Genomic DNA, 57,191 nt, shown 5'->3' on the forward strand with positions numbered 1-57,191 from the left:
CCCCGCTTGCAATTGAACGATAAACGGATGACGTAAACTACCTTGCCAATATGGTGCGACTTTCTTTTCAACAATACTTGTAAATGACATGTTGCCCCTCCTGTACGAATTGAAATCAATTCACTTCTGGGGCCACTTGACAAGCACTCAAAATACCCGCCAATTAAAAATTGACGGGTACCAAAATAAGCACGTTTAATTAACAAACGACACGACATTTCCCTGCGCTAGTCCTAACTATATCAGGTTCAATGGGTATAATCTCAGCTCTTAGGCACCCCAGATGCGTTATTCAATTGTGGCTTCATTATAGCACGAATGGAAGCGGTTATTCACTAAAATCATCATCAAGCGACTCAGTCTACTGATGATTGCTCTTTCTCCATAACGAAGTTGGTCAATAAAACACCTTGCCGTGCTACTTGTTGTTCTCGAATCACCTGATAGCCCCGACTTTCGAAAAACGGTCTGGCTGTAATCGAAGCATGCGTGATAACTCGGCCTGCAACAGCCTGCTCGAGCTGATGACAGATAGCAGTCGCTACGCCTCTTCTTTGATAATCGGCATGGACAAATAACCGATCGAGGTAGCCAGCTTGATCGATATCTCCAAAACCAATCAGGTTATCATTTTCAAGTGCAACAACACTGAAATGTGATTGCAGCGATTGATCCCACTGCTTTAAATCAGGCTCACCAGTGGCCCATACAGCCAACTGCGCTTTCGTATAATCGCCAGCATTCACTATATGCACTGTCTTATAAAACAACTCTGCGACTGCTTGACAATCCCCCGGCTGATAACGTCTAATCTCCACTTATTTCCCCCCTCTTTTAAAGATTTTCACATCATTATTAATCAAACTTAATTCTGATATGCTTGCGTAAAATCAGCTTGCACCGTCTTTGCCAATTTTGGAGTTACGCTACAGCTGATGACCTTCATTGTTTGCTTTAATTTGTAGGCGCCATTTGATGGCGGCTTCTTCTAACTGTTTCACAAACGTTTCTTTAAAATCACCATATTTTTCGATATCGTTTCCTGAAAATTCTGCCGCCGCCCGCTTAACCGTTGCATAACGCGCTACTGCATCAGTATGGGTTCTTAAATAGTCCCTAACGGCTAAATGCCGCTCAATCTCATATAAGTTATTATACGCGAAAGCATGAATTTGATGCGTTCTTTGATCGCCACCTTTGCGATAGTAACGCCGCCCAGGAATCCCAAACTCACCACATACTTCATAACCCAGCTGTTCAAAGATCGCCCGGTTGTTATCTAAATCCTGCAAGTTATCAACCACTAACAAAAGATCGATGATTGGTTTAGCAGCAAGCCCTTTTACAGACGTGCTACCAATATGAAAAATTTGTAAAAAAACTATCGGCAAAGCTGCTTTTAGGCGCTCTCGTTCACTAATAAATTGAGCTGCCCATTCTTTGCGGTAAGCCACCACTTCAATTTTCATCTTTATACCTCAATTTTTACCACTAAAATAATTTGATCATCAGTTTTTATTTAATCATAGTCATGATTGTCAATTTCGCTAACCGCTTTTTCAAAGTCTGCTTGATGTGGGAGAACTTGCTTTTCTTTTGGTGGAAATGTTTGATCAAAATCATCTAAGAACGATTCATCTGGATACATCGCTTCTGAAAAATGAACGCTGCCGCTAATACCATCTAATGCACCTTCAAATAACGGTAAGGCCATTACCCCCGTATAAAATTTACCATCAGGCATCGATATATTGTATTTCTTGGTCCCCACAAATCCATAAGGATGATAGTGATACGTAAAACCGCCAAGAATAATTGCGTTAAAGCACCGTCTTTTCGCTTCAGCAAGTGAGTGCTCAATCAACATCCGCCCAAATCCCTGTCGATGATACGCCGGTGAAATACTAACTGGTCCGAAAGTAATAATCGGATGCGCCACCCCTTCTTTATCGATCACTTTAGCCTTTGTGTAGAAAATGCTACCGATAATTTGATCATCTAATTCAATAACATACGACAGTTCGGGAATATAGTCAGGATGTTTTCTGATGTTGTGCACTAGTAAATGTTCGACTGCTCCCGGAAAATATAAATTCCAAAAGGCTTCTCGTGTGATTTCTTCCACGATTCTATAATCTTTTTCTTCTTCATGTCTTATTGTAATCGCCATTTGTTTCTCCTAGTAATAATGCTTTTAATTTTAAAAAAATATCTGGTTTATTGAAGTTTAAAATAGGGTTGAAATTCCGCTGGTGCTGCATCTTGCGCAACCCATCGATTAGGGAGCTCGGCTGATGCGCTTGGCTGCTTTCTTGCAGTGATTAAATAACGGCAATCAATGTGCATGTGGGCTGCTTGCTTTTTCACTGGATTCTCCGGAATCGCAATTAAATTAGCATCCACCAACTGCGCTTGTTCCCCGACTAGCCCGGTTTCCTCTAGTAATTCCCGCAGAGCGGTTTGACCTGGCGTTTCAGACAGTTCAACATGCCCCGCTGGTAATAACCATTGCTGCAAGTATGGATGGCGCACCATCAACAACTGATTATTTTTAAAAACAAGCGCACTAGCGGATAAATGATAGTGATCGTTGACTGCTCGATAAAGCGGGGCTGTTTGGTGCGCCATTAATTCGCTGATCATCTGATATTTTGGCAGATCATTAAACGCTGCCGATTGCTCAGCTAGCCGCTGAATTTGTGCTAACAAGTCATTCATGAGCGCGCCGCCATTAACAAATCGGCTTGCTGATAACCTTTGAATAAATTGATCATTTTATGCGTTGCCAAAACATCGTGCACGCGCAGAATACGGGCCCCCTGCTCAACCATCAATTGTTCCAATAATAGCGTTGCGGTTAAGCGTTCTGCCATCGGATAATCAAATTTACTTTCCATAAAACTTTTCCGAGAAATCCCCGCCATGATTGGCGCACGATACTGCATTGTTGGTTGAATACTATTGAGCTTAAACAAATCCAATGACGCTGTGTTTTTAGCGTGTGAAAACCCAACGCCAGGATCCAAAGCAATTTGTTGACGTGTTAACCCGGCCGCCTCGAGGCTCGCTAATGTTTCTTGGTAAAATTGATCAAGCGTTTCAAAAACGTCATTTTGATAATGGCGGCCATTATACATCGTGACCACTGCGGGCCGATGGTTGGCGACGACTTCGAGCTTAGCCGCTTTATTAAAACCATCGATATCATTCAAAATTGGTACCCCGCTTGTGACTGCCCGCTGCATAACATCGTCATTATTGGTATCAACTGCCAACACCGCGTTGGGCCATTCCTGTTGCACTGCTGCAATCACGGGCGCGATTCGTTGCCATTCTTCATCCGGCGTAATTTCTTGATAGCCTGGGCGCGTTGATTTGCCACCGACTTCAATCACCGCGGCACCATTGGCCAAATCAGCCTCAATTTTCGTCATAATCTGGCCCAGCGCTTGGCTCGGTTGCCCGTCGTAAAAAGAATCCGGTGTACAGTTAATAATCGCATAGACAATCGGGTCAACCGTTAAATCGAACTTGAAACCCGGCCCGGTCCATAAAATTTGCTTGGCCTGCCAGATTTGTGTCAATTGCGCGTTTGACTGGCCAAAATATTGTGGCCATTTTCGTTGTAACGCCGCTAGTTGAAAAAGACTAAACTGGCCAAACCATTGTTGATCCAACTGCTGAATTAAACAATGACTGGCTAAACAAAGGCGCTGTAATGTTTCGATTTCAGCTGCATCCCCACTGAAGCTTAACAGCGTATCATTCCCTTGACTGGATTGCGCTTCGCTAATTTGCATGTGATCCTCCCTAATTTAAAAAGTGTTGCCGAACTGTTTTTAATAAATAAAATGAGCCCACAACTAAAATAACTTGCGGTTTAGGGCCCCTTACTGATTGATTAGCCGCCTTTAAAGCGGCTTCAATTGCTGGATATTCAGGCGTTGTTTGGCCCGTTATCTGCGTGTATAGCGCCCCTAATTCAGCAACTGGTAATTGGCGGTCATCCGGATTGATGGGGGTCGTTAAAATAAACCGCGCTGGTAGTTGCGTTAAAAGCTGTAAGCATTCAGCAACCGCCTTATCTTTTAAAAAGCCAGTCACAATCGTTAAGTCGTAATCACTGTAGCGTTCTTGAACACTCCGGACAAACTGCCGAATGCCATCCGGATTATGGGCGCCATCAATCACAACTAGCGGCTCTGTTGCCAAGCGCTCAAAGCGACCTGGCAGGCCAACCTGCTCTAAAGCACGTTGTAAAACGGCTTCGTCTAGCGCTTGCCCTTGATCGCGACAAAATTGACGATACCAGGTCAGTACCGTTAGGAGATTCTCTAATTGATAGGTCCCCGCCAAGGCTAAAGAAATCGTTAATGATGCACGCTCGGGTAATTTAATCGTCACCGCTTGGCCCGCGCTGGTTGGATGACTTGTGACGAGCCAATCACGGGAAGCAATCTGCAGCGGTGCTGATTGTCGCCCAGCTTCAGCCTCTAAAACGTGCAAAGCCGTTTTCGTTTGTTCGGGAGCCACAATAACTGGCGTTTGTGGCCGAATAATTTTAGATTTGGTCGTAGCGATTGCCTCAATCGTATCACCCAATAATGCCATGTGATCGAGACTAATCTTCGTAAATAGCGTGTAGGCCACTCGATCAACCGCATTGGTTGCATCTAACGCACCACCCAAGCCACATTCCCACAGGACATAATCGACTTGTTGTTGCTTAAAATAGACCAACGCCACCAATACTAATGTTTCAAAGTACGATAAGTCCGTCGTCGGATCAAAGCCGAGTTTTTTTAAAACGGTTTGGACCGTCGTCAATAACCGTTCAAACTGCGCCTTTGAAATCAACTGCCGGTTAATCTGAATACTTTCCTCGACTGCCATGATATGCGGACTCGTAAATAACCCCACGGAGTAGCCAGATGCTTGCAGAATTGCCGCAATCATCGCACTCGTTGAGCCTTTGCCATTCGTTCCACAAACATGAATAATTGAAAAAGCATGATCTGGCTGCCCCATCGCCTTTAAAATCTGGCGCAAGAGCGTCACTCGTTCGTCTTCACCATATAACATCCCTGGTAATTGCGTGATTATTTCCTCATCTTGCATACTAAAATCCCCTATTTTAATAGTTGTAGAAATTCACTGCGTAATTGGCGGTCGGTTTTAAAATTACCGCTGTAAAAAGTCGTATGGGTCTGACTATTGGCCTTCTTAATGCCGCGCATCTCAACACACATATGGCGCGCCGTCACTTGAACCGCAACCCCGTGTGGCTTTAATATTTGATTTAAAATTTGTCCGATATCACGCGTTAAATTTTCCTGAACGCTCAAGCGTTTTGAAACGAAATCCACTAACCGGGGAATTTTACTCAAGCCGATAATCTGCCCGTTGGCTGGTAAATAGGCCACGCTAACCTGACCAAAAAAGGGCAACATGTGGTGCTCACACATCGAATAAAACGGAATGTCTTGCATCATCACCATCTGATCATCATCGGTCTCTTCAGTTTCAAATAACTTATAGTCCTTAAAGATGGTTTCCCCCTGATAGGCCAAAACTTCTCCGTACATTTTAGCAACCCGTTGGGGGGTTTCTAATACGCCAGCACGCTCAGGATCATCGCCAACTTGCTTTAAAATATCACGCACATCTTTTTCAATTTGCTGCTTTGCTTGTTCTATCATCGTTTACCTCTTCTAATCGTTTAATCGTCTGGGTTTGATCCTGCTGTAAGACATCAATCTGGGTTTCAATCACTTCTTTTTGATAAAAGTCAGCCCCACAGATTTCTAAGATTGGCACTAGCACAAATAACCGCTTGAAGGCTTCTGGATGGGGAATCACTAATGTGTCACTCTGTAAGACCAGCTCATTAAAGAAAATGATATCTAGGTCCAACGTTCGCGGCCCCCAGTGAATTGTTCGTTCCCGCCGACACGCCTGCTCAATTTGATGTAAGACAACCAACAACTGAGCCGGCGTATAATCGGTACTGATTTTTAAAGCACCGTTGATAAAATCGGCTTGTTCAACTGGCCCCACCGGCGCGGTTTGGTAAAAAGCCGACTGCCGTTCAATTTGAATTTTCGGATCAGCTGCCAAAAGGGCTAGCGCCTGATTAATATTCGCCTTTAAATCACCCATATTACTGCCGTAACTAATATAAACTTGGTTAATCAAACTCAACCCTCCATCTCGATTTCGACATGGTCAAAAATACCTTCAATCGGCACCGCAATTTTACGCACCTTAACCGCGACTGAGCCAATTCGTTCAGTATCAAGGGCGTGAATTGCCTGGATAATCTCATGCGCGATAGTTTCAACCAAATTAGCGCGTGATTTGGCGATTAATTGGGCAATCACTTCATAGAAATCCGCATAACTGACTGTATCCGTTAATTCGTCTCCTTGATAAGGCGTCATGATTGCCACCTTTAAGTCAATTTCAATTCGCTGCCCTAGATCCTTCTCAGCTTGAAAAACACCAATATGCGAATGAAACTGCATATTATTAATTTTAATATGATACATCAGTCCGCCTCCTAATAACCGTTCGTTGGCTAATATTTTATCACAAATATACGGAATTCATTCGGATAATGCCGCTAAATATTTAAATTGACGAAATTTCGTTCATAATTTTCATCATTTTTTAACAATTCACAAACTTGATAATCTTAAATAAATCTGCATAAAATGATGTCGTTCTCTCATCATTATATATCAGCGCATTTCCCCAATAAAAAAATACTGCCTAACCGAAATGATTAAGCAGTATTGCTATTTTTAAAAATAACTAAAAAAAACATTATTAGTCACACAATTGACTTCGAGAACCATTTAATTTAATCTATCAATAAACTGAAAGTAGGTCATAAAATGCTAACGAATCAATTAGCAACCACCTCAGACTATGCGCTAGTCCTCGATATTTGGGAACGGTCCGTTTTAGCGACGCATAACTTCTTGCAACCTGAAGACGTAATCTTTTATAAAACACAAATCCCCCAATTTCTGGCTCAAACGGTTCTCAGAATCTGGTCACTAGATAACCAGCCAATCGGGTTTAGTGGTACCAACGCTCAAGAATTAGAGATGCTATTTCTCGATCCTCATTACATTGGTGGCGGGTATGGCCATCAAATTTTAGATTGGTTAATCAATAATCAACAGATTAATAAAATTGATGTAAATGAACAAAATCAACGTGCCAAAACGTTCTACTTAAAGCACGGCTTTACCGTTGCATCTCGCAGTGAACGCGATGGTTTTGATAAACCATATCCGATTTTACATTTGACAAGATAAATAGCTTTCTACAAAAGAAGCCACACTATCCATTAGATAGTGTGTCCTCTTTTAATTAGACCATTTTACATTGTTGTGCCACATTCTGACCGCCAACCATTAAGCAGCCGCAACCGACCATTTCTGCCAGCTGGGCGTCCAATTGAACCATCACATCATGAATTGTTTTCAGATCCGCACGAGGTTCGTAACGACAAACAAACAAAGGTAAATCATTGCGAGTATAGTAGTAACTCATCTGCCCCACGATACCGACGCCTACTTTAGTTAACATGACGTTCCCAGTCTCATTTAGCGTTAAAGAATACTGATCATTAATCCGTGCTGGTTCAAAGTGTTTCATTCAACTCGCTCCTGACATTTTATTACTGCTAATATCTTACAACAGAAAAAAATTAAATAACATTCTTGACATGCATCTTGAACAGATTACTGGCACTAGAGCTCTAAAATTATTCTAGTAAACATTGTGAGCAATTACATTGTCCCAACTTCTTGAAGATGTTATTTTTAAGTTAAAGAAGGAGGTGTTGAACTATGAAGACTTTAGACAATATCGCTCTTGCCTTATTAATCGTAGGTGGTTTAAACTGGCTACTTGTTGGTTTATTTAAATTCGACCTTGTGGCTATGCTATTTGGCGGCCAAGCAGCTATTATTTCACGAATTGTTTATGTCCTAGTTGGACTAAGTGCGCTCTACTGTATTAAATTATTTGCTAATATCAATAACATGGCACGTTAATAACATGAAAAAAGCCCTCACTTGAGGGCTTTTTTTGATGACTATATTTAAAAAGTTCTAGTCCACTAGCCTTTTTAATTAGCCGACAGACCCTTCCATTTCATAGCTAATCAATCGATTCAATTCCACCGCGTATTCCATTGGGAGTTCCTTGGTGAATGGTTCGACAAAGCCCATGATGATCATTTCGGTTGCTTTGGCTTCCGAGATGCCACGGCTCATCAAGTAATAGAGTTGTTCTTCTGAAATTTTGGAGACTTTGGCTTCATGTTCCATTGAGACGTTCCCGTTTAAGATTGTATTATACGGAATCGTGTCGGAACTGGATTTATCATCCATAATAATCGTATCACATTCGACGTGGGCAAAAGAGCCGTCACTGTCGCGTTCAAAACGAACAGTGCCTCGATAATCAACGGCACCACCGTCTTTGGCAATCGATTTTGAAACGATTGAGGACGACGTATTTGGTGCGGCATGAATCATCCGGGCGCCACTGTCTTGGTCAACACCTTCGCCAGCAACAGCGATTGATAGCATTGTGCCCCGGGCGCCTTCGCCATCGAGATAGACACTTGGGTATTTCATAGTCATTTTAGAACCGAGGTTCCCATCGACCCATTCCATTGTCGCATTTTCCATGGCTTGAGCCCGTTTGGTTTCCAAACTATAAACATTCTTCGACCAGTTTTGAATCGTTGTGTACCGGCAATAAGCATCCCGTTTCACGAAGACTTCAACGACCGCCGCGTGCAAGCTATCACTTGAATAACTGGGTGCAGTACAACCTTCGACGTAATTCACGCTGGCGCCTTCATCAACAACGATCAATGTCCGTTCGAATTGACCTGAGTTTTCAGCGTTAATCCGGAAGTATGATTGGATTGGAATATCTGTCCGCACACCTTTTGGCACGTAGATGAAGGTCCCACCAGACCAAACAGCCGAGTTGAGCGCTGAAAATTTATTGTCGGTTGGTTTAACCAAAGTACTGAAGTATTCCTTCACGATATCGGGATATTCGCGCAAGGCAGTATCCATATCGGTAAAGATAATCCCGAGCTTTTCAAATTCATCGCGCATATTGTGGTAAACCACTTCTGATTCATATTGCGCACTGGACCCAGCCAAGTATTTCCGTTCAGCTTCTGGAACCCCTAAGCGGTCAAAAGTCTCCTTGATTTTATCAGGGACATCTTCCCAATCGCGGTATTGTTTATCAGTCGCCTTTTGGTAGTACAGCATATGCTCTAAATCCAGGCCGGATAAATCTGGGCCAAAATCGGGCATTGGCATTTTTTCGTAAGCATGAAATGATTTTAAACGGAAGTCTAACATCCATTGGGGTTCTTTTTTCTCGTGCGAAATTGCGCGCACAACATCTTCAGTTAAGCCCCGGCCGGTTGAAAAGACGGGTTCAACATCATCGCTAAAGCCGTAATCGTAGTTCTCAAATTGGGGCATCGTCGTCTCTTCTGTCATTAATCTGTTCCCTCCGTTTCTGCATGGTTCACAATTTGACCCGTTGTTGCTGTGTTGGTATCGCTATTGAGCGCTTTGTGGAGCGCCTTCCAAGCAAGCGTAGCACATTTAATCCGCGCTGGAAATTGTTGCACGCCCTGCAAAATGGCCGCATCTTCTAGAATTGTCCAATCTTCATCGCGATCACCAATCACCATGTCTGAAAAGCGTTCGATCATCACTTCAGCTTCAGCAGGTGTTTTATGCAAGACCGCATCGGTCATCATGCTGGCAGAGGCTTGACTGATGGTGCAGCCTTCCCCTGAAAAAGCAATCTGGCTAATCCGGTTATCTTCAAGTGCAATCTCCAACTGCAACGCATCGCCACAAGTTGGGTTACGTAATTCAATTTCATGATCGACAGTGTCTAAATGACCATGATGGTGCGGATGTTGCGAATGGTCTAAGATGACCTGTCGATATAAGTTATCTAATTTAGAGAGTGCCATTTTGGAAAAACTCCTTTGCTGCTTGAATCGCGGCCACTAAGGCTTGTACGTCTTCTGACGTATTGTAGAGGTAGAAACTCGCGCGAGCCGTTGCCGCAACGTTTAGCCACTGCATCAGTGGTTGTGCGCAATGATGCCCCGCGCGAACAGCGACCCCTTCCATATCGAGGGCTGTTGCTAAATCGTGCGGATGGAGATTATCCAGATTAAAAGCAATCACACCCGTTCGCTGACTAGCTTCTTGCGGCCCATAAATCGTTAACCCTTCGACGGCTTGTAAGGCCGGTAATGCTTCGGCGACTAAAGCCTGCTCATGTGCCTGGATATTGGTCATCCCAATCTGATTCAGATAATCAATCGCAGCCCCTAAACCAATCGCGCCAGCAATATTGGGGGTTCCACCTTCTAAGCGCCAAGGCAGTTCTTTGAAGGTCGATTCTTGTAAGCCAACAAAATCAATCATCTCCCCACCGTATTCAACGGGTGGTAACTGCTCGAGCAAGGCCTGCTTACCATACAAGATACCGATCCCTGTTGGACCCAACATTTTATGCCCTGAAAAAGCATAAAAATCTGCATCCAGCGCCTGCACATCAACTGGCATATGCGGAACAGCTTGTGCGCCATCAACGACCATATAGCCACCTTGGGCATGGACTAGTGCCGCAATCGTCTTCACTGGATTGACAACGCCTAAAACGTTAGAAGCATGCGCTAAACTGACGATTTTAGTCCGCGGACCAATGACCTGCTTAGCAGCGTCTAAATCTAACTGACCATCTGTCAATAGATCGATGTAGCGTAGTTTGGCCCCCGTCTTTTTAGCAAGTTGTTGCCAAGGGACTAGGTTGCTATGGTGTTCCATGTAGCTGATAACAATTTCATCGCCAGCTTGGACAACGGTTGGTCCAAAACTACCGGCGATCCAGTTTAAACTCTGCGTGGTTCCTTTTGTGAAGACAATCTCCGCTGAAGAAGCCGCATTGATAAATTGTTGAACTTTAACCCGTGCAGCCTCGTATTGAGCAGTCGCTCGTTCCGCCAACGTATGCACACCCCGGTGAACATTGGCATTGTCATGTTGGTAGTAATTCACTAATTGGTCGATCACCACTTGTGGCTTTTGGGTTGTCGCTGCGTTATCCAAATAAACCAAGGGTTCGTCATTCACCAATTGTTCTAAAATTGGAAAATCTTGCCGACTAGTGTTCAGACTTTTGCCCATCGATTAACTTCCTCTCGATTGTGTCCGTTAATTGTTGACGAACATTTTTGTCCGGAATTTCTGTCAGGACGGCGCCTAAGAACCCACGAATCACTAAGCGTTGTGCAACTTCTTTAGACAAGCCCCGACTCATGAGATAGTACATTTGTTGTTCATTAACACGACCAACACTGGCAGCGTGACCGGCTTGAACATCATTTTCATCGATTAATAATAGCGGATTGGCATCCCCACGGGCCGTTCGTGATAACATCAAGACCCGGTTTTCTTGTTGTGCATCGGCACCTTTAGCGCCTTTGATGATGTGCCCAATCCCGTTAAAAGTCAGGGTCGCATCTTCTAAAATAACACCATGTTGCAAGATATGGCCGATTGAACGCGGTCCAATATTCGTCACCCGCGTATCGATTCCTTGAATTTGTTTCCCAGTTGAAATGGCGACCACTTTTGTTTCAGCATGCGAACCATCGCCGACTAAATCAGAATCGAAATCGCCAATGATATTGCCATCATTCATGAAGCCCAGTGCCCAATCAATCCGAGCATCCCGCATTAAGTGCCCCCGACGGTTCAGATAAGTCGTGACAGACTTACCAAACGCATCAACAGCTGAGAAATGCACGTGACTATTATCCTTAGCAATCACTTCAACCACCATATTAGCTAGGTTCTTGTGATCACCCATTGTTTGTAGATTTTCTAGATAACTAAACTCACTGTTTTGTTCTGCCACAATTAAAACGTGATGGATAAAATCAGTGGCTTGCGTGCTATCTTGGACATAATAAGCCGTAATCGGTTGCTTAATCACCACATTCTTCGGTACGTACAAGAACATCCCACTGTTCATCAAGGCTGTATGAAAGGCCGTCAAACGATCTTCATCCGGTTTAACCGTCACTTGCATATAGTATTCATGAACTAATTCAGGATAGTCTTGTAAAGCAGTGAAGATATCGGTAAAGATGACCCCTTGCTCTGCCAATTCACTAGGCAGATTTAATTTGGCAATTGTTTGCCCAACTTGCACGACATAAGGTTGATCCGCAGTTAAATCAGCGACCATTTCGGGTAGTGTATCAGTCGCAGAAGTTGTTAAAGTCGGCGCACTCGCAGCCATAATTGGCCAATGTTTGTAATTAATCTTTTCGAAAATAGGTAAGTCGAGCTTTTCAATTTGGCCTAAGGCTGTTTGGCGTAAGGCTGCAAACCAATCTGGTTCTTGATGGGCAATTGAAAAAGCCGCAACTTGTTCAGGTGTGATGGCTAATTTCTTTTTCATCAAAGCCGCCCCCTATTTACTTTCATCGTCAGTTAATTTAATGTCTAACCCTAATTCATCACGAATACCGGCGTAACCTTCGTCTTCTAGACGTTTGGCCAATGACGCATCACCAGTCGTTACGATTTTACCGCCCATCATGATGTGCACGAAATCAGGCACAATATAGTTCAATAAACGTTGATAATGCGTGATAATCAATGAACCGAAGTTATCACCGCGCATTTCGTTGACCCCTTTAGAAACAACTTGAAGAGCATCGATATCTAAACCAGAATCAATTTCATCTAAAATGGCAAATTTAGGTTCAATCATCATCAATTGTAGAATTTCGTTCCGTTTCTTTTCACCACCAGAAAAGCCTTCGTTTAAGTAACGTTCAGACATTTCTTCTGTCATATCTAAGACCGCCATGCGTTGATCTAATTTTTTCAAGAAGGCCATAATTGAAATTTGATCATCTTCAGCCCGACGCGCATTGATAGCAGCCCGCATAAATTCAGCGTTTGTAACACCTTGAATTTCAGATGGATATTGCATCGCTAAGAACAAGCCAGCGCGCGCCCGTTCATCAACTGGCATTTCAAGAATATTTTGACCGTCTAATTTAATTTCACCTTGAAGTACTTCATATTTAGGATTCCCCATGATGGTTTCTGAAAGGGTTGATTTACCGGTCCCATTTGGTCCCATGATGGCGTGAATCTCACCCGTATTCATTTCTAAGTTAACACCTTTTAAAATTTCTTTACCGTCAATTCCGACGTGTAAATCGATAATTTCTAATTTAGACATTACTGACCCTCCAAAAATCGCATTATAACACGTTGTTGCTGACTTAATTCTAAGCTAAATGAGAACGCTTTTCAATAGAAGAATGATTGTAAAAAAGAATCAATTCTTATCTATCACAATAAAAAAAGACTGAATCCCTTCAGCCTCTTCTCTAAACTAAGCTATTAAAATATGTCTTTAATTTTTTCCCAAATTCTAGATAGCAATGTTGTTTTTTTAGGCTGTGGTGCCTTAATCCACTGACTACTTCCAAGGTCGTAATAAACCTGATTATCAAGTCCTTTTAGGGCGTAGTTCACTTGCCAAGCTGTATTGGGCTTTAAATTGAGTCGCTTACCCTCAATCGATCGGTATTCAGCACATTTGAATGGTGAATCAAAAACCTTAGTCGTACCCTTAGCTTGTGTCGTAATTGTTTGTGGATGTTCTACACACTTATTTTGATGTGTGTAGACCCCGGTATAATTTGTAAAAAAACCATCGAATTTCTTTCGATTATCCGCTGCACGACTAATATTTTCAGAAAAATTATCGTATGGAATGACTTGCTTATGTGCCTGATGCAGTGTTTTAACGACTTGATCACTTGCATAACTCACGCGCATTGAAACGGCTGATAAAAAATTATATCGTGGTGACTGTAACTGACGATAATTATACGGCTCGTTATAATTTAAAAATAATAGCGGTACTTCTGGTAATAAATGGTGCAATTTTTCTAGCGAGGCCATTGAAAATGACTCAAAATAAACTCGTTTTTCTAAATGGTTAGCCTTTACAAGTGCTACCAACTTATCTTCCATCACCATTTGGTTATTTAATAACCTTGTTTCAATCATAAACTTTGCCTTAGGATTGGACCGATAGCGTTCGAAGACATCACTTAATCGATGGAGATGTTCATGATTCGTAAATTCCGCCTGTTTTAACGTTTGCCAACTATTTTTGTCAATGATGTATTTCCGATTCATTGTTCGATCGGTCATTGGATCATGGGAAACGACCAAGACCCCATCCTGGCTGATTTCTAAATCCTGTTCGATGTAATCAGCATGATCCGCAAGCGCTTGATCATACGACTGAAAACTATGTTCTGGCGCTTTGGCCGGTTCTCCCCGATGTCCAATTACTGTAAAACCACTTAAATTAATAAAACAAAAAATCAAAAATATTCCCCAAACTTTGCGTTGCATGTACTCACCCTTACTTTTCCAATATTAACTACTTATCCCTTAATCAGTATAGCTAATTTAAAACCGCATGCCAATGACAACTAAAAAGCCCTATCCTTCGATAAGACTTTTCCTTCATTATTTAACTGGTAATACCGCCCCGTGCCATTGCTTTTTAATCCAGGCTTGGGTTGATTTTGATTTGAGTACTTTGATTAATTTCTTAATTGCAGGTTTGTTTTCGTCACCTTTATTAACGGCGACGACGTTTACGTATGGTGATGAGAGACTTTCAATTGCCACGGCATCTTTTTCCGGTGTGAAGCCGGCTTGAACCGCATAGTTTGAATTGATGGCAACCAGCGTACCTTCATCATTTTTCAACAATTCAGGCATCAATTTCGGTTCAAATGTGTACTTAAATTTGAGCTTCTTCGGATTTTTGGCAATATCCTTGAAGGTCGCATTTTCAACTTTGACCCCTGGTTTCAAAGTGATTAAACCACCCGCTTTTAAAATCGAAAGCACCCGGCCCCAGTCAGTTTGACTATTTGAAACCAGGACGGTAGCGCCGGTTTTGACGGCACTTAATTTTTTAACCCGCTTGCTGTAAAGGCCGAGTGGTTCCAGATGAATCCCCCCAGCACTCACTAAGTGGTAGCCATTATCGTGGTTGGCCTTTTTCATAAACGGAATGTGTTGGTAATAGTTAGCGGTCAATTCGCCGTTCGCTAGCGCCTTATTAGGTAATACATAATCACTGAACGCTTTGACGTCCAATGTGATGCCTTCTTTTTTTAATTCGGGTTTAACGTGTCTTAAAATAGCGGCATGCGGAATGGTTGAGGCGCCAATCACAATCGTATTGGGATCTGTTTTTTTAGCGCGACAGCCAGTCAACAGTCCGCCAACAATTAAAAGCCCAGCAAGAACACTTAAATATCTTTTTTGCATCTACTTTTCTCCCTTTAATTAACGGTGATCAATTTTGGCAATGATAATGTCACCGGTTTTTTGACAAATGAAGACGATAATTAGAATAATGACTGTGGCAACTAATGTAATTGTATTTTGATTGGCTTGGAAGCCTTCCGTGTAGGCTAAGTTCCCTAAACCACCGGCCCCAATCACACCGGCCATTGCCGTGTAACCAAGTAATGAAATCGCCGTAACCGTTAATCCGGAAACAAGGGCGGGCATGCTTTCTGGTAACAGGACTTGCCAGATAATTTGCCATTTGGAAGCACCTAGTGCACGGGTCGCTTCAATGACCCCACTATCAACTTCACGAAAGGCTAATTCTACTAACCGTGCGTAAAATGGTGCTGCCGAAACGATTAATGCGGGAATCGCAGCTTTGGGACCAATCATGGTGCCCATCAATTCCTTAGTCATGGGAATCAAAAGCACAATCAAGATGATGAACGGTACTGAACGAAAAACGTTGACGAATAAAGCGACAATTCCATTTAACAACCGACTCATAAAATCCGTTTTGCCATTCGTTTGATACAAGACTAACCCTAACAAGAAACCGAGAATTGCGACTAGCAAGACACTGACAGCCGTTAGCCAAACCGTTTCGCCTGTTGCTTCCCACATCGTTGGCCAGTCGATTTGTTTAAATTGAAAATAAGATTGAAATCCGTTGATATTAGCCATGTCTTAACACCTCTACTTCGATAGTTTGTTGACTTAGGTCGGATAATGCCTGTTTTAAATCGTCTGGACTAGCTTGAATCTGAATGTATAAATACCCCAGGGCACCATTAATCGTTTGTTGTAAACTGCCACTAATCACACTGACTTCAACGCTTGGGTAGCGGCGCATTAATTGGCCGATGACCGGTTGACTCGATTGTTCTTCGTTAAAGCGAAGTTTGACGATTGTGCCCTCTGGTACCCGCGTCAACAACTGTTCGATTGAAGCAGCTGTTTCACTAGGCGTAATCACTAATGATTCTGAAACAAAGGCTTTCGTCACTTCTGCTTGTGGCGTTTCGAAGATGGCTTGTGTTGTGCCTTCTTCAATTACCCGACCGGCTGCCATCACCGCAATCCGTTGGCAGATCCGACGTACGGCATCCATTTCGTGGGTTACCAGCACAATTGTGATGCCCATTTCCTGATTAATCTTAGCTAAAAGGCTCAAAATTGAATTCGTTGTTTTGGGATCCAAAGCGCTGGTTGCTTCATCACATAACAAGATGGCTGGTTCGCTGATTAACGCACGGGCAATCGCAACCCGTTGCTTTTGGCCCCCTGAAAGTTCACTAGGATAAGCGGCGCCCAAGTCTGTTAGTTCGACTAGTGCGAGCATCTCTTTGGCCTTGGCTAAGCGTTCCTGCTTACCAACCCCCGCTAACTTAAGCGGTAAGGCGATATTTTCAAGAATTGTTTTTGACCAGAGCAGATTGAAATGTTGAAAAATCATCCCAATCTTTTGCCGAATCGGCCGTAATGCTTGTTCGCTTAGACCAACGATCGATTGACCATTGACCAAGACATCCCCACTGGTTGGTTTTTCTAAACCGTTTAATAACCGAATCAACGTACTCTTACCGGCGCCTGAATAGCCGATAATGCCGTAAATTTCACCCGCTTCAATTTTTAATGAAATGTCGCTAAGTGCTGTAAATGTCTGTTGTTCTCGTTGATAAACCTTACCAACTTGTTTTAGTTCTAACATTGCATTTCCTCCCTTTGATTAAAAATGTACAAAAAAAGTCCTTCCTCTCAAATAAATGAGAGAAAGGACGCCAATTTGCGTGTTACCACCTTAATTCACGACTACTTCACAATAATCGCCTTACAAAGTACCAGAATCGATACTCGTTCGCTATATCGGGCAACCCCCGCATTCGGCTCAGTTAAACCTTACCAAATGAATTTGCTCAAAGACCATATTCGAAAACCATTCACATTATCCGCTTGCACCTGACCGGACTCTCTTAAAATGCTACTAAGTTATCTACTCATCTTTTCATCGCTTGTATTAAGTAATTCTTATCTTAAATAATCAGGCGTCAGATGTCAAGCTTAATTATCTGAAATACGAATATCAGCAATCCACGCATCTTTTTCGTTATCAGCATTTAATAATTCGGGATTATCAGCCAAATCTGTATTCACGTTAACTAACTCGCCTGCTAGAGGGCTATCTAGTTCTTGGACCATTTTTTCAGCTTCGATCGCAACAAGTGGCATATCAAGGGCCATCTTTTGTCCTTCAACAGGGACATCCACAAATTTAATTAAGCCAAATTCATTTTGCGCACCTTTAGTCAGACCAATTCGTCTGATTGAAGCTGCGATTTCTTCTGTCCAAAAATAATCATTATTACTCATTGTCAATTGTTTTCACTCCTAGAAAGTATCTTCAGATTCGCTGAACATATAACTCTTATAATGGTACCGCATCGACATGATAAAGCCAATCCCCATCATGTTCCCCAATAGCGATGAGCCCCCTTGTGAAATAAACGGTAATGGAATACCGGTCAATGGTAACAAACCAACACTCATCCCAATATTTTCAAAAACATGGAAAAGAATCATCATGATAACACCCGTTGAAACATAGGCATAAAACTCATTTTTGGTATCAAATGTGACCCGAATCATTTGGTAGATCAATAAGAAATACAACAAAATGACTAAACAAGAACCGATGAAACCAAAGTTTTCACCAATTACAGAGAAAATCATATCCGATTCACGAACGGGTACGTTAACTTGAATTTGATTGAAGCCTTTACCAACCAATTGACCTGAGCCAATTGCCTTTAAACTCTGGGATAACTGCAAACTCGTGCTGGCCGTATTATCAAACGGATGTAACCAAGCATCAATTCGGTTAAATTGATAGGTTTTAAAGCCTAAATGGGTCAAAATCGCCCGTCCTGGCGTTGTGGCTGCCAAGGTCAAGGCAGTTCCGCCGATAGCTGCCATCACGGCAATTGCGGGCGCCAAAATCTTCCATGTAATCCCGGACACTAAGATAATACCACCCAAAATTGCGACGAATACCAATAAGGTCCCAAAATCGTTTTGTAACTTCAAGAGCACCATCACGGGGAGCGTCCAAATTAATAAACGGCCTAACAATAACCAGTCCGTATTAATCGTATGTTCTGGATACTCGGTATTGTGCTTAGTCACAACCCGACTCATCATTAAGATATAAGCCGGCTTCATCACTTCGGAAGGCTGAAACGAAATCGGTCCTAATGAAAACCAACTTTTAGCACCAGTTTGAATTGCAACCGCCCGATTGTAAAAGAATAAAACCGCAATTAGGAGGAAAATCCCGATGCCATAAGCAATCGGTGCAATCCGCCAGAGTTGCTCCGAATCAAATTGCATGATGGCAATAATCGCAACACCACCGATGACGTACCAAGCGGCCTGCATAATTACGGCTCGTGTTGAGCTAGCGCCACTTGTGTCATGGGTTGTCGCCACATAAATCGACATTAAACCGATCAACGCTAACATGAACACGGAAAAGACAATTCCGTAATCTACGCGTGAAGTATCGTCGACTTTTTCTAATTCCTTTGGCATGTTAAGTCTCCTTCAACTAAAAACTGTCTTAATTATAAAATAACCCGGCCAAAAATCTGCCGGGTTACTCTAAAGCTAATTAATTCTTAAGAATTAACCTTGGTGTAAATGGTACTCCCGTAGTAATTCGTTAACAGCATCATCGTGCGTTTTGGTAATGATACTTTGACCAGTACCTTCGACAGTTGCTTCGAATCGTTTTTTAGCACTATCTTCAACGATGACCCCCACTTCATTTTTACCAACCTTAACGCTGGTCATTGCTTGGCCATTGCGGGTAATATCATCAATTGTAACTTCTACGCGTTGTTCTTTTTTAGACATATTTTTTTGAAACTCCTTATTTTGTAACATTAGTGATCAACAGACTTATTCCGAAAGACTGTGAAATGGTCTGGAACGGGATCATAGCCACCCTTTATAAACGGGTGACACCGTAAAATACGGCCAATGCCCATAACTAGTCCTTTAATCGCGCCATGTTTTTGAATGGCTTGAATCATATAACTAGAGCAAGTCGGATAATACCGACAGCTCGGTGGTAAGAATGGCGAAATACCAGTTTGGTAAAACCGCACAAATGCAATTAATATCTTTCGCATGCAATCACCACTTATCCTGATCTACTGTAAGAAATTAATAATGTGACTCCAAGTACTTGGTAAGAAGACGGCAAATGGATTTTGACCACCCATTGCAAAACCGATCATTTGGCCAATTAACCCGGCGAAAATCATTAAAACAATTACTAGTAAAATCTTTTTAAGAACTGGTTTGACGTGCTCTTCAAAATTTGATCGATACACAATATTCACAATCCCTTACTTCTGATTTAGTGTGCTCGTTTTTGGGCAATATTTTCCAATAAAACACCCGTACCTAAGGCAACTGCGTCTAATGGCTTTTCAGCTAAGACAACTGGGACCTTGAGGTGTTCAGAAAAGAGGTTGGCAATATTGCGTAATAGCGCGCCACCACCGGTTAGCATAATCCCGCGATCGATAATATCGCCGGCTAATTCTGGTGGTGTCACTTCAAGCACTTCTTTAGCAGCGGCAACAATGGCCATCATGGTTTCGTGCAAGGCAAGTTCAACCTCGTCCGCACCAATCGTGATTGACACGGGTAACCCACCGACAATATCACGGCCACGAACTTCTAATTGTTCACTTGCATCGGCATGCCAAACACTACCAATCTTCAACTTAATTGTTTCGGCGGTATGTTCACCGATTAATAAGTTATGTTTACGTTTAACGTACGCTGCAATTTCAGCATTCATGCGATCACCAGCAAGCCGTAATGAACGACTGGTAACCACTTCACCCATTGATAGTACAGCGATATCACTCGTCCCACCACCAATATCAATCACCATGTTACCGCGTGGTTGGAAAATGTCCATCCCAGCGCCGACAGCGGCAACCTTGGGTTCAAATTCTAAGAAAACTTTACCGCCGCCAGATTTTTCAGCAGCTTCTACAATTGCTTTTTGTTCAATCGATGTAATATTTGTTGGACAACAAATTAAGATGTTTGGTTTTGATAGAAAACCTTTGACGTTTAATTTATTAATGAAATAAGCAAGCATTGCTTCGGTCATATCAAAATCAGCAATCACACCATCTTTAAGTGGGCGCACTGCCAAAATATTGCCGGGTGTCCGGCCAACCATGCTGTATGCTTCAGAACCAACTGCTAATACTTTTTTCGTTTTAGTATCGATCGCAACGACTGAAGGTTCATTAAGAACAATGCCTTTATCCATGACGTTAATCAAGACGTTGGCTGTCCCTAAATCAATTCCGATATCTTTAGCCATTTAGTGTTGCTCCTTCCAGAAACCATATTCAATAGTCAATTATACCACAAGCCTAATATCAATAAAATATAAGTTTCGTTTACGAAATTTACAATAAAAAAGAACGACGTCCGTCTAAAAACGAATATCATTCTTTAATCACAGCTATTTAAGCTAATTTCTGAGTTGTTTTACGATGACCAGCTTCATCAAAATCAGCACGGCTGATATGTGCACCTAATGCTCGTAATTTTTGATGGAAGTGATAATAACCACGATCCATGTATTGTAAGTTAGTAACTAGCGTTTCGCCATTGGCTACTAATCCGGCAATGACTAGTGCTGCAGCGGCCCGTAAATCTGAAGCGGCTACTTCAGCACCCGTTAATTCAGTGGGGCCATATAAGATGACAGATTGCCCTTCAACTTGGTAATCAGCATTCATGCGGCGCAACTCTTCTAGGTGCATGAAACGATTCTCGAAGACTGTTTCAGTCATGACACTCGTTCCATGGGCCATCAATTGTAGAGCGGTCATTTGGGCTTGCATATCTGTTGGGAAACCTGGGTATGGCAAGGTCTTGATATTGCTTGGTTTCAATTCATCCGGGCCGATAATCCGAATCCCATTTTCTTCTTCAATAACTTGAGCGCCCATTTCAGCTAGTTTAGATAATAAAGGTTTATTATGTTCAGAAATAGCTTCTTCAACCAAAACATTTCCTTTAGTGGCTGCAGCGGCAATCATGAAGGTCCCGGCTTCAATTCGATCTTGCACAATGCTGTGTTCAGTCCCTTTTAATTCGGTGACCCCTTCGATTCGAATTTCTTCAGTGCCTGCCCCGAAAACTTTAGCGCCCATCTTATTTAAGACGTTAGCTAAATCAACAATTTCTGGTTCGCGCGCAACATTTTCGATGACCGTTGTTCCTTTGGCTAAAGTTGCCGCCATCATGATATTTTGCGTTGCGCCGACACTTGGAAAGTCTAAATAGATGTTTGCACCGACTAATTGGTCGGCCTTAGCTTCTATGTAACCATGACTTTGTGTAATCGTTGCACCAAGGGCTTCAAAACCCTTAAGGTGTAAATCAACTGGTCTTGAACCAATTGCACAGCCACCTGGCATGGCAACTCGGGCATGCCCCAATCTTGCTAATAAAGGTCCCATGACAACGATTGAAGCTCGCATCTTTGAAACATATTCGAATGCCGCTTCAAAGTTTAGCGATTGATTGGCATCAATCATTAAATAGTTACGCTGTTCATCAAATTTAACCCGTGCATCCAGACTCTTCAAAACATCTTGCATCATAAAAACATCTGATAAGATTGGCACGTTCGTTAATTCAACTGGTCCTTTAGAGGCTAAAAGTGCAGCCGCCATGATTGGTAACACTGCATTTTTAGCACCTTCGATGTGGACATCACCAACTAATGGTTGTCCGCCTTGTATGATCAATTTTTCCAAGAGTTTCCCTCCGATATGACTGCTAATTTATTGGACTAAAAAAATGATATTGCGCGCTTGCGCGATAATTTCTAAAAAGAATTGACTTACTAAATAACCCATTATGATGGCTGTAAACATGAGGACAATCTGAATCTGGCGAATATGATTCGGCTTAAAAAGCTGTTCAAGTCGTAAAGACTGGAGACCGTAAAAACTAATAACGATAAAGCCGATATGACTAATAATGGTGACAACTGCTTGTGATCCAATTGATTGCACTTCAATAACGCTCCTCTATGAATGGATATAGGGACATTGTAACATACAGAAAAGTCACTTGTCTGTATTTAGCTGTTTTCTTAACAAAAGAAGATTAAGTTGGATTATAACCTAGCAAAAAAGCCCCCACGACTTTTGCCGTGAGGGCTTCTTGTAATGACTATTGTAAATGATTTTTGACGTCAATCCGGTTCATCGCGCGTTGAAGTGCGATTTGAGCCCGGCGTAATTCGTCTGAATCATGTTTTTCTGAAGCCGTCTTAATAGCGTCTTCGGCACGTTGTTTAGCACGTTGGGCACGTGATAAGTTAATATCCCGTGCACGTTCAGCACCGTCAGCAACGATTGAAGCGATGTTATGACTAACTTCCATAAAGCCGCCAGTAATTGCAATGGCGTCTTCATGCCCTGGGTTATCCGTCCGTTTAACACGAATTTCACCAATTTCTAGAGGGGTAATAATTGGCTCATGATTAGCCATAATACCGAGTTGCCCTGCCATTGCTGGTACAACCAACATTGAAGCATGGTGATCATAAACGACACCATCCGGCGTTACGATATTAACGGTTAATACCTTTTGCTCTTCTGCCATCATTAACGCCCCTTTCTAGTCTTGATCGACAGCCTTTTCAGACTGTGTATAGCCCATTTCTTTTGCCTTTGCTAGTGCAGCATCAATGTTCCCAACAAGACGGAATGCTTCTTCTGGGACATCATCGTATTCGCCTGCAAGGATGGCTTTGAAGCCAGAAACAGTTTCCTTAACTGGCACGTATGAACCGGCTTGGCCTGTAAAGGCTTCGGCAACGTGGAAGTTTTGTGATAGGAAGAATTGAATCCGACGTGCACGTGCAACGATAATCTTTTCATCATCAGATAATTCATCCATCCCTAAGATCGAGATGATATCTTGTAATTCACGATAACGTTGTAAGACGTGTTGTACTTCAGAAGCAACTTCGTAGTGTTCTTGGCCAACAATTTCAGGATCAAGCGCACTAGAAGATGATTCTAGTGGGTTAACAGCAGGGTAAATCCCTTGTTGTGTTAACTTACGATCCAAGTTAGTTGTGGCATCCAAATGCGCGAAAGTTGTTGCAGGCGCAGGATCAGTATAATCATCGGCAGGCACATAAATGGCTTGGATCGATGTAACTGAACCTTTTTTAGTTGATGTGATTCGTTCTTGTAATTGACCCATTTCTGTTGCCAATGTTGGTTGGTAACCAACGGCTGAAGGCATCCGTCCTAATAGGGCAGAAACTTCGGAACCAGCTTGCGTGAAACGGAAGATATTATCAATGAACAATAGCACATCTTGGCCTTCAACATCCCGGAAGTATTCAGCAATTGTTAAACCAGTCAAGGCAACACGCATCCGCGCACCAGGTGATTCATTCATTTGACCGAAAACCATGGCTGTCTTTTCCAAAACGCCTGATTCTTTCATTTCAAAGTATAAGTCATTACCTTCACGTGTTCGTTCACCAACACCAGTAAAGACCGAAATACCACCATGTTCTTCGGCGATATTATGGATTAATTCTTGGATTAAGACGGTTTTACCAACACCGGCACCACCGAACAAACCAATTTTACCACCACGCACATAAGGGGCAAGTAAATCGATAACCTTAATCCCTGTTTCTAGAATTTCTGAACTTGTATTTAATTCCTCAAATTTAGGCGCAGAACGGTGAATACTGTCGCGTCTAAAATCTGCAGGAAATTCTTCGCCGCCATCGATTGTTTCGCCTAAGACGTTGAAAACACGTCCTAGAGTTTCTTTACCGACTGGTACGTTAATTGCACGACCAGCATCTTCAACAGGCATCCCACGACGTAAACCGTCAGTAGATTCCATTGAAATGGTACGCATTACCCCGTCGCCTAATTCTAGAGCAACCTCTAAAACGACAGTTTCATCATTACCTTTATCGACTGTTAAGGCATTATTGATATCTGGTAAATCCGTATCTAAAGAAAATTCGACATCGACAACGGGACCAATAACTTGGACAACTTTTCCCATACTCATAGTTGTTTCTTCCTCCCGCATTTTTATTCTAATGCTGCCGCACCACCGACGATTTCGGTGATTTCAGTTGTAATTTGAGCTTGACGTGCACGGTTAAATTTAATTGACAATTCTGAAATTAAATTATTTGCATTATCAGTCGCACTCTTCATTGCTGCCATTGAAGCAGCATGTTCTGCTGTTTTAGAATCTAACATTGCGCCATAAATTAAGCTTTCGGCGTATTGCGGTAGAATTGCGTCTAAGGCATCATCCACGGAAGGTTCCGTAATGTATTCTAGATTTTGATCAGCAACTTCTGAAACATCTAAGTCGGTAATTGGTAACATTTTTTCAGCTCTAAAGCCAGATGTTAATGAGTTAACATGGTGGTTGTAACAAACGTACAACTCATCGTAAACACCATTATCATACATCGCAACGGCCGTTTTAATAATTTGTTTAACTTCTTCAAAAGAAGGGACATCACTCACACCACGATATTCGTAAGTTAAATTCATGCCCCGCGCTTTAAAGAAATCAGCACCAGTTCCGCCGACCGCAAGAATTGCGTATTCGTCAGATGATTGATGATTTTCTGAAATCATTTGGACCATTGCTTTTAGAATTGAGCTGTTATATGCACCAACTAAGCCCCGGTCACTTGTAATAACTAAATAACCGGTTTTCTTAATTGGTCTTTCCACTAACAAATTACTCAACGTTACTTCGTGCTTAATCGCCGTTTTAATAGTAGAATCAGCAGGTTCTGCTTGTAAACTACTCTTTTGACGGGCAATGTCAATTAATTGACTAGCAGCTAGATGCGTCACGATTTCTCTAATCTTATCAGTATAAACTTGGTAAGCAACTGAGTTCTTTTCGATTTGAGAAAGCTTAGCACCAGAAACCATTTGCATAGCACTTGTAATTTGCCCAGTTTTTTTAGTAGAGGCGATTCTTCGTTTGATATCCATTAAAGATTCAGCCAATTAATTCACCCCTTACTTATCTGAGTCTTTGTCATCGGCAGCTTGTTCTGGTACAAAACCTTCTGTGAAGGCCTTGATAGCAGCATCAAGTTTGTCTGTGTCTGGCAATTTAGTTGTTTGACGGATTTCATCCATCAAGTCTTTAGCATTACTTTCTAGATAGTCATTTAAACCACTTTCATAACGCATAATGTCATCAACAGGTACATCATCGATGAAACCATGTGTTAAGGCATATAGAATTACTGTTTGTTGTTCAAATGGTAATGGTTTATGCAATGGTTGTTTCAAGACTTCAACAGTCCGTTTACCACGATTTAGTTTGGCTTGTGTTGCGGCATCTAAATCAGAACCGAATTGCGTAAAGGCTTCTAGTTCACGGTATGATGAAAGATCAAGACGCAATGTCCCTGAAACTTTCTTCATAGCCTTGGTTTGAGCTGCCCCACCAACACGAGAAACAGATGAACCAGCATCGATAGCTGGACGTGTTCCTGAATAGAATAAATCACTTTCCAAGAAGATTTGACCATCTGTAATCGAGATAACGTTAGTTGGGATATAAGCTGAAATATCACCAGCTTGTGTTTCGATGATAGGTAAAGCAGTCATTGAACCGCCACCTAATTCATCACTTAACTTAGCAGCACGTTCTAGTAAACGTGAATGTAAGTAGAAGATATCACCAGGGTAAGCTTCACGGCCTGGAGGTCTTCTTAAAAGTAATGAGATTTCACGATAAGCAGCAGCTTGTTTACTTAAATCATCATAGACGATTAAAACGTGCTTGCCGTTATACATGAATTCTTCACCCATTGCTGCACCAGCATAAGGGGCAATGTACAAGAGTGGTGCGGGTTGGCTAGGGCCAGCTTCGACAACAATTGTATAATCCATTGCACCATAACGCCGTAAGGTTTCAACTTGTGTTCTCACAGTTGATTCCTTTTGACCAATGGCAACGTAGATACAGATCATATCTTGACCTTTTTGGTTAATAATCGTATCGATCGCAACTGATGTTTTACCAGTCTTACGATCCCCGATAATTAATTCACGTTGGCCACGACCAATTGGCACCAAGGCATCAATCGCTTTTAAACCTGTTTGTAAAGGTTCAGAAACAGATTGACGAGCCATAACGCCAGGTGCTTTCTTTTCGATAGGACGTGTTTTATCTGTTTTAATTTCGCCGCGTCCGTCCACTGGTTGACCCAACGGATTAACAACACGACCGATTAAAGCATCACCAACAGGTACTTCCATGATCCGCCCTGTCCGTTTAACTTGGTCCCCTTCACGAATATTTTCGTATTCGCCGAGGATGATGATACCAACATCATTTGTTTCCAAGTTTTGTGCCACACCGTATGAACCGTTAGAGAATTCTAACAATTCACTTGAGAGGGCATTTTCTAAACCGTGAGCACGTGCAATCCCATCACCAACATAAGTGACAGTACCGACTTCTTCAACGGCTAATTCTTCATTATAATTTGCTAGTTGTTGTTTAATTAATGCACTGATTTCCTCAGTTTTAATGCTCATCAGGTTCACCTCTTTATCAACGATTGACTATTTCAATAATAACGACTTAATTTGGTCTAAGCCGTGTTTGACACTTCCATCGATTACCTTATGGTTCGATTCAAGCACAATACCACCAATAATATCTGGATCAACGACACTTTCGATTAACACTTCGTTTAAGCCTTCGCGTTTGGCGAAAGATTGACTGATCTTAGCTAATTGATCATCGTCTAAAGCAACTGCTGAAGTCACCTTAGCATGCGCAATCCCTTTATGTTGATCATAGAGATCTTCATAAGCTGCGATAATATAAGGCATTTCAGCCATTCTTTGATAGTCAAAAACTAAGCTCAAAAAGTGTTGCATTAAAGTACTAAAATCACTACTCAATGATTTTAATAAGTTACGCTGTTTCAACCCAGATAAGGTTGTATCTGTTAAAACTGTGCCTAATTTTGGATTGTCATTGAAAATGGTCTCGAGTGCTTGTATCTCATCATGGATACTTTCAAATTGTTGCTCTTGTTCTGCAAGGGAAAATAAGGCCTTTGCATAGCGTTGTCCAACTGCATACTTATCTAGTTTCATTTTGCTTGTCCAACCCTTCAATATAGGAATTGATCAATGACTTTTGATCAGCGACTGACAATTCTTTCTTAATGAGTTTAGAAGCAATTTCAATAGATAATTGAGCAACATCATCTCTCGCACTGTTTAACGCATCTAAACGAGATTGTTCGATGTCTTTTTTAGCATTTTGTTTTAAAGTTTGGACTTCTTCTTGGGCGAGGGTAATCATACCTTCGCGTTGTTTTTCACCGTTTTGTTTAGCTGTGTTAACAATCTCAACGGCTTCTGATTTAGAGCTCTTCAATTCTGTTGCGCGTTGTGCAGCCAATTTGGCAGCATCTTCACGCGATTGAGCGGCGCTATCTAAATCATTGGTAATTTTATTTGAACGTTCCTGCATCATTTTTGAAACAGGTCCGAAAGCAAATTTACCAACTAAAGCAACTAAGATGATGAAGACAACAAGTACAAATAGTGAATCTCCAAGGTAAGATGCAGAAGCACCAACGATTAAATTACTAAACATCTATTGACACTCCTTCCTTGACTTACTGTCTAATTTTTAAAGTGAAACGTTGTTCACTCGGATTAACTAAATAAGATCAAGAAAGAAACGACGATTGATAAAATTGGAACAGCTTCAATCAAACCAACACCGATAAACATTGTTGATCTTAATTGTGCTGACAATTCTGGTTGGCGTGCCATACTTTCGATTGTCTTAGAAATTACCTTACCATTACCGTATGATGCTGCGAATGCTGCAAGTCCTGCTGCGATAGCTGCTGCTAAAAAGTTCATATTTTTTTCCTCCTGATTTTAGTCTTCCATTTCGACTTTCTCTGAAATGTAGACCATTGATAATGTTACAAATACAAAGGCTTGAATTGATCCGATAAAGACGGAAAATCCTTGCCATACCATCTGAATTGGTGCTGTGACAAGCATTGTGGCTGGGCCATGCGAGAAAGCCATCTTAACTAAAAGATTCAATAAAACTTCCCCGGCAAAAATGTTCCCATACAAACGCAATGACAGCGTCAAGAAATTGGTAAATTGTTCGATGATATTAATCGGTAAGAAAAATCCTACTGGTTTAATATAACTCTTCAAATAATTACCAAATCCTAGTCGTTCAATACTGAAATAATGCGAAAGGACTAATACAATCATCGCTAAGGACATTGTAATAATCGGATCCGCAGTTGGACTCTTCAGCCAAACCACTTCGTCCACCTTCATCTGGAAAATCAAACCGAACTGATTACTAATGAATACGAAAAGAAACATAACAAAGGCAAATAGGTAGAATTGCTTCCCTTCTTCGCCCGGCATAGCACTCTTAACGATACCATTAGTAAAGTCGATCATCCATTCCAGGACGTTCTGCCGCTTGGTTGGTTTCAACGCAATCTTTCTTGATAAGAAGAAGACGAGCGCGAAAACAATTGCTGCACTTAATAATACCGAAAGGCAGTTCGCTAAATTAAAACGAATTCCCAAAATGCTAATAATGGGATATTTATCACCCACAAGATTCCCTCCTTCCCTAGGCTTATTTACTAGTTCACGCGAGTTCTCCGATTAACAACTACGTACAACCAATTAACCTAAAAAACAGTAACATTTATGTAAAAAGACGCATAAATTATTACCGCAACACAATTAAGATAATACCACCATTAATTTGAAAGTACAAAGTAATTAGCGATTAATTTGCAATTATTTTTTGTTGAGTCGGTTAAGCGTCAATTAAAGCGTTAGCAAGTTCAAAATATAATGTTAGGTACCAAAAAGGCGCCCGCCAAATTGCCGAACGCCTCCTATTATATGTGCAATAATTATTTAGTCCCGAACAAACGATCACCAGCATCGCCCAAACCAGGATAAATATAACCTTCTTCATTCAATCCATCATCTAAACCAGCTGCATAAATATCAACATCTGGATGTGCTTCTTGCACCGCTTTAACGCCTTCAGGTGCTGCTACTAAAACAACTAAACGCATTGATGTTGCACCACGTTTTTTAAGGGCATCAATTGCCATAATTGCAGAACCACCAGTTGCCAACATAGGATCAACGATAAATAATTGACGTTGGTCAATATCTGTTGGTAATTTAACGAAATATTCGTGTGGTTGAAGCGTCTTTTCATCACGGTACATCCCGATATGACCGACTTTAGCGGCTGGAATCAATTCCAAAACGCCATCGACCATGCCTAAACCAGCACGTAAAATTGGGACAACTGCTAATTTTTTACCGCTCAATTGCTTTTCAATAGCTGGGCCCATTGGTGTTTCAACTTCAACGTCTTCCATTGCTAAATCGCGCGTAATTTCGTAAACCATTAATTCGGCAATTTCATTCGCCACTTCACGGAACACTTTAGTCCCCGTATTCTTGTTACGAATAATTGTTAATTTGTGTTGAATTAACGGATGATTTAAAACTGTGAACTTTGCCATTACCTTTTGCCCCTATTCTATTCAATTTGATGGAAAGAATTTCAACAAAAAAGAGTGACTCCAAAGAAACATCCTCTGAGCCACTCTCCTTTCCGCTTAAAATTCTGTTTATTATTGTAGCGTATATCACAGTAAAAAACTAGCAGTATTCCTAAATTAATCTAAAAACTTTGCTTGGGTGATTGGAAATTGGTCGGTTAATTTCAAGACCGCTTCACTAATTGCGGTCATTGCTTCTAGTTGATCGTGTTTTTCAATCACTTCTAGAATCAAATTGGCGATTTGTTCACAATCAGCTTCTTTAAATCCACGCGATGTAATAGCTGGTGTGCCAACCCGAATCCCACTTGTCTTAAACGGGCTTAATTTTTCAAACGGAATTGTATTTTTATTAACCGTAATGTGCACGCTATCCAATAGATTTTGCAGTTCTTTCCCATTGAGACCACTATTGGTCAAGTCCAATAGCATCAAATGGTTATCCGTCCCCCCCGAAACGACCCGCACTAAATCTGACTGGTCAAAAACAGTGGCCATTGCTTGCGCGTTAGCAACAATTTGTTTTGTATAAGCTGTAAATTCTGGTTGTAACGCTTCACCAAAAGCAACTGCTTTAGCAGCAATCACGTGTTCTAGTGGGCCACCTTGAATCCCTGGGAAAATAGCAGAGTCAATTGCCTTGGCATATTCTGCCTTGCAAAGAATCATCCCCCCACGAGGGCCCCGTAGTGTCTTATGGGTAGTCGTTGTGACGACATCGGCATATGGCACTGGGCTCGGATGGACACCTGTTGCCACTAAGCCGGCAATATGGGCCATATCAATCATTAGGTAGGCACCAACTTGATCCGCAATTTCGCGTAAGCGTGGAAAATCAATTGTGCGACTATAAGCTGAAGCGCCAGCAACGATCATCTTAGGATGCACTTCTTGAGCCTTGGCAGCTAAGCGATCATAATCCAATTGTTCATTCGTGTCGGCAACACCATAACTATAAAAATCATAGAGTTGGCCACTAAAATTGAACGGTGACCCATGCGTTAGATGGCCGCCGTCCGTTAAATTCATCCCTAAAATCTTATCGCCAGGTTCCAATAGTGCTTGATAGACCGCCATGTTAGCTTGTGAACCAGAATGGGGTTGGACGTTGACGTGATCGGCACCAAACAATTCTTTTGCCCGTTCAATCGCGAGTGTTTCAATTTGATCGATGTACTCGCAACCACCGTAAAAACGCTTGTTTGGATAACCTTCCGCATATTTATTCGTTAGCACACTGCCCTGTGCCTCTTGAACAGCACCTGAAACAATATTTTCAGACGCAATTAATTCAATATTATGACGTTGACGATTTTCTTCTTGCTTAATTAAATCATTAATCACTGGATCTGTCTTAGCTAACATGCACAACACTCCTTAGGGGGATTATTGGGTCAAAAGTGCTTGGCTTGCAACTTACAATCACTGGCCATTAGGCAGTTACTAAACCATTAATCAGCTTGTTGCTTACTAAAATACTTTTGCCCTGCTGATTTTTCAAGGCGGTTCATATACGCTAACCCAACCCCTTCCTTGGCAAAGCCTTGGACGAGAATTAGTTTAACTTCTGGATTCAAATCAAAATACCGCAGTCCTTCAAATAAATGCTGGCTCGCTGTGACAACCGATTCGCCTAATGAGAATTGGTCTTTAAACCGGACTTTTACTTGCTTTTCCAAAATGGTATCAACAGCCATCACGCCAAATGGCACAGCTTGTTGGCTAGCCCAGTCAATCGCAGCATCAAAGTCATCCGGATTAGCGACGATATAAACCTGTGCGTTAGGCGCATAATGCTTATATTTCATCCCGGGTGCTTTCGGTGTTTCTGCTGCCCCAACTTTATGCTTATTGGTCATGATAGGACCAATCACACGTTCAATGGCTTCTTGCGTCACCACCCCTGGTCGTAAAATAACTGGTGTTGCCACACTTAAATCAATAACCGTTGATTCCAAGCCTACACCCGTGGGGCCGTCATCGATGACGCCGGCAATTTTCCCTGTCAAATCATGTAATACATGATCAGCTAAGGTTGGACTTGGTTTCCCAGATGTATTAGCTGAGGGGCCAACAATCGGTACGCCCGCGGCTTTAATCAATGACAATGTCACTTGATTGTCTGGCATTCTAAAAGCAGCAGTCTTCAACCCCCCCGTCACAACAGCATCAAACGCCCCATGTTTCAAGGGTAAGATAATTGTTAATGATCCGGGCCAAAAGGCTTTGACTAATTGCCCAAAAGCCGGGTTTGACGTCACTGCGTAATGTTCAACCGTTTCAACCGAAGCAACATGGACAATCAACGGATTATCGCTAGGACGTCCTTTGGCAGCGTAGACCTTCTTAACGGCGGCTGGATTAGTAGCATCTGCCCCTAGGCCATAAACCGTTTCAGTTGGAAAAGAAACTAATTCGCCCGCATTCAAAGCAGCGGCTGCTTGTTCAATTTGGTTGACTGTGTATCGTTTTGTTTCCATTATATGCCTTCCTTAATCAACATCTTATTCTATAATAACAAATTCCGATCGAAATCGTAACCCACTCGCATCATTCTAGACCAATTCGCCATATCTTTTTGCACTTCAAGGCTAAATCGAGGGTCTTTTTGCTCAAAAATCCGAACAATCGCTTCTTTTTGTTGATAACCGAACTCTAAAAAGAGTGTCCCCTCTGGTTCTAAAAATGCGGGGACTTCCTGCGCGAAGCGTTCATAAAAAGCTAACCCATTATTAGGCGCAAATAATGCTAAATCTGGTTCATGCTTAAGGACCGAAGCATCCATAACAGCGCGTTCGTCTTCTGCAATGTATGGCGGGTTCGACACAATCACGTCAAATTGTTGCCCCATAACAGGCGTCAAGAAATCACCTTCGATGAAGTCAACCTTTGCACCTAATGTTTGCGCATTTTGTTGGGCCACTTTAATTGCGGCCGGTGAAATATCAACCGCAGAGACTTGCCAATCTGGACGTTCACAGGCCAAGGTAATCGCAATGGCACCCGACCCGGTCCCGACATCTAACACTTTTAGCGGTCTGTCCTTAACAGGGGCTACTGACAATACCCATTCTACCAATTCCTCGGTCTCAAGTCGCGGAATAAGCGTTGCGGGCGTCACTTTAAAATCACGTCCGTAAAAGCTTGCATAACCTAAAATATATTGCGCCGGTTGATCCTCAGCAAATGCCGCCAAATCGGCTTGATATTGTTCATACTCTTTTGCAGGCATTTCATCGCGATAATGCAACACTAACTGAGTGGTCGTCCAATGATGACGTCCTAATATTAGGAAACGCGCTGCTTCGCGTTCTTTATTGCGTTCTTCTAAAAATAAAAAAGCCCAATTCAGGGCTTTAAGATAAGTGAGCTGTGCCATCTTGTAATTGCTCCAATTTCTCTGTTTGATCGAAAAGGATTAGGGCATCGATTACGTCGCCTAATTCGCCATTCATAATGCGATCTAACTTATTGAGCGTCAAACCAATTCGATGATCAGTCACACGGTTTTGTGGATAATTATACGTTCTGATTCGTTCTGAACGATCCCCAGAGCCAACGGCCGATTTACGACTTGAGTCATATTCACTCTGATTTTGTGATTCATAATAATCGTAAACACGTGCTTGTAAAATTTTCATTGCTTTAACCCGGTTTTGTTGTTGTGAACGTTGATCTTGCATTGCCACAACAATCCCGGTTGGAATATGGGTCATCCGAACGGCTGAAGAGGTCTTATTAATATGTTGACCACCGGCACCAGAAGCACGGTAAACATCAACCCGAATATCTTTTGCTTCTAATTCGACATCGACACCATCGTATTCAGGCATAACAGCAACGGTTGCTGTTGAGGTATGAACACGGCCTTGTGATTCCGTCTTTGGGATCCGTTGGACACGATGCGCCCCATTTTCATATTTTAATTTCGAATAAACATTCTTACCGGTAATCATCATTGCAACTTCTTTGAAGCCGCCGACTTCAGTCGCTGTTTCATCGATGATTTCTGTTTGCCAGTTTTGTGATTCAGCGTAACGTTGATACATATTAAGGAGATCGCCAGCAAAAAGACTTGCTTCGTCCCCACCAGCGGCGCCCCGAATTTCCATGATGATATTCTTTTCATCGTTAGGGTCAGTTGGTAACATTAAAATCTTAATTTCTTGTTCTAATTGGGCTTTTTCAGCTTGGAGTTCTTCTAAATCAGCCTTAACTAATTCCGTCATTTCAGCATCACTAGTTTCGCGCAGAAGTTCTTCATTTTCAGTCACTTCGCTTAAAACTTCCTTCAAACGCGTATACTTGCCGACAATTTCGCGCAAGCCCGCTTCTTCCTTAGAAAGTTCCATGTAGCGACTGGTTTCATTAATCACTTCTGGATCAGACATTAATTCCTGTAATTCTGCATAGCGGTCTAATAAACCATCGAGTTGTTCAAACATTTTATCCATGAATGATTAGCCTTCCTTTTCAATCTCTTCTTGTATTGGTGGGTTAAAATAGTGCTTTCGGCATACTGGGTAGTACGCTTCATTGCCACCGATTTGAATTTGTTCACCCGTATAAACAGGCAAGCCATTATTCATCCGTAGGTTCATAATCGCCTTTTTACGGCAGAACCAACAAATGGTTTTCATTTCTTCTATCTTATTGGCAAACAATAAGAGGTATTTCGAGCCTTCAAATAATTCATTCTTGAAATCATTTTTAAGCCCAAATGCCATCACCGGGATATTCAAATCATCAACGACTTTGGCAGCTTCGATAACATGGTGCCGTTCTAAAAATTGCGATTCATCAATTAAAACACAAGCGGCATCTGGATTAGTTGCTTCAACCAATTCGTAAATATTCGTGTCCGAAAAAATCGGTGTTGCTTCGCGTTTCAGACCAATTCGACTTGAAACAATTCCTACACCATCACGATTATCAATCCCACTGGTTAAGATAATCACTGATTTATTCTGTTCTTCATAATTATGAGCAACTTTTAGAATCTCAATTGATTTCCCACTGTTCATTGCACCATATCGAAAAAATAATTGCGCCATTTCCAAACACCCCTATATCAAAGCACATTTTAGTCTAGTATACCTGAAAATAGGAATCGCAACAATATCGGCCCCGATAAAAACTAAAGTTTCCATAAATTTTGCCCCTTCATGACTTCCCTATCGTCGTTTTCCAGAAAATATGCTATTATTATGAACATTGAAAGGGTGGCTTGCATGACAATTAAAAGTTCATTTGCAACAACAACGGGACGTTTTTCATACTGGTTCTTACATACCTTTATGAAAGGCGGCAGTTCTTTACCTGGTCAGATTGCAACAAATCTAGACCCCGCTGTTTTGAAAAACTTAACTAAAAACTACGACGTGATTATCATCACTGGGACTAACGGTAAAACGTTAACGACGGCTTTGACGGTTCAAACGCTCAAGCAAAAATACGACAACATCATGACCAATTCAACAGGTTCTAACATGATGCAAGGGATTACAACGGCTTTTTTGGCTCATCATCCTAAAAAAGGGCAAAAGCAGCTTGCGATTCTTGAAGTTGACGAAGCCAATGTCGAACCACTTTGTCGTTATATTGAACCCAAAGCAATTGTAATGACCAATATTTTTAGAGATCAAATGGATCGCTTTGGTGAAATTTATACCACTTATAATAAGATTTTGGCCGGCGTTAAACTCGTACCCAATACAACCTTAATTATGAATGGCGATGTGCCACTTTTCTCATCAGTTGAATTACCTAATCCTAAAATTTACTATGGTTTCAATCATCAACCAGATGGTGAAATGCTTGCACCAAGCAATACAGACGGGGTTTTGTGCCCTGTTTGCCAACACATTATTCACTACAAATTCATCAGTTATAGTAGTCAAGGCAAATTCTACTGCCCAAATTGCGGCTTCAAACGCCCTGAACTAACAGATCAGGTAACGGCTATAACCGAAATGCGCCCAACCAGTTCTCATTTTGAAATTAACCAAGCACCTTTTGAAATTTCAATCGGTGGTATGTACAACATCTATAATGCCCTAGCCGCTTACAGCGTTGGCCGTTTCTTGGATGTCCCTGTTTCAGATATTCAAAAAGCCTTCACGCAAAATAAAAAAGTTTTCGGTCGCCAAGAAGTGATTCAATTGCAGGACAAGGCAGTCACACTCGTCCTTGTTAAAAATCCAGTTGGCTTAAACCAAGTCCTCCAAATGATCAGCTCTGATCCAGAAGATTTCTCATTGGCAATGTTACTTAACGCTAACTACGCTGATGGTATCGATACAAGTTGGATTTGGGACGGTGAATTCGAAGATCTCTTGAAACACCATATCCCAACGGTTATCACTGGTGGCGAACGGCGCGATGACATCACTTTCCGCTTAAAAGTAGCCGGTGTTACTGACGAACAACTACATGAAACAGCCGATTTAGATGCCACATTAGCAGCGATTGAAGCAGCTCCTACAAAACATGTTTACGTACTTGCCACCTACACGGCAGTTTTACAACTACGTAAAAAAATGGCAGAGGCTAACTACATTAAGAAAGGACTATCAGTATGACCCAAACTTTAAAAATTTGTCATCTTTATGGCAACTTAATGAATACTTATGGGGATCTCGGCAATATTTTAGTCCTCGATTATTACGCTAAGAAAATCGGCTTAAAAACCGAAACTGAAGTCATCAGCATTGGCCAAGATTTCGATGCCGATCGTTATGACATCGTCCTTTTCGGTGGTGGCCAAGATTTCGAACAAAAAATTATTTCAGAAGACCTTAATAGTAAAAAAGCCGCGCTCACAGCATACATCGAAAATGGTGGCGTAATGCTCGCCATTTGTGGTGGTTACCAATTATTGGGCCACTACTACATCGGTGCGAACGGCGATAAAATTCCTGGCATTGGCGCCCTTGATCACTACACACTCAGCCAAGATAATAGCCGGTTTATTGGCGATATCGTGATTGAAAATCGTGAATTCAGCGAAACTTACCTCGGCTTTGAAAACCATAATGGTCGGACTTTCTTAGGGCAAGATGAAAAGCCACTCGGTTATGTTAAGCGTGGTCATGGCAACAATGGCGAAGATGGCACTGAAGGTTGTGTCTATAAAAACACCTTTGGTTCTTACTTCCACGGCCCAATTTTGACCCATAACGGCGTCTTGGCTAAACGCCTCTTAAACACTGCAATTAGCCAACGTTTCCCCGACTTTGATTTACAAAAATTAGCGGATCTTCCAATCGAAGAATCCCGTTACCAAGTCGACGCCGCTGGTGTTAAAAAAGTTCAAAATTAATCATTGCATACCTACAAAAGAACCCCACCAATATCATTTTCGATATTGGCAGGGTTCTTTTTGTGGCATTTTAATCGGCTAACGTTAATCGACTTTGGGCCGCTGCCAAACGGGCACTGGGTACCCGGTATGGTGAACATGAGACATAATCAATCCCTAAATCACGATAAAACGGCATCGCTGCTGGATCACCACCGACTTCGCCGCAGACCCCAATCGATAAATCAGGCTTGGTTTGGCGTCCTTTTTGAACCGCCAATTGCATTAAAGTGCCGACGCCAGCTTGGTCAAGTGTTTGGAATGGGTCAACCGGCATTAATCCCTGTTGTTGATAATCGGGCATAAAATGGCCAATATCATCACGGGAAAAGCCATACGTCATTTGCGTTAAATCATTAGTCCCAAAACTAAAGAAATCAGCAGATGCCGCAATTTTGTCGGCGACTAAACACGCCCGTGGAATCTCAATCATGGTCCCAATTTGATAAGCTAGCTGTTGGCGGTTTTCAGCCAAATAGTCATTGATAGTTTGCTGTAATAATTGTTGCAGGTACGCCATTTCATCTGCCGTGCCAATTAGCGGCAACATTATTTTAGGTGTCACAGCATAATGCCGCGTTGCTTGAACCGCCAAGGCACTTTCGATAATCGCTAAAACCTGCATTTGATAAATTTCCGGATAGGTCACCGCTAAACGGCTCCCACGATGACCTAACATTGGATTAACTTCTGCTTTATCAGCAATTCGCCGCTTAATCTCGGCCATGCTAATCCCTAGAGCAGTTGCTAGTTCAGCCTGTTCCGCTTCACTTTGTGGTAAGAATTCATGCAATGGTGGGTCTAACAAACGAATCGTACATGGGCGTTCTTCAGCTAATGAAAAGATTTGCTTAAAGTCGTTTATTTGGAGGGCTTTTAGTGCCGCCAACGCCACTTGGCGATCCCCTAGTTCAGTTGCTAAAATCATTTGGCGCATTTTGAAGATTCGTTCTTGGCCAAAGAACATGTGCTCCGTTCGCACCAGTCCTAAACCCTGTGCACCAAATTCAAAAGCAGTTGCTACTTCTTGTGGTGTTTCAGCGTTAGCCCAAACTGCAAACGGTGCAATCTCATCACACCAACTGAGCACCGTTCCAAGCGTTGTTTCATGTACACCGGTTTGCTGTGGTAATGCCCCCAAATAAAGAGCACCAGTATGCCCATCAACCGAGATAATCGTTCCTTCTTTTAAAACGCGCTGCGCAAAGCGCGCTTCGCGTTGTTCATAGTCCACTTGAAGCTGCTGACAACCAACAACACAACAACAACCCATTCCTCGCGCCACAACGGCTGCATGTGATGTCATGCCACCACGACTGGTGACAATTGCTTCACTAATCACCATCCCGTCAATATCTTCTGGTGACGTTTCTTGACGGACCAAAATGACTTTTTCGCCAGCTGCATGTGCCTGCTGTGCTTTTTGGGCATCGAAATATATCGCGCCTGTGGCCGCCCCAGGACTTGCTGGCAAACCAGTTAATAACTGAGTCGCCTGTTGAACCGCACTAGTTTCAAACAGCGGGTGTAACAACCCGTCAATCATTGTCGGCTTCAAACGACTAATGGCGGTCGGCCGATCAATCACACCTTCATCAACTAAATCAACTGCAATTCTAAAAGCAGCTGGTGCCGTTCGCTTACCAACCCGGGTTTGCAAGACATATAACTGACCGGATTCAATCGTAAATTCCATATCTTGCATATCCCGGTAGTGTGCTTCTAGTTGGTTGGCAATTGTCTTGAATTGTTCATAAATTGCTGGCAACTGCGCCTTTAACGTCGCAATTGGTGCGGGGGTTCGAATTCCGGCTACCACATCTTCACCTTGTGCGTTCAATAAATATTCGCCAAACAAACCAGGCTCCCCAGTTGCTGGGTTTCGCGTAAATGCAACGCCAGTCCCACTTTGTCCTTGATAATTACCAAAAACCATTTGCTGCACATTGACCGCAGTGCCCATGGCCCCATCGATTTGATTTAAGCGCCGATAAGTTTGTGCCCGCGGATTCTGCCATGATTTAAACACCGCCTCAATTGCTAGGCGTAATTGTTGTTCAACCGATTGTGGAAATTGATATTGTCCTGCAGCCGCATATAAACCTTTATAGGTTTCAATCAATTGTTTTAAATCGGTTAGTGTTAAATCCGTATCTTTTTGAACTTGCCGTTTATTTTTGAGGGTCGTTAATGCCGCTTCAAAAACTGGCTTATCAATGCCATAAACCACATCCCCAAACATTTGAATCAAGCGGCGGTAACAATCGTAAGCAAACCATGGCTCCCCGGTCATCTTAGCTAAGCCGATTACCGTCTGGTCATTTAACCCCAAATTCAAAATGGTATCCATCATCCCCGGCATCGAGATCGGCGCACCACTGCGAACGGAAACTAATAACGGCTGTTCAGCGTTCCCTAGTTGACGATGTGTCTTTTCTTCAAGGTTATGAATCGCTTTCAATAGTTCGGCTTCTAAAAATTGTATATTTTGTTCAGGACTTGCTAGGTATTGTCGGCAAGCAGCGGTCGTAATTGTAAAACCGGCCGGCACCGGTAACCCTAAGCGTGTCATTTCCGCTAAATTGGCTCCCTTACCACCCAATTCTTGATTGGTTAACGTTCGATCTTCAGCAAAAGCATAAATATAGTTCATGATAGCGCCTCCAAATTTTATCGATACCTGCATTATATAGTGTGTCATATTACAAGTCAATAGTGCGACTTATTAAAATAAATAGGTCACTCTATTCAGCCGATATCTTGTAATTAGTGCAATATTATCCTATAATGAATCTATTGAAACCGATTTATTCAAAGGAGTGCTTATGGAATTATCAGCCCGTCAACAGCAAATTATTAAAATTGTCAAAACCAATCAGCCGATTAGTGGCACCAAAATTGCCGAGCAATTGCATCTCTCGCGGGCAACCCTGCGTAATGATTTTGCAATCTTAACCATGACCGGTATTTTAGATGCCCGACCTAAAGTCGGCTATTTCTACGTCGGTCAAGAAGTGATGCCCCTCTTAACCGATGAACTCTATCAAGAAACGGTGGGTCAACTAATGGTGCCACCACTTTTAACCCCCCAAACAACAACAATTGATGAAGCGGTCACGCAACTATTCATGCATGACGTCGGTTCACTTTATGTAACGGACGAACAGTCAGGATTACTAGGCATTTTATCGCGGAAAGACTTACTACGGGCAACCATTAACACAACTAATACCCAAACCACCCCTGTGGCCATGATTATGACGCGCATGCCAAACATTACAACGACCACCGAGGACACGACTGTCTTGCACGCTGGTCAGCGCTTAATTGCGCATCAGGTTGATTCGCTACCAGTGGTTGCCATCGATGGTATCACCGTCATTGGCAAAATCACTAAATCGATTATCATGCGTTATTTCATCGAAGCTGGGCTACACTACAAATCATAATTTTTTGGAGGATTACAAAATGTCAGCGATTCCAATTTTTATTATTTCAGATTCAATCGGCGAAACGGCCCGAACCGTTATTGCAGCGGTTAACGCCCAATTCCCCAATTCAGTCACCCTTAAAATTCAACGGTTTCCGTTTATTACGGATCAAAAAACATTAACCCCCATTTTACAAGATGCGCACCAAGAAAAGGCGCTTATCGTTACAACACTTGTTAATCATGTCCTTCAAGAAACAGTCACTGAATTTTGCCAGATCAATCACTTAACCCTAATCGATCTCCTATCCCCGCTAACCAATGCCATCAGCGAACGCAGTCAAACCGCGTCACTAGAAACCCCAGGCTCATTACGGAAACTCGATGAACACTATTTCCATCGGATTAGCGCCATGGAATTTGCGGTACGTTACGATGACGGCCAAGATCCACGTGGCTTATTGGAAGCCGATATCGTTTTATTAGGCGTTTCGCGGACCTCAAAAACACCCCTCAGTATGTATTTGGCCAACCAAAACTATCGTGTGGCCAACTTACCACTCATTCCCAACGTGCCGTTGCCAAAAGAATTATTCAAAGTACCCGCCCATAAAATCATTGGTCTAACCATGCCACTGTCAACACTGCTAAAAATTCGCCAGGAACGTTTAGCCACCTTGGGATTACCGCAAACCACTAATTATTCTAATATGACAACCGTCGGTGATGAACTTGCCTACGCTAACCAAATTTTTGAACAATTAAACGCCACGACGATTAATGTTGCCGACCGTTCGATTGAGGAAACGGCTAGTTTAATCCAAACCTTAATCTAAAGATTAAGAAAACGCCTTAACCTTTTTTCAAGAAAAAAACCGATTTTTATTCATAAAATGGCAATGGTTCTATAACATTCCTTGACTATACTCTTGTTATAGATTAAAAGGAGCGATTGATATGCTAATAAAAAACCAAAACATTGAATCCGTTAAAATTAAAAGTATTGATAGTCAAGATAAGGTCCTCGCGACAACCGAGTCCGGCGAAATTATCGAACTACATATCACCGAGCAACAAAAGAAGGATCGGCTCTTCTGGGAATCATTGGTGAACGTTTTACGCGCTGAACTCTGGCTCCCCCTCAAAAAGAAAACCCATGAACTCTTACAAAACGACTGGTTAGCAGAACCAGAATTAAATTAACTAAAAAGAACGTTGACCAGAAGTAATTCTAGCCAACGTTCTTTTTTTAGTTATTTTTCACCTTGCCATTCCGCAATGTACTCGGCCACAAAATCTTGCATGACCTGCGTTCTAGCGGTTGCGATTTCGCGCGCCACTTGCGTATTCATCGTCGCTGCGAGTTTAAAGAGCTTTTCATAAAAATGATTAATCACCGTTGACGGTTCCCGATAGTTAGCCTTAGTTAACTCGGTCCGGGGTTCAATAGCAGGATCATAGGCTACCCCATCGTGAGTGCCGCCATACATAAAGGTCCGGCCAATACCAATCGCCCCAATCGCATCCAATCGATCCGCGTCTTGGACGATTTGTCCTTCTAAACTTAATGTTTGGTGTTGGTTAATATTTTTCGAAAATGACATATGATCGATGATGTCAAAAATCGCGGTTGATTGCGCCTCGTCAATGTTATTTTGGGTTAAAACAGTCGCTACGGTTTGACGCGCTTGTGCCACATCACTAACAATTTTTTCATCAATCACATCATGCAGTAGTGCGGCTAATGTAATAGTTGTTAAGTCGCCGTCACCAACTTGGCGTTGAATTAAGCGGGCATTATTTACAACCCGGTGAATGTGATCAAAGCCATGGCCACTATGCTCCTGAGCCAACGCCGTTCGTACGAATTGTTCAATTGCTTCAATTTGTTTTTGCATAACTGCCATCCTACTCTTTTAATCATTAAAAAAATTGCAACCACGGCTGCGGTTGCAATTCGTTATGTTTATTTTACTTGTTACCCGGTTCTGAGGCAATAATTTGCATGTTACCTTTTAAGTCCCATGATTTAATGCCAAACGGTAAGACAAAGTGCATGTTCTTATGAATGGGGTAGGTTTGACCATCTGCAACCAGTTCACCTTCACCATCAACCACTGACACTAAAGTATAAGGCGCTGTTGTCCGGTCAAAGTGTAAATCACCCTTCACTAACCATTGATAGACACTGAAAAACGGTGACATTGGGGGTTGCACATAAGTTGTGATGGTTGAATCACCAATATGTTCTGTTTGAATATTTAAAACGGGATCTTGATGGGGCACAATCGTGGTATCAATTGATTGTTTTAGGTGCAATTCGCGTTTTTCACCCGTCTTCACATCTACTCGATCATAATCGTATAACCGATAAGTCGTGTCACTACTTTGTTGCGTTTCAAGAGCCATAATCCCCTTATTCAAGGCGTGAATTGTGCCACTGGGGACGTAGAAAAAGTCACCGGTTTTAACAGGTACTTTGCGCAATAAGTCATCCCACTTACCTGCTTCAATCATTTCCGTTAATTCGGCTTTTGTTTTTGCATGATGACCATAGATTAAGTATGCGCCTGGTTCGGCATCTAAAATATACCAACATTCAGTCTTCCCTAATTCTGTAGGACCTTCATGAGCAGCTGCATAAGCATCATCTGGATGGACTTGAACTGATAAACTTGCTTCAGCATCCAAAATTTTCGTTAATAATGGAAAAACTTCCCCTTTGGCATCGCCAAAATAATCGCGGTGTTGGGCCCAAGCTTGATCTAATGTGAGGCCTTTTAAAGGACCATTTTCGATTGTACTTGGTCCGTGTGGATGTGCTGAAATCGCCCAGCATTCACCAATGTCGCCATCTGGTAGATCATAATCGAAGGCTTCTGCTAATTTGCGACCACCCCAAATTTTTTCTTGGAAAACTGGTTTTAGAAATAATGGTTCTGTCAATTCAATCACTCCTAATGCACTTTTATTTATCAATGTTTCTATTTTACCATAAATGAAAGCGGATAAGGCACGACAGTCACGGTTTTTAAAGCGATTTCGTGCTTAGGCCTTATCTTCGGCCAAGAATTGATCAACAATCATTGTTCGCCGATCAAGAAAAACTTGATTATCTGCCGTTGGGTGAATCCGATTGCTCAACACAATCAAGCCCGTTTGGCGTTTTCGATCGAGCAACATGAAAGTCCCCGTAAAACCGGTATGATAAATTAGCGGCGTTTGATCTGCTGTAAACCGTAAATCCCAACCCAATGACCGACCTAAATGGGCTGGTGTCCAGTCGCGGTATAAGCCCTTGATACTTGCTTGACTAACGGGGGCCTCGGCAACCTTTAGCTGTCCGAGTTGGAACTGCGCAAACCGAACGACATCGTCTAAGGGTGCAAATAATCCTGCTGCACCACTATGATTTTGTAAAATATAACTCTTTGGGTCGTGAACCACGCCTTGAATAAGCCCTCTAGTGGTGGTTAATTCAGTTGGCACTGATTGACTTGCTTCTGGGGCAAACGTACTCTGATCCATCCCTAAGGGGGTTAAAACCATACTTTGAATTAAATCTTGAATTGGTTTACCATAAATCACTTCTAGCATCCAGCCTAAATACAACATGCCAATATCCGTGTAGACGACCTTTTTTCCAAAATTAGGGCCAACTGTCAATTGCGTTAATAGTGCTTCTTTTAATGCTGGCGCAGCTAACTGATTACGATTAGGAATATAACCTTCTAAGCCCGATGTGTGGGTCAAGAGGTGCAAAACCGTCACGCGTCGATCTTTAAACGCTGGTAAAATGCTGTGAACCTTGGTCGTAAGTGACAGGCGTCCCCGCTCTAACAAACGGAGAATCAACGTCGTTGTCCCAATCACCTTCGTCAAGGACGCTAAATCGTATAATTGGCCTGGCTCTAATGGGATTAGGTTAGGCGTCAGTTCTGAATAACCCAGGACCTTAGTCGTTACTTGCCGGCCTTCAATCACAGCATATGAAACACCTGGTACAACCTCATCAGCCACTAACGTCTCAATTTGGTGAATCGTTTGTTCAAATCGCATCTCAAAACCTCCTACTTGAATCAATACTATTAGTATACGCCATCTCAAAAAAGACACCACCAGTTTAACCTGATGATGTCTTTTATTTAATAGTGATTTAAATCTCGACGTTGCCTGAGAATTGACTGTTATATAAATCAGCATAGAAGCCATTTTGAACCATCAATTCATCATGTGTCCCGGTTTCCATAATGGAACCGTGATTCATCACAATGATGTTATCCGCATCCCGAATCGTTGATAAACGATGGGCAACAACGAAACTCGTCCGGTTTTGCAATAGCCGTTCCATTGCGTGTTGGATATGAATTTCAGTCCGTGTATCAACCGAACTGGTGGCTTCATCCAAGATTAAGATATCTGGATCGGCCACAAAAGCCCGAGCAATCGTCAATAATTGCCGTTGACCTTGTGAAATGTTGGAAGCTTCTTCATTCAAGACTGTGTTATAGCCTTCCGGTAATTGACGAACAAAGCCGTCAACATGGGCCGCTTTAGCAGCTGCCAAAATCGCTTCGTCTGAAGCTGATTCATTACCATATTTCAAGTTATCCCAAATCGTCCCAGTGAATAACCAAGTATCTTGCAGAACCATCGCAAAATGACGCCGCAATTCTTCCCGACTCATATCACGGGTATCGACACCTTTTAATTTAATCGAACCGCCACTAACATCGTAGAAGCGTTCAAGTAAATTAATAATAGTTGTCTTACCAGCCCCAGTAGGACCAACAATCGCGATCATTTGGCCTGGTTTAACTTGTAAATTATAATCCGTCAACAAGAGATCCTTGCCTTGGTAACCAAATTCAACATGTTCCATTTCTAATTGGTTGGCATCATCTTGCACCACGGGGACCGTTGAAGGCTCTTCTGACATATCTTCTTCATCTAAAACAGCAAAAACCCGTTCAGCTGAAGCAATCGTTGATTGAATGGTGTTTGCCAAGTTAGCCAATTGTGAGATTGGTTGTGAGAATTGTTGTGTATATTGCATGAAGGCTTGCATGTCCCCTAATGTGACTTGACCGTGTGAGACGCGAATCCCACCGATAATTGCCACGAAGACGTACCCTAAGTTATTGACGAAAGTCATCAATGGCATGATCACCCCAGAGATAAATTGGGCTTTCCAAGCAGCTTTATACAACTTTTCATTTTGTTCTTCAAATGTATCAATCGTGACTTGTTCCCGGTTAAAGGTCTTCAAGACGACTTGACCAGAAAAGTTTTCTTCGATTTGATTATTTAATAACCCTAAACTCTTTTGTTGGGCGGCAAAGAATTTTTGCGACTTAGGTGCGACAATCCCAACGACAATTAAACTCAACGGAATTGTGACTAAGGCAATTAACGTTAATTGCCAACTGATCGTCAGCATCATCCATAAAACACCGATAAACGTTACCGTGCTAGTCACCATTTGCGTTAAACTTTGTTGTAGCGTGCTGGCAATATTATCCATATCATTGATCGCACGACTCATGATATCCCCGTTTGAATGGGTATCGTAATAATTGATTGGCACCCGTTGCATCTTATCTTTCAATTCCTTACGTAATTCGTAGACGGTTTGTTGTGAAATCCGCGTCATAATAAATTGTTGTAAGAAACTGAAGATGGCTGAAGCAAGATACATCAAGATCACCGTCATGATAATGTGTTGAATCTTATCGAAATCAATTGGTAAGCGATCCATGGCAATCCCAGCTTTTTGCATGGCATTGCCTTTCATCACCCCTTTAAAGATTTCCGTTGTTGCTTCCCCTAAAACTTTGGGCGTTCTAATTTGGAAAATAACGGAGACAATCGCCAAAACAATGACAAATACTAAGGCAATTAAACGGCTCGACATGTATTTCAATAAACGATTGGTTGTACCCCAGAAATTCTTAGGTTTTTCAACGACGCCACCCATGCCGCGACCTGGACCATGACCACCTTGTGGCCGGTTTGTTGCTGCTTTTTCTGCCATTAGGCTTCATCCCCCTCTCTGATTTGTGAATTGATAATTTCTTGGTAAGTTGCATTGGTTGCTTTTAACTGGGCATGTGTCCCTTTACCAACCATTTGACCTTCATCTAAGACCAAGATTGTATCGGCGTCAGCTACCGTTGAGACCCGTTGGCCAACGATGACGACGACACTCTTTTGAATTTCAGCATCTTCTTTCAAGGCTTTGCGTAAAAGCGCATCTGTCTTGAAATCTAAAGCTGAAAATGAATCATCAAAGACATAAACTGATGCGCGTTTAACTAATGCCCGGGCGATCGCTAAGCGTTGGCGTTGACCACCTGAGAAGTTACCGCCACCTTGTTCAACGTGACTGTCTAAGCCACCATCGAGTTCGCTAACGAAATCCTTTGATTGGGCAATTTCAAGTGCATGCCAAATCTGATCATCAGTTGCAGCCGGATTCCCATATTGCATATTTTCGCGAATCGTTCCTGTAAAGAGATTGGCTTTTTGCGGTACAAATGCGACTTGTTCATGAATATCATGTAACGTCACATCTTTGACGTTCAACCCATCAACTTGGACTTGGCCGGCTTCAACGTCGTAAAAACGCGGAATCAAGTTCACCAAGGTTGATTTCCCTGAACCAGTCCCCCCGATAATCGCAACGGTTTGACCAGCAGACGCTTGAAAATCAATCTTTTCTAAGGCTAATTTTTCTGCATTTTGGTAGCGGAAGTTAACATTATCAAAGGCTAAGCTGACAGCTTGATCTGTAAAACTTTTGGGATTTTCTGGATTTTCAATTGGGGTTTGTAAATCTAAGACTTCATTAATCCGAACAGCTGATGCTTGTGCCCGTGGAATGAAGACGAAAACCATTGAAAGCATCATGAAACTCATTAAGATTTGCATCGCATAAGTCATGAAGGCCAATAAATTCCCCACTTGCATAGCTTGATCAGCAATTAAGTGACCACCCATCCAAGTGATGGCAATGTTTGTCCCACTCATAATCAATGTCATCACAGGTAACATGACAGACATGATACTGTAGACTTTTTTAGCATTTTGTGTGTAATCTAAGTTCGCGTCGTCAAAACGTTCTTGTTCGAACTTATCGCGCCGGAATGCACGGATTACCCGGACCCCGGTTAAGCCTTCACGGAAAACCAAATTAATCCGGTCAGTCTTCTTTTGCATCGCCTTAAAAAGCGGTACGGCAAAATACATCACAACACCGATGAAGATTGCCATTAATGGTAAGACAACGACGAAAATTGATGTTAATTGGGCATTCTTTTGGTAAGCCAAAAAGCTGGCACCAACCAACATAATGGGGGCCATGATCATCATTCGTAAGAACATCATCGCCACATTTTGAATTTGAACAACATCATTAGTCGTCCGGGTAATCAGTGAAGAGGTCCCCACTTGGTCCATTTCATCGTGTGAGAAATTGATGACTTTTCGATAAATATCTGATCGTAATTTTTGGCCCAGACCTTGTGATGTCTTAGCAGCTAAATAAACGTTACAGATTGCGGCTAAAATACTGATCAATGAAAAGCCGAGCATTTTGAAGCCGGCTTGCCAGATATAATCAATATCGCCTTTGGCAATCCCATTATTAACAATATCAGACGTCAAATTAGGGAGATACAAGTTACTGACAACTTGAATGACCATGAATAAGACAGCACCAAAAACGGCTAAGCCTGACATTCTCTTTTTTGCAAGTTTAATCATGCGTTTAGTTCCTTCTTTCTATTCTACTTATCCTGAACACTCGCACCGGTTTCTAACCAACCAGTGACCAATTCGAAATGTTCATAAACCTGTTCTAACGTTAGACCGTTTTCTTGATCATCATGATGCAGATAATAAGAAGCGATACTTTGGAAAACATTGTTCATCAACTGGTGAAATAATAATTTAAGCGCTTCTGGTTGATTCGGTTCAATCTTCAGTAATGTAAAATCGACATGGTCCATTAAAAATTGAAAGCCATCCGTACGATGTGCATGCGTCAATTCTGGTGATAACTTACGCCGGTTCTTAAAATCCATATGCAAGAATAAATGGCGATAAAATTGCGCATTTTCACCATCAATGGCTTCTTTGGCCATCGCCTTAAAAAAGATACGAACTGTCTTAAAAAGATCGCCATGCGCATCTAACAGGACCTTTTCTAGGTCTTGTTTTGAGCTATCACGTAGCAAGCTTAAATCATAAAAGAAAATATCAGCTTTATCCTCAAAGTACTGATAAAAACTGCCCCGTGGAATTTCTGCGGCCTTAATAATATTACTAACTGACGCTTCATTAAAAGGCACCCGTGAAAATTCAGCATGGGCAGCTTTTAATAACCGTTGTTGCTTTTCTGCCGGTAACCGGAAAAAAGTTTTTTTAGGCATGCATTGAGACTCCTTTCAACTAAAAATGACATACCGTCGCAATTTATGACGTTCTGTCATTTTAGCACTGATTTTCATTGGATGCAATACTTAGTTACCGACCATGAATTATGTCTCGTTGACTGTGGGCAGTTATTGTCTAACGCCTCAATTAATTCTATAATAGGAACGTTTGTTAAATAAATAATTTTGTGGGGTCCATTATGAAGTTACTCAAACGGTTTTATACAGTTACTATCGCCATACTAGCAATTATCTCAATTGTTTTTGTTCTATTAGATTACAGTAATGTAATCGACCTAACCGCTACACCCTATCTAGCCATCGATAATACGATTTTAACCATTTTTACGAGCGATTATTTTGTGCGTCTTTGGCTTGCTACTGATAAACGCCGCTTCTTTAAGACGAATATCTTTGACCTCCTTGCAATCATCCCGCTAAGTACCCTCTTTTCATTCTTCCGCCTTGGACGTCTTTTCCGTATTGCTGGTTTAATGAAGGTCTTCCGATTTACACGCTTGGTAGGCTTAACCGGCAAGTTACAACGACATTCCAAGAAATTTCTCAAACAAAACGGTCTTCTTTACCTAACCTATATCAGTGCGGCCGTACTAATCATTGCGTCTGTTTTATACGCACTAGCCGAAAAAGCGACACTTGCCGATTCATTCTGGTGGGCGATTGCAACCGCCACAACGGTTGGCTACGGTGATATCTCCCCCCACACGCTAATTGGTCGTATCGCGGCCATCATGCTGATGTCTGTTGGAATTGGGTTTATTGGCACACTTACCAGTTCGATTACCAGTTACTTCACTCAGGATACTGATGATAAGCTGGATGAAATCCTTAAGAAGCTTGACCATCTCGAACAAGAAAATGAAACCCTCAAGACACTTTATCGTGAGCACCAATCAAAATCAAAATAATTAACATAAATTAAAAAAATACGATAATAATTACTAGATATCGACTTTAAGCCTTTTAATTGGTTATTTATAGCACTAGTAATTACAATAAATTGTAAATTGCAAAAAAGTTGGCTAAACAAAGATAATTTGTTTAGCCAACTTTTTATTTTTGGGTATTAAAAAACCCCGCATCAGCGGGGTTTAAAACATTATTAAAGTTTAACGATGTTTGTTGCTTGAGGACCGCGGTCGCTGTCTTCAACATCAAATGATACTGCTTGGCCTTCGTCTAATGACTTGTAACCGTCACCTTGGATAGCTGAGAAATGAGCAAATACGTCTTTGCCATCTTCACCAGTAATAAAACCAAAACCCTTGTCTGCGTTAAACCATTTTACTGTACCGTTGTTCATAATAATTTCCTCCTAATACATATACATGTACGTTTTGTTGCAATAAATAATGATAAATAAACGCTGATTAGAGTTATGAAATTCAAAACTTAAATTACGCTTCAATATTGATTACTTGTTTATAATACCATATAAATTATTAAATAGCAAAAAAAGAATTTTTTTTTATTGATAATCTTGCTAATATGCTATGATAACCTCATGGAGGTGGCGCGTATTAAACATATCAAACATATTATCTGTTTCATCTTGCTTTTAATCATGCAACAAATCCCCCTTTTATTAGTAGGTAGCTTAGCTGCCCTACCAAAGGCGCAGCGGACAACGCATTTAATTTTAACTGTCGGGTGGCTCTTTTTAATTCTAACTATTGGAATCACCATCTTAATGCGGTATTTTTACCAAAAAGTAAAGGGACCGCAATATCATGATCATTTTTCAAAAGCCGACTGGCGGCCAATCTTAATTGGCTTTGTGGCGATGCTAGTCATTAATAATTTGACTGTCCCTTTTATGCAAAAAACAGGAAATGCCAATGTCGATGGTCTCGTTCAAATTTTTGCCGTCCTCGGCATTTTCATGCTGCCCTACACTTTAATCTTAGGCCCCATGATGGAAGAATTACTTTTCCGCGGTTTCTTAATGAATTGGTTCTTTGTTAAATCACCTATTCTAAATATTATGACGAGCGCTCTATTATTCGGCCTTGTCCACGTTTCAACTGATCCGATCTATTTTATTTCTAAAGCACTACTCGGATTAGTCTTAGCCATCGTTTATTATCGTACAAAAACCATTAAGAGTAGTATCATATTACATGTCTTAAATAATCTCTCAGCAGGACTAACTATTTTTTAACCATTGAAAGGAACTCGCCTATGTCTACTTTAACGACTATTTTAACCTATATCCAAGAAAATCCCGAAACAGTGACCCTCGAGCCATTCCAATACGCGAATGTTATCCGCTTTGGTATCGACGACCAAGTAGAACTACCTGGAACCGAAAAGCTCTTTCCTGATATGCGGCTTCATGTTAATCGCATTGATTCCGACTACGTTAACGCGCACCGTGGTTTATTAGAAACTTTTTATCAACAAACAATAGAGAAACAAAAAGACGGCTTTCAAGATGTTTGGATGACAACCACCCATCTTTCCGACCGTCATATTTTCCTAGTGGATCTTTCTTTTGAATAACCCTCAATTTCAAGCGTTAAAGGTTGAATTCATTAAATACGCGATTTTAACCCTCTTCTTATTCGTCATGCGCGCCTTTATTGCGCACCCGATTATCATCATTGCCAGTTGGCTCTGTACCTTAATTTGCGTAGGTTATTTTATCGCAATGGTGATGACTTACTACTATCGTTAACGACTCATTTTCTTAGTCTCAGCGATCACTTCTTCTGTGAAGTATAACTGTAGCGCGAAAAAAATTGCCAACAAAGCGGCGGCTAACCAAGCGGCGCGGACGTTAATCACTTTGACTAAGAAACCAGAACCAATCGTTCCGATAAAGAAGCTACCAACAATTAGCCCAAAATACTTGGCTTTTTGTTGGTATTTTTTTTCCTTCGTTGCAATGAATAAATAACAATTCTCAACTAACTTCCGATAATTCCCAGTCGTAAAAGTATTAGCATATGGATAGCCATTAACCGTTGAATAACTAGCTAATTGCGTTGCCATCGACATTGACAACATCGTCGTGACAATCATATTCGGCACAGATGTCGGCATAAAGCCGACAATCACTAGAACAATAATTTGAAATGCTAAGAGCCATAAACGCCAGATATTCAAATGCGCTGTATTAAAATGACGACGCGCTACTTGAACAATGATGACCCCAATTCCAAAGGCAATAATTGGCATCACTTTTTCAGTTAGTTCCGACCATTGATTAGTCGCAATATCGACACCAATGAAAACAATATTACCGGTTTGGGCACTGGCAAACACCCCACCACGTAAAATAACACAATAAGCATCTAAAAAACCACCAATAAAGGTTAAAAACATCGCTGTTCCTAAACGGTCATGAAAATTAATTTTCTTCTGCAAGTCAAACCCTCCAACTCAATACTTCTATTATACGCAAAAAAAGAACCGCGACAAAATAAATTTAGTCTCGGTTCTTTGCTATTCTTACAGATTAATTGGATTGGTGTCTTGATCGTGAACAACTTCTCGAAAATCCATCAAACCTTGATCCAGGCCCCGCAATAGCACCTCCGCAGTGCCAATATTAGTGGCAAGCGGCACTTCGTAAACGTCAGACAACCGAATGAGCGCATTAACATCTGGTTCGTGTGGTTGGGCCGTCAATGGATCTCGTAAGAAAATAACAAGGTCCATTTGGTTTTCAGAAATTAAAGCGCCAATTTGTTGGTCACCACCCAATGGCCCAGACTTAAACCGTTTAACAGCTAAACCCGTTGCATCGATAATTTTTTGACCGGTTGTCCCAGTCGCAAATAGTTCATGTTGAGCCAAGATAGGTTGGTAAGCTGTTGCTAATTTAACAATCAACGGTTTTTGACGATCATGTGCAATTAATGCAATTTTCATAAAAAAGCCTCCTAATGTCTTCTATGTTTAACTACTGTGAAAAAGTGGAGCACGCTCGCAAGTAAGATAAAAAAGATTAATACAAACGAAATGTAATTCATCCAAAACTGAGTTACTGGTAACACAATATTGACGAGCTGTTGCAATAACATGGTAATCAATGTGGCACAAGCAACCATGCCAAATAACTGTCCATAACGTTTCACGGTATCATCCGTCCTTTTAGCTTTATGATGAAGACTAGCACCAATGCGCTGACATTCAGCGCATTTCTTCGTGGATAATGTTTTTAATCCAAACGAGTTAGTTTGAACAACTTCTCGAATCTTCAGCAGTCCGGCTGCACTAAGCACCTTATCGAAGGTTCTAAAAGTCCCATCAGTCATACCGGTCACAAACTCTTCTACCCCGCTGGCATAGCAACTACTGATAGTCACGTAACTTTTCCCTTTAAAGCGATCAGGCAAAGCGTCTCCTGCCCGATTAAAGCGCACTAGGCGCCCGCGCATACAATCTAAGAAGTTCTTCATGACACCAGACATGGCACCCCAATAAGTAGGGGCTGCTAATACCCACACATCAGCGGCCAGTAACTGTTGTTCAAGTTGATCCAAAACCGGATTAGGCGCCCCTGTGTCCGGTAAAATTTGGAAGTCGTTTAGAAAAATAGTCGAGACATCATCCTCCGGACCAACACCCGCTAAAACAGCTTGTAATAGCTGGCCGTTAACGCCACCGCGTTGGTGACTACCTAATATTCCTAATACTTTCATGCCCAAAACTCCAAACTTTTAAATTAAGTCTAGTGTACACTTTTTAAGCGGGGGTTGCCAACCTAAATAAAGCGCTTTATCACGGATGTAAAAAAAAGCAGTGACATTAGCCACTGCTTTTTAGTTTAAATTATTTTATCTTAGTACCAACCATTTGCCATCCAGAAGCTCTTTGCGCCTTCCCATGAACCGTAACGGCTTGTTACATATTGATCTGCAACGCGTTCTTGGTTACTTGCTGAGTAGTCACCATTTAAATATGAGCTTGATAATTGGTAACGACCAACGAATTGACCGTTACTTGCTGTGTATGAACCACCTGATTCTTTGTTGGCAATCCATTCTTTAGCTGAGTTAGTTGTTGAAGTTGTTGTGTTTGTTGTTGTCGTAGTAGTTGTTGTTTGTTGTTGTTTAACAACTGGCGTTGTTTGTACTGGTTGTTGAACAGGTTGTGTTTGTGTTGCTGCTTTTTGAACAGGTTGTTGTGTTGCCACTGGTGCTTGAGTTGTTTGTTGTGTAGCAACTGGTGTTGCTGCTGGGGTTGTAGCAGGTGCTACTGTAACAGTTTGTGTTTCTTCATCAATTGTTAATGTTTCGCCAACATAGATTAAGTTCTTGTTAGCAATTTTATTAGCGTTAGCGATTTTTTCGATTAGGCTGCTGTTACCAGCAAATTTTTGTGAGATTGATGATAATGTATCACCGCTGACAACCGTGTAGTTCGTAGCTGCATCGGCATGGCCGTTACTTGCGAATAAAAGACCTGCAGTTGCGGCAGTTGATAATGTAGCGCTGAATAAAAGTGTTTTAAGTGATTTCATATTGTGTGTTTATCTCCTTGTTGTTTCAAAAATTTAATGTCGTATTAATAACGTGACATTAATATACCATCTAGAAATCATTTGTAAGTATCAAACAAGTAACAATTGATGACAATCCTGTAACAAAACAACCGCTTAATGGCCTAATCTGTAATATTGACCCTCATGATGACTGGTAATATAGGATTTATAACCTATTGAAAATGACGCGAAAAAAGATGGTTTTTTTCTGTAAATTACCAAAAAACAATCTTTTTTGTTTTAAACCAAAAAAATATTGTCAATCCGACATTATTTAATTATACTTTTAAATATTATTTACTTATGTTAATTACTGAATTGAGCAATTATATTTCTTGAAATCTACTTATCTGTCCAAAAAACCGACGACAATAAAAGCTGAATACTTATCTTTTGGAGGAGATAAAATGTCTAACTTTTTTGCATTACTATTGGTCATTTCTTTTTTTGCCGTACCCTATTATGGCATTAAGCGGTATATGACCAAGAAAAAGAATCCCGTGGTTTACGCCAAGATCAAGAAACGGATCTGGTATGCACTTATTATTTTTGTAATCAGTTTTATTGGTGTGGGGGCAACTCAACCTGCTGCCGCTAAAACAAAAGCTCCACAGCATGACAAAGTAACAACTGTCGATAACAAACTAACAGCGGCAAAATCTGCGGTAAATGCGCTTTTTACAAATAGCAAGCACACTAAATTAAAACAAGATGTGACCAAGCATGATATCACTGCTGCTGACAAGCAAGTCAAACAGCTAAAAAGTTCAAAAACTAAAAAGCAACTACAAACATCAATCGCGACCGCTTCAGATCTACTAAAAAAAGCTGAAAAAGAAGCTGCATTAGCAACCTCAAAATCCGAAAGTGCTCGCGCTGCTTCTAAATCAGAATCCAAAGCTCAAAAAGAATCGGAAGAACATGCTGAAAAAGAATCTTCAGAGAAATTAGCCGCCTCGATTTCAAACTCAGAAAGCGTATCAAGTGTCCAAGCTGCTTCTACTAGCGCTCGTCAAGCAAGTGAACAAGCCGCTTCAAGCGCTGCTTCTGAAAGTATTCGCATTGCTAATGAACAGGCTGCTAGAGCTGCAAGTGAATCAACTGAACGAGCAGCAACAGTTGCCGCCCAAAGTACACAAGCAACAGGCGCTGATACAACTACCAATCAAGGTGTGATCGTCGGTAACACAAGATCTCACATCTATCATGTACCCGGACAAGCAACCTATCATATGAGTTCTGCTAATATGATTACATTCCCTAACGAACAAGCTGCGATTGCTGCAGGTTATCGCAAGTCAGAACGTTAATCACCAGCTAGGTAACCCTTTATGGTTAACAAGAATAGGTTCAATTCCTATTAGGGTTGTTATTGAGAAAAAATAAAAAAGTGTACAAAAAAAGCCTGATTTCTCAGACTTAGCGAAAATACAATTGGGTATATAGGGCTCGAACCTATAAATTCCGGATTCAGAGTCCGGTGCCTTACCAATTTGGCGAATACCCAATGTTATCAACGAATACTATAATACTGCATGCCCTAGTGCTTGTCAATTCTGATTTTTAACAAACCGATTAAAAAGGACTATACTGATATGGGAGGCTATCGATATGAATAAAGTAGATATTGAAAAGTTATTTCAGGGAAAGGTGATTTCCCAAGATCAGAACCAAGTTCATATTCAGTTACAAGATTCACGTAAATTATTGGAGTTATCAATTGAAAATGATGTGTTGACCCTAATTGAACAACACCGTGACTATGCATTGAATATTCTGAAAAATCTTAAACGTAAGACCAATCGTAAAGTCACCAAGGAATCGATTACTATCAACCACCGGAACTATAAGATTTTTATCTAGTCTAATTAATAATTGACATTACGGATGTTATTCGCTAATATATTAGGTGTTCCAATTTATTGCCCGTTGGTCAAATTGGTTAAGACGTCGCCCTCTCAAGGCGGAGTTACGGGTTCGATCCCCGTACGGGTGATATTAATCATATCCTAGAATAAAAAGAGCTATTAAACCGCGGTTTAATAGCTCTTTTTTGTGTTCAAATCATTTTATTCTCTTAATCGCATAAATCGCTTCTATATAAATAGCTTTTTGATTAACTATTAACTGGTTGGCTATCCAGCCCGTAATTCGCCCCGTTATTGGTGCCGGAATCTGGCCATCCTGATTACGTTGTGCTAGGTCCACAGTTACGACTTC

The 57,191-nt window shown here is 41.6% G+C and carries 68 protein-coding genes, 2 tRNA genes and 1 riboswitch (2 of these 71 running past the window's edge); of the genes, 14 read left to right on the plus strand and 56 right to left on the minus strand.

The window, feature by feature from the left end; translation table 11 throughout:
• The 10 genes from tenA to folB all read right to left on the minus strand — a co-directional run.
• Nucleotides 1–90 carry the 5' portion of a thiaminase II gene (gene tenA / locus C0213_06240; GenBank protein AUX12029.1) on the minus strand. It extends 597 nt beyond the left edge of the window, so 90 of the gene's 687 nt are visible here — the first part of the coding sequence; its start codon is at nucleotides 88–90; the stop codon falls past the left edge of the window.
• Between the two features lie 112 nt (nucleotides 91–202).
• A riboswitch (TPP riboswitch) is annotated at nucleotides 203–292 on the minus strand.
• Between the two features lie 64 nt (nucleotides 293–356).
• The gene (locus C0213_06245) at nucleotides 357–818 is read right to left on the minus strand and encodes a GNAT family N-acetyltransferase (protein ID AUX12030.1); all 462 of its coding nucleotides are present in this window, start codon (nucleotides 816–818) and stop codon (nucleotides 357–359) included.
• A gap of 108 nt (nucleotides 819–926) precedes the next feature.
• Nucleotides 927–1,469: a hypothetical protein gene (locus tag C0213_06250; protein AUX12031.1), complete on the minus strand. Its 543-nt coding sequence runs from the start codon at nucleotides 1,467–1,469 to the stop codon at nucleotides 927–929.
• 50 nt (nucleotides 1,470–1,519) lie between these two features.
• Nucleotides 1,520–2,170 carry a GNAT family N-acetyltransferase gene (locus tag C0213_06255; GenBank protein AUX12032.1) on the minus strand — a complete coding sequence of 217 codons (651 nt, stop codon included), beginning with the start codon at nucleotides 2,168–2,170 and terminating at the stop codon, nucleotides 1,520–1,522.
• Between the two features lie 47 nt (nucleotides 2,171–2,217).
• Nucleotides 2,218–2,718: a phosphohydrolase gene (locus C0213_06260; protein AUX12033.1), complete on the minus strand. Its 501-nt coding sequence runs from the start codon at nucleotides 2,716–2,718 to the stop codon at nucleotides 2,218–2,220.
• On the minus strand, nucleotides 2,715–3,800 hold the full coding sequence (gene folP / locus C0213_06265) for a dihydropteroate synthase (GenBank protein AUX12034.1): 1,086 nt from the start codon (nucleotides 3,798–3,800) through the stop codon (nucleotides 2,715–2,717). The genes C0213_06260 and folP overlap by 4 nt, the downstream gene beginning before the upstream one ends.
• Before the next feature lie 10 nt (nucleotides 3,801–3,810).
• Nucleotides 3,811–5,118: a bifunctional folylpolyglutamate synthase/dihydrofolate synthase gene (locus tag C0213_06270; protein ID AUX12035.1), complete on the minus strand. Its 1,308-nt coding sequence runs from the start codon at nucleotides 5,116–5,118 to the stop codon at nucleotides 3,811–3,813.
• 11 nt (nucleotides 5,119–5,129) lie between these two features.
• Nucleotides 5,130–5,699 carry a GTP cyclohydrolase I FolE gene (gene folE / locus C0213_06275; protein AUX12036.1) on the minus strand — a complete coding sequence of 190 codons (570 nt, stop codon included), beginning with the start codon at nucleotides 5,697–5,699 and terminating at the stop codon, nucleotides 5,130–5,132.
• The gene (gene folK, locus C0213_06280; protein ID AUX12037.1) at nucleotides 5,671–6,201 is read right to left on the minus strand and encodes a 2-amino-4-hydroxy-6-hydroxymethyldihydropteridine diphosphokinase; all 531 of its coding nucleotides are present in this window, start codon (nucleotides 6,199–6,201) and stop codon (nucleotides 5,671–5,673) included. Before folK ends, folE begins: the two co-directional genes overlap by 29 nt.
• Nucleotides 6,198–6,548, minus strand: a complete 351-nt coding sequence (gene folB / locus C0213_06285; protein ID AUX12038.1) for a dihydroneopterin aldolase — start codon at nucleotides 6,546–6,548, stop codon at nucleotides 6,198–6,200. The genes folK and folB overlap by 4 nt, the downstream gene beginning before the upstream one ends.
• 348 nt (nucleotides 6,549–6,896) lie before the next feature.
• Between folB and C0213_06290 the strand changes: the two genes are divergently transcribed.
• Entirely contained in the window at nucleotides 6,897–7,325 is a 429-nt protein-coding gene (locus C0213_06290; protein ID AUX12039.1) for a GNAT family N-acetyltransferase, read from the plus strand.
• Nucleotides 7,326–7,380: 55 nt separating this feature from the next.
• Here the strand turns inward: C0213_06290 and C0213_06295 are convergent, their stop codons facing one another.
• On the minus strand, nucleotides 7,381–7,668 hold the full coding sequence (locus tag C0213_06295; protein ID AUX12040.1) for a hypothetical protein: 288 nt from the start codon (nucleotides 7,666–7,668) through the stop codon (nucleotides 7,381–7,383).
• A gap of 194 nt (nucleotides 7,669–7,862) precedes the next feature.
• Here C0213_06295 and C0213_06300 point away from each other — a divergent pair, with 194 nt between their 5' ends.
• Nucleotides 7,863–8,069: a DUF378 domain-containing protein gene (locus C0213_06300; GenBank protein ID AUX12041.1), complete on the plus strand. Its 207-nt coding sequence runs from the start codon at nucleotides 7,863–7,865 to the stop codon at nucleotides 8,067–8,069.
• A 78-nt stretch (nucleotides 8,070–8,147) separates the two neighbouring features.
• Here C0213_06300 and sufB read toward each other — a convergent pair whose 3' ends face one another.
• The 31 genes from sufB to C0213_06455 all read right to left on the minus strand — a co-directional run bounded on the left by sufB (nucleotide 8,148) and on the right by C0213_06455 (nucleotide 35,288).
• Entirely contained in the window at nucleotides 8,148–9,551 is a 1,404-nt protein-coding gene (gene sufB / locus C0213_06305) for a Fe-S cluster assembly protein SufB (GenBank protein AUX12042.1), read from the minus strand.
• Complete coding sequence (locus tag C0213_06310) at nucleotides 9,551–10,039, minus strand: SUF system NifU family Fe-S cluster assembly protein (protein AUX12043.1); 489 nt, start codon at nucleotides 10,037–10,039, stop codon at nucleotides 9,551–9,553. Before C0213_06310 ends, sufB begins: the two co-directional genes overlap by 1 nt.
• Nucleotides 10,026–11,264 carry a cysteine desulfurase gene (locus tag C0213_06315; protein AUX12044.1) on the minus strand — a complete coding sequence of 413 codons (1,239 nt, stop codon included), beginning with the start codon at nucleotides 11,262–11,264 and terminating at the stop codon, nucleotides 10,026–10,028. The genes C0213_06310 and C0213_06315 overlap by 14 nt, the downstream gene beginning before the upstream one ends.
• Nucleotides 11,242–12,546, minus strand: coding sequence for a Fe-S cluster assembly protein SufD (sufD, locus tag C0213_06320; GenBank protein AUX12045.1), 1,305 nt, complete (start codon nucleotides 12,544–12,546; stop codon nucleotides 11,242–11,244). The genes C0213_06315 and sufD overlap by 23 nt, the downstream gene beginning before the upstream one ends.
• Before the next feature lie 12 nt (nucleotides 12,547–12,558).
• Entirely contained in the window at nucleotides 12,559–13,341 is a 783-nt protein-coding gene (sufC, locus tag C0213_06325; GenBank protein ID AUX12046.1) for a Fe-S cluster assembly ATPase SufC, read from the minus strand.
• Nucleotides 13,342–13,505: 164 nt separating this feature from the next.
• Nucleotides 13,506–14,534, minus strand: coding sequence for a hypothetical protein (locus tag C0213_06330; GenBank protein AUX12047.1), 1,029 nt, complete (start codon nucleotides 14,532–14,534; stop codon nucleotides 13,506–13,508).
• A gap of 117 nt (nucleotides 14,535–14,651) precedes the next feature.
• Entirely contained in the window at nucleotides 14,652–15,467 is an 816-nt protein-coding gene (locus tag C0213_06335; protein AUX12048.1) for a methionine ABC transporter substrate-binding protein, read from the minus strand.
• An 18-nt stretch (nucleotides 15,468–15,485) separates the two neighbouring features.
• Nucleotides 15,486–16,175: a methionine ABC transporter permease gene (locus C0213_06340; GenBank protein ID AUX12049.1), complete on the minus strand. Its 690-nt coding sequence runs from the start codon at nucleotides 16,173–16,175 to the stop codon at nucleotides 15,486–15,488.
• Nucleotides 16,168–17,202, minus strand: coding sequence for a methionine ABC transporter ATP-binding protein (locus tag C0213_06345; protein ID AUX12050.1), 1,035 nt, complete (start codon nucleotides 17,200–17,202; stop codon nucleotides 16,168–16,170). Before C0213_06345 ends, C0213_06340 begins: the two co-directional genes overlap by 8 nt.
• A gap of 350 nt (nucleotides 17,203–17,552) precedes the next feature.
• A complete protein-coding gene (locus C0213_06350) occupies nucleotides 17,553–17,861 on the minus strand; it encodes a glycine cleavage system protein H (protein ID AUX12820.1) in 309 nt (102 codons plus the stop codon).
• Nucleotides 17,862–17,879: 18 nt separating this feature from the next.
• Complete coding sequence (locus C0213_06355) at nucleotides 17,880–19,079, minus strand: rod shape-determining protein RodA (GenBank protein ID AUX12051.1); 1,200 nt, start codon at nucleotides 19,077–19,079, stop codon at nucleotides 17,880–17,882.
• 93 nt (nucleotides 19,080–19,172) lie between these two features.
• Nucleotides 19,173–19,403: a DUF2969 domain-containing protein gene (locus tag C0213_06360; protein ID AUX12052.1), complete on the minus strand. Its 231-nt coding sequence runs from the start codon at nucleotides 19,401–19,403 to the stop codon at nucleotides 19,173–19,175.
• Nucleotides 19,404–19,432: 29 nt separating this feature from the next.
• Nucleotides 19,433–19,681, minus strand: a complete 249-nt coding sequence (locus C0213_06365; protein AUX12053.1) for a membrane protein insertion efficiency factor YidD — start codon at nucleotides 19,679–19,681, stop codon at nucleotides 19,433–19,435.
• Nucleotides 19,682–19,702: 21 nt separating this feature from the next.
• A complete protein-coding gene (locus tag C0213_06370) occupies nucleotides 19,703–19,888 on the minus strand; it encodes a DNA-directed RNA polymerase subunit beta (GenBank protein AUX12821.1) in 186 nt (61 codons plus the stop codon).
• A 23-nt stretch (nucleotides 19,889–19,911) separates the two neighbouring features.
• Complete coding sequence (locus tag C0213_06375; protein ID AUX12054.1) at nucleotides 19,912–20,901, minus strand: rod shape-determining protein; 990 nt, start codon at nucleotides 20,899–20,901, stop codon at nucleotides 19,912–19,914.
• A 148-nt stretch (nucleotides 20,902–21,049) separates the two neighbouring features.
• Nucleotides 21,050–22,351, minus strand: coding sequence for a UDP-N-acetylglucosamine 1-carboxyvinyltransferase (gene murA, locus C0213_06380; protein AUX12055.1), 1,302 nt, complete (start codon nucleotides 22,349–22,351; stop codon nucleotides 21,050–21,052).
• Nucleotides 22,352–22,378: 27 nt separating this feature from the next.
• A complete protein-coding gene (locus C0213_06385) occupies nucleotides 22,379–22,612 on the minus strand; it encodes a hypothetical protein (GenBank protein ID AUX12056.1) in 234 nt (77 codons plus the stop codon).
• A 160-nt stretch (nucleotides 22,613–22,772) separates the two neighbouring features.
• On the minus strand, nucleotides 22,773–23,210 hold the full coding sequence (locus tag C0213_06390; protein AUX12057.1) for a F0F1 ATP synthase subunit epsilon: 438 nt from the start codon (nucleotides 23,208–23,210) through the stop codon (nucleotides 22,773–22,775).
• 12 nt (nucleotides 23,211–23,222) lie between these two features.
• Nucleotides 23,223–24,653, minus strand: a complete 1,431-nt coding sequence (gene atpD, locus C0213_06395) for a F0F1 ATP synthase subunit beta (GenBank protein AUX12058.1) — start codon at nucleotides 24,651–24,653, stop codon at nucleotides 23,223–23,225.
• 23 nt (nucleotides 24,654–24,676) lie between these two features.
• Nucleotides 24,677–25,624 carry a F0F1 ATP synthase subunit gamma gene (locus C0213_06400; protein AUX12059.1) on the minus strand — a complete coding sequence of 316 codons (948 nt, stop codon included), beginning with the start codon at nucleotides 25,622–25,624 and terminating at the stop codon, nucleotides 24,677–24,679.
• 12 nt (nucleotides 25,625–25,636) lie between these two features.
• Nucleotides 25,637–27,172, minus strand: coding sequence for an ATP synthase subunit alpha (locus C0213_06405; protein AUX12060.1), 1,536 nt, complete (start codon nucleotides 27,170–27,172; stop codon nucleotides 25,637–25,639).
• A 27-nt stretch (nucleotides 27,173–27,199) separates the two neighbouring features.
• On the minus strand, nucleotides 27,200–27,742 hold the full coding sequence (locus C0213_06410) for a F0F1 ATP synthase subunit delta (protein ID AUX12061.1): 543 nt from the start codon (nucleotides 27,740–27,742) through the stop codon (nucleotides 27,200–27,202).
• Complete coding sequence (gene atpF / locus C0213_06415; protein ID AUX12062.1) at nucleotides 27,729–28,250, minus strand: ATP synthase F0 subunit B; 522 nt, start codon at nucleotides 28,248–28,250, stop codon at nucleotides 27,729–27,731. Before atpF ends, C0213_06410 begins: the two co-directional genes overlap by 14 nt.
• Before the next feature lie 62 nt (nucleotides 28,251–28,312).
• Entirely contained in the window at nucleotides 28,313–28,525 is a 213-nt protein-coding gene (locus C0213_06420; protein ID AUX12063.1) for a hypothetical protein, read from the minus strand.
• 18 nt (nucleotides 28,526–28,543) lie between these two features.
• Entirely contained in the window at nucleotides 28,544–29,257 is a 714-nt protein-coding gene (locus tag C0213_06425; GenBank protein ID AUX12064.1) for a F0F1 ATP synthase subunit A, read from the minus strand.
• A gap of 308 nt (nucleotides 29,258–29,565) precedes the next feature.
• On the minus strand, nucleotides 29,566–30,195 hold the full coding sequence (locus C0213_06430) for a uracil phosphoribosyltransferase (GenBank protein AUX12065.1): 630 nt from the start codon (nucleotides 30,193–30,195) through the stop codon (nucleotides 29,566–29,568).
• A 156-nt stretch (nucleotides 30,196–30,351) separates the two neighbouring features.
• A complete protein-coding gene (gene glyA, locus C0213_06435) occupies nucleotides 30,352–31,599 on the minus strand; it encodes a serine hydroxymethyltransferase (GenBank protein ID AUX12066.1) in 1,248 nt (415 codons plus the stop codon).
• An 86-nt stretch (nucleotides 31,600–31,685) separates the two neighbouring features.
• The gene (locus C0213_06440) at nucleotides 31,686–32,714 is read right to left on the minus strand and encodes a threonylcarbamoyl-AMP synthase (protein ID AUX12067.1); all 1,029 of its coding nucleotides are present in this window, start codon (nucleotides 32,712–32,714) and stop codon (nucleotides 31,686–31,688) included.
• A 29-nt stretch (nucleotides 32,715–32,743) separates the two neighbouring features.
• On the minus strand, nucleotides 32,744–33,613 hold the full coding sequence (prmC, locus tag C0213_06445; GenBank protein ID AUX12068.1) for a peptide chain release factor N(5)-glutamine methyltransferase: 870 nt from the start codon (nucleotides 33,611–33,613) through the stop codon (nucleotides 32,744–32,746).
• Nucleotides 33,591–34,688 (minus strand): peptide chain release factor 1, encoded by a 1,098-nt coding sequence (locus tag C0213_06450; protein AUX12069.1) that lies wholly within the window; start codon nucleotides 34,686–34,688, stop codon nucleotides 33,591–33,593. Before C0213_06450 ends, prmC begins: the two co-directional genes overlap by 23 nt.
• A gap of 6 nt (nucleotides 34,689–34,694) precedes the next feature.
• On the minus strand, nucleotides 34,695–35,288 hold the full coding sequence (locus tag C0213_06455) for a thymidine kinase (GenBank protein ID AUX12070.1): 594 nt from the start codon (nucleotides 35,286–35,288) through the stop codon (nucleotides 34,695–34,697).
• A 177-nt stretch (nucleotides 35,289–35,465) separates the two neighbouring features.
• Here C0213_06455 and C0213_06460 point away from each other — a divergent pair, with 177 nt between their 5' ends.
• Both C0213_06460 and C0213_06465 read left to right on the plus strand, forming a co-directional pair.
• Nucleotides 35,466–36,815, plus strand: coding sequence for a DUF1727 domain-containing protein (locus C0213_06460; GenBank protein AUX12071.1), 1,350 nt, complete (start codon nucleotides 35,466–35,468; stop codon nucleotides 36,813–36,815).
• The gene (locus tag C0213_06465) at nucleotides 36,812–37,555 is read left to right on the plus strand and encodes an adenosylcobyric acid synthase (GenBank protein AUX12072.1); all 744 of its coding nucleotides are present in this window, start codon (nucleotides 36,812–36,814) and stop codon (nucleotides 37,553–37,555) included. Before C0213_06460 ends, C0213_06465 begins: the two co-directional genes overlap by 4 nt.
• 70 nt (nucleotides 37,556–37,625) lie before the next feature.
• Here the strand turns inward: C0213_06465 and C0213_06470 are convergent, their stop codons facing one another.
• Entirely contained in the window at nucleotides 37,626–40,247 is a 2,622-nt protein-coding gene (locus C0213_06470) for a pyruvate, phosphate dikinase (GenBank protein ID AUX12073.1), read from the minus strand.
• A 172-nt stretch (nucleotides 40,248–40,419) separates the two neighbouring features.
• Here C0213_06470 and C0213_06475 point away from each other — a divergent pair, with 172 nt between their 5' ends.
• The 3 genes from C0213_06475 (at nucleotide 40,420) to C0213_06485 (ending at nucleotide 42,227) form a co-directional block, all read left to right on the plus strand.
• Nucleotides 40,420–41,043, plus strand: coding sequence for a transcriptional repressor CcpN (locus C0213_06475; GenBank protein AUX12074.1), 624 nt, complete (start codon nucleotides 40,420–40,422; stop codon nucleotides 41,041–41,043).
• Between the two features lie 19 nt (nucleotides 41,044–41,062).
• Nucleotides 41,063–41,860 carry a phosphoenolpyruvate synthase regulatory protein gene (locus C0213_06480; GenBank protein AUX12075.1) on the plus strand — a complete coding sequence of 266 codons (798 nt, stop codon included), beginning with the start codon at nucleotides 41,063–41,065 and terminating at the stop codon, nucleotides 41,858–41,860.
• Between the two features lie 121 nt (nucleotides 41,861–41,981).
• On the plus strand, nucleotides 41,982–42,227 hold the full coding sequence (locus C0213_06485; protein ID AUX12076.1) for a hypothetical protein: 246 nt from the start codon (nucleotides 41,982–41,984) through the stop codon (nucleotides 42,225–42,227).
• A 50-nt stretch (nucleotides 42,228–42,277) separates the two neighbouring features.
• Here C0213_06485 and C0213_06490 read toward each other — a convergent pair whose 3' ends face one another.
• From C0213_06490 to C0213_06515, 6 genes are all read right to left on the minus strand, one after another.
• A complete protein-coding gene (locus C0213_06490; GenBank protein ID AUX12077.1) occupies nucleotides 42,278–42,922 on the minus strand; it encodes a phosphohydrolase in 645 nt (214 codons plus the stop codon).
• A gap of 73 nt (nucleotides 42,923–42,995) precedes the next feature.
• Nucleotides 42,996–43,970, minus strand: a complete 975-nt coding sequence (manA, locus tag C0213_06495) for a mannose-6-phosphate isomerase, class I (GenBank protein ID AUX12078.1) — start codon at nucleotides 43,968–43,970, stop codon at nucleotides 42,996–42,998.
• Between the two features lie 102 nt (nucleotides 43,971–44,072).
• Nucleotides 44,073–45,083, minus strand: a complete 1,011-nt coding sequence (locus C0213_06500) for a serine hydrolase (protein AUX12079.1) — start codon at nucleotides 45,081–45,083, stop codon at nucleotides 44,073–44,075.
• Between the two features lie 97 nt (nucleotides 45,084–45,180).
• Nucleotides 45,181–47,058, minus strand: coding sequence for a multidrug ABC transporter ATP-binding protein (locus C0213_06505; protein ID AUX12080.1), 1,878 nt, complete (start codon nucleotides 47,056–47,058; stop codon nucleotides 45,181–45,183).
• A complete protein-coding gene (locus tag C0213_06510; protein AUX12081.1) occupies nucleotides 47,058–48,788 on the minus strand; it encodes a multidrug ABC transporter ATP-binding protein in 1,731 nt (576 codons plus the stop codon). Before C0213_06510 ends, C0213_06505 begins: the two co-directional genes overlap by 1 nt.
• A 23-nt stretch (nucleotides 48,789–48,811) precedes the next feature.
• Nucleotides 48,812–49,456 carry a TetR/AcrR family transcriptional regulator gene (locus tag C0213_06515; GenBank protein AUX12082.1) on the minus strand — a complete coding sequence of 215 codons (645 nt, stop codon included), beginning with the start codon at nucleotides 49,454–49,456 and terminating at the stop codon, nucleotides 48,812–48,814.
• Nucleotides 49,457–49,659: 203 nt separating this feature from the next.
• On the opposite strand from C0213_06515, the gene C0213_06520 reads away from it, so the two are divergent.
• On the plus strand, nucleotides 49,660–50,388 hold the full coding sequence (locus tag C0213_06520; GenBank protein ID AUX12083.1) for an ion transporter: 729 nt from the start codon (nucleotides 49,660–49,662) through the stop codon (nucleotides 50,386–50,388).
• Nucleotides 50,389–50,582: 194 nt separating this feature from the next.
• On the opposite strand, the gene C0213_06525 is transcribed toward C0213_06520, so the two are convergent.
• Entirely contained in the window at nucleotides 50,583–50,783 is a 201-nt protein-coding gene (locus C0213_06525) for a cold-shock protein (GenBank protein ID AUX12084.1), read from the minus strand.
• Nucleotides 50,784–50,984: 201 nt separating this feature from the next.
• Here C0213_06525 and C0213_06530 point away from each other — a divergent pair, with 201 nt between their 5' ends.
• Genes C0213_06530 through C0213_06540 form a run of 3 tightly spaced genes read left to right on the plus strand, consistent with a single transcriptional unit; the run spans nucleotide 50,985 to nucleotide 52,157 of the window.
• Nucleotides 50,985–51,641, plus strand: coding sequence for a CPBP family intramembrane metalloprotease (locus C0213_06530; protein ID AUX12085.1), 657 nt, complete (start codon nucleotides 50,985–50,987; stop codon nucleotides 51,639–51,641).
• Between the two features lie 20 nt (nucleotides 51,642–51,661).
• Entirely contained in the window at nucleotides 51,662–51,982 is a 321-nt protein-coding gene (locus C0213_06535; GenBank protein AUX12086.1) for a hypothetical protein, read from the plus strand.
• Entirely contained in the window at nucleotides 51,975–52,157 is a 183-nt protein-coding gene (locus C0213_06540) for a hypothetical protein (protein AUX12087.1), read from the plus strand. The genes C0213_06535 and C0213_06540 overlap by 8 nt, the downstream gene beginning before the upstream one ends.
• Here C0213_06540 and C0213_06545 read toward each other — a convergent pair.
• From C0213_06545 to C0213_06560, 4 genes are all read right to left on the minus strand, one after another.
• Entirely contained in the window at nucleotides 52,154–52,849 is a 696-nt protein-coding gene (locus C0213_06545; protein AUX12088.1) for a DUF1275 domain-containing protein, read from the minus strand. The genes C0213_06540 and C0213_06545 overlap by 4 nt on opposite strands.
• An 84-nt stretch (nucleotides 52,850–52,933) precedes the next feature.
• Nucleotides 52,934–53,356: a methylglyoxal synthase gene (gene mgsA / locus C0213_06550; GenBank protein ID AUX12089.1), complete on the minus strand. Its 423-nt coding sequence runs from the start codon at nucleotides 53,354–53,356 to the stop codon at nucleotides 52,934–52,936.
• A gap of 11 nt (nucleotides 53,357–53,367) precedes the next feature.
• Nucleotides 53,368–54,129, minus strand: coding sequence for an NADPH-dependent FMN reductase (locus tag C0213_06555; protein AUX12090.1), 762 nt, complete (start codon nucleotides 54,127–54,129; stop codon nucleotides 53,368–53,370).
• A gap of 140 nt (nucleotides 54,130–54,269) precedes the next feature.
• Nucleotides 54,270–54,950, minus strand: coding sequence for a peptidase M23 (locus C0213_06560; GenBank protein ID AUX12091.1), 681 nt, complete (start codon nucleotides 54,948–54,950; stop codon nucleotides 54,270–54,272).
• Between the two features lie 428 nt (nucleotides 54,951–55,378).
• On the opposite strand from C0213_06560, the gene C0213_06565 reads away from it, so the two are divergent.
• Nucleotides 55,379–56,281: a hypothetical protein gene (locus C0213_06565; protein AUX12092.1), complete on the plus strand. Its 903-nt coding sequence runs from the start codon at nucleotides 55,379–55,381 to the stop codon at nucleotides 56,279–56,281.
• 124 nt (nucleotides 56,282–56,405) lie between these two features.
• On the opposite strand, the gene C0213_06570 is transcribed toward C0213_06565, so the two are convergent.
• A tRNA-Gln gene (locus C0213_06570) sits at nucleotides 56,406–56,478 on the minus strand.
• 104 nt (nucleotides 56,479–56,582) lie between these two features.
• Here C0213_06570 and C0213_06575 point away from each other — a divergent pair.
• Nucleotides 56,583–56,834: a hypothetical protein gene (locus tag C0213_06575; protein ID AUX12093.1), complete on the plus strand. Its 252-nt coding sequence runs from the start codon at nucleotides 56,583–56,585 to the stop codon at nucleotides 56,832–56,834.
• Nucleotides 56,835–56,894: 60 nt separating this feature from the next.
• Nucleotides 56,895–56,967 (plus strand) — tRNA-Glu (locus tag C0213_06580).
• 68 nt (nucleotides 56,968–57,035) lie between these two features.
• Here the strand turns inward: C0213_06580 and C0213_06585 are convergent.
• Nucleotides 57,036–57,191 carry the final stretch of a hypothetical protein gene (locus tag C0213_06585; GenBank protein AUX12094.1) on the minus strand. The gene runs 219 nt beyond the window's last position, so the window shows 156 of its 375 coding nt (coding positions 220–375); its start codon lies beyond the right edge, outside the window; its stop codon occupies nucleotides 57,036–57,038.

Origin of the sequence: Latilactobacillus sakei, assembly GCA_002953655.1 — a bacterium.
GTDB lineage: Bacteria > Bacillota > Bacilli > Lactobacillales > Lactobacillaceae > Latilactobacillus > Latilactobacillus sakei_A.

Coding starts and splice junctions, on each gene's coding strand:
- C0213_06250 (AUX12031.1), bottom strand. CDS start 1,469: ATGAAAATTGAAGTGGTGGCTTACCGCAAAGAATGGGCAGCTCAATTT.
- C0213_06255 (AUX12032.1), bottom strand. CDS start 2,170: ATGGCGATTACAATAAGACATGAAGAAGAAAAAGATTATAGAATCGTG.
- C0213_06260 (AUX12033.1), bottom strand. CDS start 2,718: ATGAATGACTTGTTAGCACAAATTCAGCGGCTAGCTGAGCAATCGGCA.
- folP (AUX12034.1), bottom strand. CDS start 3,800: ATGCAAATTAGCGAAGCGCAATCCAGTCAAGGGAATGATACGCTGTTA.
- C0213_06270 (AUX12035.1), bottom strand. CDS start 5,118: ATGCAAGATGAGGAAATAATCACGCAATTACCAGGGATGTTATATGGT.
- folE (AUX12036.1), bottom strand. CDS start 5,699: ATGATAGAACAAGCAAAGCAGCAAATTGAAAAAGATGTGCGTGATATT.
- folB (AUX12038.1), bottom strand. CDS start 6,548: ATGTATCATATTAAAATTAATAATATGCAGTTTCATTCGCATATTGGT.
- C0213_06290 (AUX12039.1), top strand. CDS start 6,897: ATGCTAACGAATCAATTAGCAACCACCTCAGACTATGCGCTAGTCCTC.
- C0213_06295 (AUX12040.1), bottom strand. CDS start 7,668: ATGAAACACTTTGAACCAGCACGGATTAATGATCAGTATTCTTTAACG.
- C0213_06300 (AUX12041.1), top strand. CDS start 7,863: ATGAAGACTTTAGACAATATCGCTCTTGCCTTATTAATCGTAGGTGGT.
- sufB (AUX12042.1), bottom strand. CDS start 9,551: ATGACAGAAGAGACGACGATGCCCCAATTTGAGAACTACGATTACGGC.
- C0213_06310 (AUX12043.1), bottom strand. CDS start 10,039: ATGGCACTCTCTAAATTAGATAACTTATATCGACAGGTCATCTTAGAC.
- C0213_06315 (AUX12044.1), bottom strand. CDS start 11,264: ATGGGCAAAAGTCTGAACACTAGTCGGCAAGATTTTCCAATTTTAGAA.
- sufD (AUX12045.1), bottom strand. CDS start 12,546: ATGAAAAAGAAATTAGCCATCACACCTGAACAAGTTGCGGCTTTTTCA.
- sufC (AUX12046.1), bottom strand. CDS start 13,341: ATGTCTAAATTAGAAATTATCGATTTACACGTCGGAATTGACGGTAAA.
- C0213_06330 (AUX12047.1), bottom strand. CDS start 14,534: ATGCAACGCAAAGTTTGGGGAATATTTTTGATTTTTTGTTTTATTAAT.
- C0213_06335 (AUX12048.1), bottom strand. CDS start 15,467: ATGCAAAAAAGATATTTAAGTGTTCTTGCTGGGCTTTTAATTGTTGGC.
- C0213_06340 (AUX12049.1), bottom strand. CDS start 16,175: ATGGCTAATATCAACGGATTTCAATCTTATTTTCAATTTAAACAAATC.
- C0213_06345 (AUX12050.1), bottom strand. CDS start 17,202: ATGTTAGAACTAAAACAAGTTGGTAAGGTTTATCAACGAGAACAACAG.
- C0213_06350 (AUX12820.1), bottom strand. CDS start 17,861: ATGAGTAATAATGATTATTTTTGGACAGAAGAAATCGCAGCTTCAATC.
- C0213_06355 (AUX12051.1), bottom strand. CDS start 19,079: ATGCCAAAGGAATTAGAAAAAGTCGACGATACTTCACGCGTAGATTAC.
- C0213_06360 (AUX12052.1), bottom strand. CDS start 19,403: ATGTCTAAAAAAGAACAACGCGTAGAAGTTACAATTGATGATATTACC.
- C0213_06365 (AUX12053.1), bottom strand. CDS start 19,681: ATGCGAAAGATATTAATTGCATTTGTGCGGTTTTACCAAACTGGTATT.
- C0213_06375 (AUX12054.1), bottom strand. CDS start 20,901: ATGGCTAAAGATATCGGAATTGATTTAGGGACAGCCAACGTCTTGATT.
- C0213_06390 (AUX12057.1), bottom strand. CDS start 23,210: ATGATGGCAGAAGAGCAAAAGGTATTAACCGTTAATATCGTAACGCCG.
- atpD (AUX12058.1), bottom strand. CDS start 24,653: ATGAGTATGGGAAAAGTTGTCCAAGTTATTGGTCCCGTTGTCGATGTC.
- C0213_06405 (AUX12060.1), bottom strand. CDS start 27,172: ATGAGCATTAAAACTGAGGAAATCAGTGCATTAATTAAACAACAACTA.
- C0213_06410 (AUX12061.1), bottom strand. CDS start 27,742: ATGAAACTAGATAAGTATGCAGTTGGACAACGCTATGCAAAGGCCTTA.
- atpF (AUX12062.1), bottom strand. CDS start 28,250: ATGTTTAGTAATTTAATCGTTGGTGCTTCTGCATCTTACCTTGGAGAT.
- C0213_06420 (AUX12063.1), bottom strand. CDS start 28,525: ATGAACTTTTTAGCAGCAGCTATCGCAGCAGGACTTGCAGCATTCGCA.
- C0213_06430 (AUX12065.1), bottom strand. CDS start 30,195: ATGGCAAAGTTCACAGTTTTAAATCATCCGTTAATTCAACACAAATTA.
- glyA (AUX12066.1), bottom strand. CDS start 31,599: ATGTTAGCTAAGACAGATCCAGTGATTAATGATTTAATTAAGCAAGAA.
- C0213_06440 (AUX12067.1), bottom strand. CDS start 32,714: ATGGAAACAAAACGATACACAGTCAACCAAATTGAACAAGCAGCCGCT.
- prmC (AUX12068.1), bottom strand. CDS start 33,613: ATGGCACAGCTCACTTATCTTAAAGCCCTGAATTGGGCTTTTTTATTT.
- C0213_06450 (AUX12069.1), bottom strand. CDS start 34,688: ATGGATAAAATGTTTGAACAACTCGATGGTTTATTAGACCGCTATGCA.
- C0213_06455 (AUX12070.1), bottom strand. CDS start 35,288: ATGGCGCAATTATTTTTTCGATATGGTGCAATGAACAGTGGGAAATCA.
- C0213_06460 (AUX12071.1), top strand. CDS start 35,466: ATGACAATTAAAAGTTCATTTGCAACAACAACGGGACGTTTTTCATAC.
- C0213_06465 (AUX12072.1), top strand. CDS start 36,812: ATGACCCAAACTTTAAAAATTTGTCATCTTTATGGCAACTTAATGAAT.
- C0213_06470 (AUX12073.1), bottom strand. CDS start 40,247: ATGAACTATATTTATGCTTTTGCTGAAGATCGAACGTTAACCAATCAA.
- C0213_06475 (AUX12074.1), top strand. CDS start 40,420: ATGGAATTATCAGCCCGTCAACAGCAAATTATTAAAATTGTCAAAACC.
- C0213_06480 (AUX12075.1), top strand. CDS start 41,063: ATGTCAGCGATTCCAATTTTTATTATTTCAGATTCAATCGGCGAAACG.
- C0213_06485 (AUX12076.1), top strand. CDS start 41,982: ATGCTAATAAAAAACCAAAACATTGAATCCGTTAAAATTAAAAGTATT.
- C0213_06490 (AUX12077.1), bottom strand. CDS start 42,922: ATGCAAAAACAAATTGAAGCAATTGAACAATTCGTACGAACGGCGTTG.
- C0213_06500 (AUX12079.1), bottom strand. CDS start 45,083: ATGCGATTTGAACAAACGATTCACCAAATTGAGACGTTAGTGGCTGAT.
- C0213_06505 (AUX12080.1), bottom strand. CDS start 47,058: ATGGCAGAAAAAGCAGCAACAAACCGGCCACAAGGTGGTCATGGTCCA.
- C0213_06510 (AUX12081.1), bottom strand. CDS start 48,788: ATGATTAAACTTGCAAAAAAGAGAATGTCAGGCTTAGCCGTTTTTGGT.
- C0213_06515 (AUX12082.1), bottom strand. CDS start 49,456: ATGCCTAAAAAAACTTTTTTCCGGTTACCGGCAGAAAAGCAACAACGG.
- C0213_06520 (AUX12083.1), top strand. CDS start 49,660: ATGAAGTTACTCAAACGGTTTTATACAGTTACTATCGCCATACTAGCA.
- C0213_06525 (AUX12084.1), bottom strand. CDS start 50,783: ATGAACAACGGTACAGTAAAATGGTTTAACGCAGACAAGGGTTTTGGT.
- C0213_06530 (AUX12085.1), top strand. CDS start 50,985: ATGGAGGTGGCGCGTATTAAACATATCAAACATATTATCTGTTTCATC.
- C0213_06535 (AUX12086.1), top strand. CDS start 51,662: ATGTCTACTTTAACGACTATTTTAACCTATATCCAAGAAAATCCCGAA.
- mgsA (AUX12089.1), bottom strand. CDS start 53,356: ATGAAAATTGCATTAATTGCACATGATCGTCAAAAACCGTTGATTGTT.
- C0213_06555 (AUX12090.1), bottom strand. CDS start 54,129: ATGAAAGTATTAGGAATATTAGGTAGTCACCAACGCGGTGGCGTTAAC.
- C0213_06560 (AUX12091.1), bottom strand. CDS start 54,950: ATGAAATCACTTAAAACACTTTTATTCAGCGCTACATTATCAACTGCC.
- C0213_06565 (AUX12092.1), top strand. CDS start 55,379: ATGTCTAACTTTTTTGCATTACTATTGGTCATTTCTTTTTTTGCCGTA.
- C0213_06575 (AUX12093.1), top strand. CDS start 56,583: ATGAATAAAGTAGATATTGAAAAGTTATTTCAGGGAAAGGTGATTTCC.